General features: G+C 71.1%; 56 protein-coding genes, 1 pseudogene and 1 riboswitch (2 of these 58 only partly in view). Of the genes and pseudogenes, 34 read left to right on the top strand and 23 right to left on the bottom strand.

Annotated features, from left to right (window positions below; translation table 11 throughout):
* The 8 genes from AC07FK_RS02495 to AC07FK_RS02460 all read left to right on the top strand — a co-directional run.
* A protein-coding gene (locus tag AC07FK_RS02495) for an alpha/beta hydrolase family protein (protein WP_479101796.1) crosses the window boundary here: on the top strand, nt 1-54 show its 3' end. Its footprint begins 582 nt before the window's first position; the window shows 54 of its 636 coding nt (coding positions 583-636); the start codon falls outside the window, past its left edge; the stop codon is at nt 52-54.
* A 234-nt stretch (nt 55-288) separates the two neighbouring features.
* Nucleotides 289-948: a sigma-70 family RNA polymerase sigma factor gene (locus AC07FK_RS02490; protein ID WP_167518243.1), complete on the top strand. Its 660-nt coding sequence runs from the start codon at nt 289-291 to the stop codon at nt 946-948.
* Nucleotides 945-1,268, top strand: coding sequence for a mycothiol system anti-sigma-R factor (rsrA, locus tag AC07FK_RS02485; RefSeq protein WP_479101794.1), 324 nt, complete (start codon nt 945-947; stop codon nt 1,266-1,268). The genes AC07FK_RS02490 and rsrA overlap by 4 nt, the downstream gene beginning before the upstream one ends.
* Nucleotides 1,269-1,414: 146 nt before the next feature.
* On the top strand, nt 1,415-2,824 hold the full coding sequence (locus AC07FK_RS02480) for an HD-GYP domain-containing protein (protein WP_479101792.1): 1,410 nt from the start codon (nt 1,415-1,417) through the stop codon (nt 2,822-2,824).
* A 43-nt stretch (nt 2,825-2,867) separates the two neighbouring features.
* Entirely contained in the window at nt 2,868-4,130 is a 1,263-nt protein-coding gene (locus tag AC07FK_RS02475; RefSeq protein WP_479101791.1) for an HD-GYP domain-containing protein, read from the top strand.
* A gap of 115 nt (nt 4,131-4,245) precedes the next feature.
* Nucleotides 4,246-5,232: a tetratricopeptide repeat protein gene (locus AC07FK_RS02470; RefSeq protein ID WP_479101789.1), complete on the top strand. Its 987-nt coding sequence runs from the start codon at nt 4,246-4,248 to the stop codon at nt 5,230-5,232.
* A 104-nt stretch (nt 5,233-5,336) separates the two neighbouring features.
* Nucleotides 5,337-5,984, top strand: a complete 648-nt coding sequence (gene def / locus AC07FK_RS02465) for a peptide deformylase (RefSeq protein ID WP_479101787.1) — start codon at nt 5,337-5,339, stop codon at nt 5,982-5,984.
* A 141-nt stretch (nt 5,985-6,125) separates the two neighbouring features.
* Nucleotides 6,126-6,866: a D-Ala-D-Ala carboxypeptidase family metallohydrolase gene (locus tag AC07FK_RS02460; protein ID WP_479101786.1), complete on the top strand. Its 741-nt coding sequence runs from the start codon at nt 6,126-6,128 to the stop codon at nt 6,864-6,866.
* Between the two features lie 43 nt (nt 6,867-6,909).
* On the opposite strand, the gene AC07FK_RS02455 is transcribed toward AC07FK_RS02460, so the two are convergent.
* Entirely contained in the window at nt 6,910-7,878 is a 969-nt protein-coding gene (locus AC07FK_RS02455) for a helix-turn-helix domain-containing protein (protein ID WP_479101784.1), read from the bottom strand.
* Between the two features lie 82 nt (nt 7,879-7,960).
* On the opposite strand from AC07FK_RS02455, the gene AC07FK_RS02450 reads away from it, so the two are divergent.
* A complete protein-coding gene (locus AC07FK_RS02450) occupies nt 7,961-8,179 on the top strand; it encodes a hypothetical protein (protein WP_479101782.1) in 219 nt (72 codons plus the stop codon).
* Nucleotides 8,180-8,239: 60 nt separating this feature from the next.
* Here AC07FK_RS02450 and AC07FK_RS02445 read toward each other — a convergent pair whose 3' ends face one another.
* Both AC07FK_RS02445 and AC07FK_RS02440 read right to left on the bottom strand, forming a co-directional pair.
* The gene (locus AC07FK_RS02445; RefSeq protein ID WP_479101780.1) at nt 8,240-9,256 is read right to left on the bottom strand and encodes a ribonucleotide-diphosphate reductase subunit beta; all 1,017 of its coding nucleotides are present in this window, start codon (nt 9,254-9,256) and stop codon (nt 8,240-8,242) included.
* Nucleotides 9,256-11,667, bottom strand: a complete 2,412-nt coding sequence (locus tag AC07FK_RS02440) for a ribonucleoside-diphosphate reductase subunit alpha (protein ID WP_479101779.1) — start codon at nt 11,665-11,667, stop codon at nt 9,256-9,258. The genes AC07FK_RS02445 and AC07FK_RS02440 overlap by 1 nt, the downstream gene beginning before the upstream one ends.
* A gap of 139 nt (nt 11,668-11,806) precedes the next feature.
* A riboswitch (cobalamin riboswitch) is annotated at nt 11,807-11,929 on the bottom strand.
* Nucleotides 11,930-12,051: 122 nt separating this feature from the next.
* On the opposite strand from AC07FK_RS02440, the pseudogene AC07FK_RS02435 reads away from it, so the two are divergent.
* Nucleotides 12,052-12,424 (top strand): annotated as a pseudogene (locus tag AC07FK_RS02435) (Uma2 family endonuclease); the annotation flags it as partial.
* A gap of 27 nt (nt 12,425-12,451) precedes the next feature.
* Here the strand turns inward: AC07FK_RS02435 and AC07FK_RS02430 are convergent.
* From AC07FK_RS02430 to AC07FK_RS02415, 4 genes are all read right to left on the bottom strand, one after another.
* Complete coding sequence (locus AC07FK_RS02430) at nt 12,452-12,751, bottom strand: hypothetical protein (protein ID WP_479101778.1); 300 nt, start codon at nt 12,749-12,751, stop codon at nt 12,452-12,454.
* A 132-nt stretch (nt 12,752-12,883) separates the two neighbouring features.
* Complete coding sequence (locus tag AC07FK_RS02425; RefSeq protein ID WP_479101776.1) at nt 12,884-13,087, bottom strand: YbdD/YjiX family protein; 204 nt, start codon at nt 13,085-13,087, stop codon at nt 12,884-12,886.
* Nucleotides 13,084-15,303 carry a carbon starvation CstA family protein gene (locus tag AC07FK_RS02420; RefSeq protein WP_479101775.1) on the bottom strand — a complete coding sequence of 740 codons (2,220 nt, stop codon included), beginning with the start codon at nt 15,301-15,303 and terminating at the stop codon, nt 13,084-13,086. Before AC07FK_RS02420 ends, AC07FK_RS02425 begins: the two co-directional genes overlap by 4 nt.
* Before the next feature lie 245 nt (nt 15,304-15,548).
* On the bottom strand, nt 15,549-16,319 hold the full coding sequence (locus tag AC07FK_RS02415) for a GntR family transcriptional regulator (RefSeq protein ID WP_479102549.1): 771 nt from the start codon (nt 16,317-16,319) through the stop codon (nt 15,549-15,551).
* A gap of 283 nt (nt 16,320-16,602) precedes the next feature.
* Here AC07FK_RS02415 and AC07FK_RS02410 point away from each other — a divergent pair, with 283 nt between their 5' ends.
* The 4 genes from AC07FK_RS02410 (at nt 16,603) to AC07FK_RS02395 (ending at nt 21,374) form a co-directional block, all read left to right on the top strand.
* Nucleotides 16,603-17,883 (top strand): extracellular solute-binding protein, encoded by a 1,281-nt coding sequence (locus AC07FK_RS02410; protein WP_479101773.1) that lies wholly within the window; start codon nt 16,603-16,605, stop codon nt 17,881-17,883.
* An 80-nt stretch (nt 17,884-17,963) separates the two neighbouring features.
* The gene (locus AC07FK_RS02405; protein ID WP_479101771.1) at nt 17,964-18,953 is read left to right on the top strand and encodes a carbohydrate ABC transporter permease; all 990 of its coding nucleotides are present in this window, start codon (nt 17,964-17,966) and stop codon (nt 18,951-18,953) included.
* Nucleotides 18,950-19,828 (top strand): carbohydrate ABC transporter permease, encoded by an 879-nt coding sequence (locus AC07FK_RS02400; RefSeq protein WP_479101769.1) that lies wholly within the window; start codon nt 18,950-18,952, stop codon nt 19,826-19,828. The genes AC07FK_RS02405 and AC07FK_RS02400 overlap by 4 nt, the downstream gene beginning before the upstream one ends.
* A 7-nt stretch (nt 19,829-19,835) precedes the next feature.
* The gene (locus AC07FK_RS02395; protein ID WP_479101767.1) at nt 19,836-21,374 is read left to right on the top strand and encodes a glycoside hydrolase family 3 protein; all 1,539 of its coding nucleotides are present in this window, start codon (nt 19,836-19,838) and stop codon (nt 21,372-21,374) included.
* A 76-nt stretch (nt 21,375-21,450) separates the two neighbouring features.
* On the opposite strand, the gene nagB is transcribed toward AC07FK_RS02395, so the two are convergent.
* The gene (gene nagB, locus AC07FK_RS02390) at nt 21,451-22,236 is read right to left on the bottom strand and encodes a glucosamine-6-phosphate deaminase (protein WP_479101766.1); all 786 of its coding nucleotides are present in this window, start codon (nt 22,234-22,236) and stop codon (nt 21,451-21,453) included.
* A 155-nt stretch (nt 22,237-22,391) separates the two neighbouring features.
* On the opposite strand from nagB, the gene AC07FK_RS02385 reads away from it, so the two are divergent.
* A complete protein-coding gene (locus tag AC07FK_RS02385) occupies nt 22,392-23,438 on the top strand; it encodes an SIS domain-containing protein (RefSeq protein ID WP_479101764.1) in 1,047 nt (348 codons plus the stop codon).
* Between the two features lie 312 nt (nt 23,439-23,750).
* Nucleotides 23,751-25,217, top strand: coding sequence for a sensor histidine kinase (locus tag AC07FK_RS02380; protein WP_479102547.1), 1,467 nt, complete (start codon nt 23,751-23,753; stop codon nt 25,215-25,217).
* 216 nt (nt 25,218-25,433) lie between these two features.
* Here AC07FK_RS02380 and AC07FK_RS02375 read toward each other — a convergent pair whose 3' ends face one another.
* Complete coding sequence (locus AC07FK_RS02375) at nt 25,434-25,691, bottom strand: WhiB family transcriptional regulator (RefSeq protein ID WP_004937597.1); 258 nt, start codon at nt 25,689-25,691, stop codon at nt 25,434-25,436.
* Between the two features lie 317 nt (nt 25,692-26,008).
* Nucleotides 26,009-26,977: a diacylglycerol/lipid kinase family protein gene (locus tag AC07FK_RS02370; RefSeq protein ID WP_479101763.1), complete on the bottom strand. Its 969-nt coding sequence runs from the start codon at nt 26,975-26,977 to the stop codon at nt 26,009-26,011.
* Between the two features lie 73 nt (nt 26,978-27,050).
* Here AC07FK_RS02370 and AC07FK_RS02365 point away from each other — a divergent pair, with 73 nt between their 5' ends.
* The gene (locus AC07FK_RS02365; protein WP_479102545.1) at nt 27,051-27,482 is read left to right on the top strand and encodes a hypothetical protein; all 432 of its coding nucleotides are present in this window, start codon (nt 27,051-27,053) and stop codon (nt 27,480-27,482) included.
* 75 nt (nt 27,483-27,557) lie between these two features.
* On the opposite strand, the gene AC07FK_RS02360 is transcribed toward AC07FK_RS02365, so the two are convergent.
* From AC07FK_RS02360 to AC07FK_RS02350, 3 genes are all read right to left on the bottom strand, one after another.
* On the bottom strand, nt 27,558-28,625 hold the full coding sequence (locus AC07FK_RS02360) for an RNA polymerase sigma factor SigF (protein WP_479101761.1): 1,068 nt from the start codon (nt 28,623-28,625) through the stop codon (nt 27,558-27,560).
* Nucleotides 28,622-29,035, bottom strand: coding sequence for an ATP-binding protein (locus tag AC07FK_RS02355; RefSeq protein ID WP_447032396.1), 414 nt, complete (start codon nt 29,033-29,035; stop codon nt 28,622-28,624). Before AC07FK_RS02355 ends, AC07FK_RS02360 begins: the two co-directional genes overlap by 4 nt.
* Before the next feature lie 236 nt (nt 29,036-29,271).
* Nucleotides 29,272-29,532 (bottom strand): UBP-type zinc finger domain-containing protein, encoded by a 261-nt coding sequence (locus AC07FK_RS02350; protein ID WP_479101759.1) that lies wholly within the window; start codon nt 29,530-29,532, stop codon nt 29,272-29,274.
* 46 nt (nt 29,533-29,578) lie between these two features.
* On the opposite strand from AC07FK_RS02350, the gene AC07FK_RS02345 reads away from it, so the two are divergent.
* Complete coding sequence (locus AC07FK_RS02345) at nt 29,579-31,177, top strand: Na+/H+ antiporter (RefSeq protein WP_479101757.1); 1,599 nt, start codon at nt 29,579-29,581, stop codon at nt 31,175-31,177.
* On the opposite strand, the gene AC07FK_RS02340 is transcribed toward AC07FK_RS02345, so the two are convergent.
* Both AC07FK_RS02340 and AC07FK_RS02335 read right to left on the bottom strand, forming a co-directional pair.
* Nucleotides 31,156-32,100 carry a 1-aminocyclopropane-1-carboxylate deaminase/D-cysteine desulfhydrase gene (locus AC07FK_RS02340; protein ID WP_479101755.1) on the bottom strand — a complete coding sequence of 315 codons (945 nt, stop codon included), beginning with the start codon at nt 32,098-32,100 and terminating at the stop codon, nt 31,156-31,158. The two genes, AC07FK_RS02345 and AC07FK_RS02340, sit on opposite strands and share 22 nt — an antisense overlap.
* 60 nt (nt 32,101-32,160) lie before the next feature.
* Nucleotides 32,161-32,751 (bottom strand): N-acetylmuramoyl-L-alanine amidase, encoded by a 591-nt coding sequence (locus tag AC07FK_RS02335; RefSeq protein ID WP_479101754.1) that lies wholly within the window; start codon nt 32,749-32,751, stop codon nt 32,161-32,163.
* A gap of 249 nt (nt 32,752-33,000) precedes the next feature.
* On the opposite strand from AC07FK_RS02335, the gene AC07FK_RS02330 reads away from it, so the two are divergent.
* The 5 genes from AC07FK_RS02330 to AC07FK_RS02310 all read left to right on the top strand — a co-directional run bounded on the left by AC07FK_RS02330 (nt 33,001) and on the right by AC07FK_RS02310 (nt 37,852).
* A complete protein-coding gene (locus AC07FK_RS02330; protein WP_479101752.1) occupies nt 33,001-34,410 on the top strand; it encodes a family 2B encapsulin nanocompartment shell protein in 1,410 nt (469 codons plus the stop codon).
* Between the two features lie 77 nt (nt 34,411-34,487).
* Entirely contained in the window at nt 34,488-35,531 is a 1,044-nt protein-coding gene (locus AC07FK_RS02325; protein ID WP_479102543.1) for a family 2 encapsulin nanocompartment cargo protein polyprenyl transferase, read from the top strand.
* A gap of 147 nt (nt 35,532-35,678) precedes the next feature.
* Nucleotides 35,679-36,272, top strand: a complete 594-nt coding sequence (locus tag AC07FK_RS02320; RefSeq protein WP_479102541.1) for a GNAT family N-acetyltransferase — start codon at nt 35,679-35,681, stop codon at nt 36,270-36,272.
* Between the two features lie 158 nt (nt 36,273-36,430).
* Nucleotides 36,431-37,009, top strand: coding sequence for a dihydrofolate reductase family protein (locus AC07FK_RS02315; RefSeq protein ID WP_479101751.1), 579 nt, complete (start codon nt 36,431-36,433; stop codon nt 37,007-37,009).
* Between the two features lie 48 nt (nt 37,010-37,057).
* Nucleotides 37,058-37,852, top strand: a complete 795-nt coding sequence (locus AC07FK_RS02310; RefSeq protein ID WP_479101750.1) for a DUF6304 family protein — start codon at nt 37,058-37,060, stop codon at nt 37,850-37,852.
* A 59-nt stretch (nt 37,853-37,911) separates the two neighbouring features.
* Here the strand turns inward: AC07FK_RS02310 and snpA are convergent, their stop codons facing one another.
* Nucleotides 37,912-38,571, bottom strand: coding sequence for a snapalysin (gene snpA / locus AC07FK_RS02305; protein WP_479101749.1), 660 nt, complete (start codon nt 38,569-38,571; stop codon nt 37,912-37,914).
* 195 nt (nt 38,572-38,766) lie between these two features.
* On the opposite strand from snpA, the gene AC07FK_RS02300 reads away from it, so the two are divergent.
* The 3 genes from AC07FK_RS02300 to AC07FK_RS02290 all read left to right on the top strand — a co-directional run bounded on the left by AC07FK_RS02300 (nt 38,767) and on the right by AC07FK_RS02290 (nt 42,085).
* Nucleotides 38,767-39,747, top strand: coding sequence for a LysR family transcriptional regulator (locus AC07FK_RS02300; RefSeq protein ID WP_479101747.1), 981 nt, complete (start codon nt 38,767-38,769; stop codon nt 39,745-39,747).
* Nucleotides 39,748-39,970: 223 nt separating this feature from the next.
* Entirely contained in the window at nt 39,971-40,852 is an 882-nt protein-coding gene (locus AC07FK_RS02295; protein WP_479101745.1) for an NmrA family NAD(P)-binding protein, read from the top strand.
* Nucleotides 40,853-40,882: 30 nt separating this feature from the next.
* On the top strand, nt 40,883-42,085 hold the full coding sequence (locus AC07FK_RS02290; RefSeq protein WP_479101743.1) for a winged helix DNA-binding domain-containing protein: 1,203 nt from the start codon (nt 40,883-40,885) through the stop codon (nt 42,083-42,085).
* A gap of 27 nt (nt 42,086-42,112) precedes the next feature.
* On the opposite strand, the gene AC07FK_RS02285 is transcribed toward AC07FK_RS02290, so the two are convergent.
* Entirely contained in the window at nt 42,113-42,778 is a 666-nt protein-coding gene (locus tag AC07FK_RS02285; RefSeq protein ID WP_479101741.1) for an HNH endonuclease family protein, read from the bottom strand.
* 185 nt (nt 42,779-42,963) lie between these two features.
* Here AC07FK_RS02285 and AC07FK_RS02280 point away from each other — a divergent pair, with 185 nt between their 5' ends.
* On the top strand, nt 42,964-43,776 hold the full coding sequence (locus AC07FK_RS02280; RefSeq protein WP_479101740.1) for an ATP-grasp domain-containing protein: 813 nt from the start codon (nt 42,964-42,966) through the stop codon (nt 43,774-43,776).
* Between the two features lie 107 nt (nt 43,777-43,883).
* Here AC07FK_RS02280 and sodN read toward each other — a convergent pair whose 3' ends face one another.
* Nucleotides 43,884-44,279: a superoxide dismutase, Ni gene (sodN, locus tag AC07FK_RS02275; RefSeq protein WP_069926993.1), complete on the bottom strand. Its 396-nt coding sequence runs from the start codon at nt 44,277-44,279 to the stop codon at nt 43,884-43,886.
* Between the two features lie 144 nt (nt 44,280-44,423).
* Between sodN and sodX the strand changes: the two genes are divergently transcribed.
* On the top strand, nt 44,424-44,849 hold the full coding sequence (gene sodX, locus AC07FK_RS02270; protein WP_479101739.1) for a nickel-type superoxide dismutase maturation protease: 426 nt from the start codon (nt 44,424-44,426) through the stop codon (nt 44,847-44,849).
* Here the strand turns inward: sodX and AC07FK_RS02265 are convergent.
* Nucleotides 44,753-45,382, bottom strand: coding sequence for a CGNR zinc finger domain-containing protein (locus tag AC07FK_RS02265; RefSeq protein WP_479101737.1), 630 nt, complete (start codon nt 45,380-45,382; stop codon nt 44,753-44,755). The genes sodX and AC07FK_RS02265 overlap by 97 nt on opposite strands.
* 86 nt (nt 45,383-45,468) lie before the next feature.
* On the opposite strand from AC07FK_RS02265, the gene AC07FK_RS02260 reads away from it, so the two are divergent.
* Entirely contained in the window at nt 45,469-46,245 is a 777-nt protein-coding gene (locus tag AC07FK_RS02260) for a class I SAM-dependent methyltransferase (protein WP_479101735.1), read from the top strand.
* A 68-nt stretch (nt 46,246-46,313) separates the two neighbouring features.
* Here the strand turns inward: AC07FK_RS02260 and AC07FK_RS02255 are convergent, their stop codons facing one another.
* Genes AC07FK_RS02255 through AC07FK_RS02245 form a run of 3 tightly spaced genes read right to left on the bottom strand, consistent with a single transcriptional unit; the run spans nt 46,314 to nt 49,042 of the window.
* Nucleotides 46,314-47,075, bottom strand: coding sequence for an amino acid ABC transporter ATP-binding protein (locus AC07FK_RS02255; protein ID WP_479101733.1), 762 nt, complete (start codon nt 47,073-47,075; stop codon nt 46,314-46,316).
* Nucleotide 47,076: 1 nt separating this feature from the next.
* Nucleotides 47,077-48,042 carry an amino acid ABC transporter permease gene (locus AC07FK_RS02250; protein ID WP_479101731.1) on the bottom strand — a complete coding sequence of 322 codons (966 nt, stop codon included), beginning with the start codon at nt 48,040-48,042 and terminating at the stop codon, nt 47,077-47,079.
* 43 nt (nt 48,043-48,085) lie between these two features.
* On the bottom strand, nt 48,086-49,042 hold the full coding sequence (locus tag AC07FK_RS02245) for an ABC transporter substrate-binding protein (protein ID WP_479101729.1): 957 nt from the start codon (nt 49,040-49,042) through the stop codon (nt 48,086-48,088).
* A gap of 523 nt (nt 49,043-49,565) precedes the next feature.
* On the opposite strand from AC07FK_RS02245, the gene AC07FK_RS02240 reads away from it, so the two are divergent.
* The 5 genes from AC07FK_RS02240 (at nt 49,566) to AC07FK_RS02220 (ending at nt 54,300) form a co-directional block, all read left to right on the top strand.
* On the top strand, nt 49,566-50,813 hold the full coding sequence (locus AC07FK_RS02240; RefSeq protein WP_479101727.1) for an NAD(P)-dependent malic enzyme: 1,248 nt from the start codon (nt 49,566-49,568) through the stop codon (nt 50,811-50,813).
* A 179-nt stretch (nt 50,814-50,992) separates the two neighbouring features.
* Entirely contained in the window at nt 50,993-51,964 is a 972-nt protein-coding gene (locus tag AC07FK_RS02235) for a zinc-binding dehydrogenase (protein WP_479101726.1), read from the top strand.
* A gap of 75 nt (nt 51,965-52,039) precedes the next feature.
* A complete protein-coding gene (locus AC07FK_RS02230; RefSeq protein WP_479102539.1) occupies nt 52,040-53,437 on the top strand; it encodes a cellulase family glycosylhydrolase in 1,398 nt (465 codons plus the stop codon).
* 84 nt (nt 53,438-53,521) lie between these two features.
* Nucleotides 53,522-53,731, top strand: a complete 210-nt coding sequence (locus tag AC07FK_RS02225) for a helix-turn-helix domain-containing protein (protein WP_479101724.1) — start codon at nt 53,522-53,524, stop codon at nt 53,729-53,731.
* Nucleotides 53,731-54,300: a Clp protease N-terminal domain-containing protein gene (locus AC07FK_RS02220; protein ID WP_479101723.1), complete on the top strand. Its 570-nt coding sequence runs from the start codon at nt 53,731-53,733 to the stop codon at nt 54,298-54,300. The genes AC07FK_RS02225 and AC07FK_RS02220 overlap by 1 nt, the downstream gene beginning before the upstream one ends.
* 162 nt (nt 54,301-54,462) lie before the next feature.
* On the opposite strand, the gene AC07FK_RS02215 is transcribed toward AC07FK_RS02220, so the two are convergent.
* A protein-coding gene (locus tag AC07FK_RS02215; RefSeq protein ID WP_479101721.1) for a PadR family transcriptional regulator crosses the window boundary here: on the bottom strand, nt 54,463-55,082 show its 3' portion. The gene runs 385 nt beyond the window's last position; only the last 620 of its 1,005 coding nucleotides appear in the window; the start codon falls outside the window, past its right edge — the gene reads right to left on this strand; it ends in the stop codon at nt 54,463-54,465.

The following is a 55,082-nucleotide window of genomic DNA, read 5'->3' as shown; positions in this document are numbered from 1 at the left end:
GTCGCGACGATCACGGACGCGGTCGGGACCTGGATCGGCGGCCTGCGGGAATGATGAGCGCCACCCCTCTGTTATTGCGTGCGTCGACATACACCGCACGTACGTGGAGAGGGAGTCCGTCGCATGGGATCGACCATCTGCCCGAGCCGCTCGAACACCGCTGACCTGGAGTGGACGGTGCTCACTGCGGCGAAGACCGCCCCCCGTCGGGCGGCGGCAGGGCAGGATCGTCGTCTATCCTCCGATTCGAGCGGGTCCGCATTCGGCCCCGCCACGGCGTTGGAGGAGGTGGGTCCGGTCACTGGGACCGACACAGGGACCGACGACGGCCAGGCGGCGGAGGAGAGCACCGCCGAGCGCAACGCGCGATTCGAGCGCGACGCGCTGGGCTTCCTCGACCAGATGTACTCGGCCGCGCTGCGCATGACGCGCAACCCGGCCGACGCGGAGGACCTGGTGCAGGAGACGTACGCCAAGGCGTACGGGTCCTTCCACCAGTTCCGTGAGGGTACGAATCTGAAGGCGTGGCTTTACCGCATTCTGACGAACACCTTCATCAACACGTACCGGAAGAAGCAGCGTGAGCCTCAGCGCAGTGGCGCCGAGGAGATCGAGGACTGGCAGCTCGCGCGCGCCGAGTCGCACATGTCGACCGGCCTGCGCTCCGCCGAGTCGCAGGCACTCGACCACCTGCCCGACTCGGACGTCAAGTCCGCGCTGCAGGCCATCCCCGAGGAGTTCCGCATCGCGGTCTACCTCGCGGATGTAGAGGGCTTTGCGTACAAGGAGATCGCGGACATCATGGGAACACCCATCGGCACGGTGATGTCCCGGCTGCACCGGGGCCGCCGTCAACTGCGCGGCATGCTCGAGGACTACGCGCGTGACCGCGGGCTGGTTCCGGCGGGTGCCGGAGAGTCGAACGACGGGAAAGGTTCGGGCTCATGAGCTGCGGAGAGCCGCACGAGACGGACTGCTCTGAGGTCCTGGATCATCTCTACGAGTTCCTCGACCACGAGATGCCCGACAGCGACTGCACCAAGTTCGAGGTGCACTTCGAGGAGTGCTCCCCGTGTCTGGAGAAGTACGGGCTGGAGCAGGCCGTGAAGAAGCTGGTGAAGCGCTGCTGCGGCAGTGACGACGTACCCGCCGACCTGCGGTCCAAGGTCATGGGGCGCATCGACCTGATCCGGTCCGGACAGGCTGTGCCCGAACAGGACGTGACGGCCACGGCCGCCGACAGTCCGGCCACGGCCAACGAGGCGTAGCAACCCCGCCACCCCGCTTGTCGCGAAGTCGGCCGATTGTCACCCGAAGGTGCTAATCGGCCGCTTCGTCGTATCCGGCCCCGCCCAACTCGCTAGCCTGGCGCACGCATTGTGGCGAGTGGACCGGGACAACGGGAGCGACCCAGGTGAGAGCCCTTTCGGCGGCGGCGCGCGCGTACATCCTGTGCGCGCTGATCGCGGCCGTCTGCTGTGCGACCCCCGCTCTGCGGCCCGGCGCCGGTACGCCGTGGAAGAGCGCCGCGCTGCTCGCCGCGCTCTACGCCGCGTGCGAGGTGCTCGGGCGCCGGCCGTTCCTCGTGAGCGCGGTACGGGCCGGCTCGGGCTCCTTCTTCCCGGTGCTGCTGGCCGCCGTGCTGCTCCTGCCGCCGTCGGCCGCCGCGCTCGTCGCCGTACCGGGAGCCCTCGCCGGCCATGTCGAACGGCGCCCGCGCGCCGTGCGGCGGGCTTGGCGGGCGGCGCAGCTGGCGCTCGCCGCGTGGTGCGCGGCGCACGTCTGCGCGTTCCTGGACGGCGGGGCGTCGCTCGGGGGCGCGGCGGCCGGACGCGCTGCCCCCGACTTCCCCTACGTCCTGCTGCCCGCCGGGGCCGCCGTCCTCGCCTTCTGCCTGGTCCTGACCGCCCTCGACGGCGGCATCCTCGCCACCGCCGAGCGGCTGCCGCTGCGCACCGCGTGGCGCGGGCTGCTGCTGCGGTCCCTCGCGCCGCACTGCGTGCAGGGACTGGCGGGGCTGATGACGGCGGTGCTCTGGCGCAGTGCGTACGGGCCGCTCGCCGCGCTCTTCGTGCTCCTGCCGATGTACATCTCCTGCTGGGTCTTCGCGCAGTACCACCGCGAGCGCGCCGCCCACCAGGCGACGATCCGGGCGCTCGTGCAGGCGGTCGACATCAAGGACACGTACACGCGCGGGCACAGCGAACGGGTCGGCCGCGCGTCCGTGATGATCGCGCGCGAGATCGGCATGGGCGAGGACCGCGTGGAGGTGCTGCGGTTCGCCGGGATCCTGCACGACGTGGGCAAACTGGGCGTTCCGACGCGGCTGCTGCGCAAGGACGGACCGCTGACCCCCGAGGAGCGGCGCGTCATCGAGCTGCATCCGGAGTACGGGCACGAGATGGTCCGGGGCATCGGCTTCCTCGGGGAGGCGCGGGCGGCGATCCTGCACCATCACGAGCGGCTCGACGGGAGCGGTTATCCGTACGGGCTCGCGGGGGGCCAGATCCCCGAGTTCGCCCGGGTCGTCGCCGTGGCCGACGCGTTCGACGCCATGACGTCGACGCGCTCGTACCGGCGGGCCCGGCCGGTCGGGACGGCGCTGCGGGAACTCGAACGGTGCGCGGGAACGCAGTTCGACCCCCGCATGGTCAAGGCGCTCGCACGGGCGCTCGCCCGCCAGGGCTGGCACCACCGGGTGACCTCCGACGAGCAGTGCGACCCCAGAGGAAACGTCCCGCCACCGCGGGGCGGCGACGCGGCCCGTGAGCCGTCGCCCCCGGTCGCCGCCGTACGGTCCCACGACCCGGGCCGGCCCGGATGAGCGCCGCCACGGCCCATGCGGGGCGTGGCGCGTGAGGGGGCCGGTGCTCACACTCGGGGTCGTGTACGGCGCCGCCGCCGCGCTCACCGCCTACGCGCTCGGCCACACCCTCTGGCACGGCGTCACCGAACCCGGCATCGCCCTCGCCTTCGGCGTGCTCATCACCCTCGGTGAGCTCTCCCGGTGGGGCGTACGGACCGGTCCCTGCGCGCTGCCCGCCGAGCGCGAACCCGCCCCGCTCGGCGCCGCGGGTGCCCTGGCCTACGCCCTGCTCGGCCAGATCGCCGGTCAGCCCACCGCGCACGGCGTCCTGCAGGTCGTCGCCGTCGTGGTCGCGGCCGCCCTGGCCGGCGCGGTGCCGCACGTCGCCGCCGGGCGCGGGCCAGCCCTCGACCACGTCGTCCGCCGCGTCCTCACCGTCGCCTTCGCCGCCGTGTGCTTCCAGCCGCTCTACAACTCCGGGCTGTGGGGAGCGTGGGTGGGCCACGGCCCGCACCACGCGCTCCTCCTCGCGCTCCTGCTCGTCCTCACCGCCCTGGCCGGCGCCGTGCTCGCCGCCGCCATGGCCCGCGCCCGTACCGGATACCCCTACGGGCCGCTGCTCCGCGACGAGCTGCGCGCGCTCCTGGGGATCGGGTCGGCCGTCGGCGCGACCGGGGCCGTCATGGCGCTCGGCGTCGCCGTGGCCGGGCTCTGGGCGCTTCCCGTCTTCTGCGTACCCCTGCTGCTCACCCAGCTGTCCTTCCGCCGGTACGCCGCCGTCCGCACGACGTACCGCCAGACCATCACATCGCTCGCCCGCGCCACCGAGATCGCCGGGTACACCCCGCAGGGCCACGCCCGCCGCGTCGCCCTGCTCAGCCGCGCCGTCGGGCGCGAGCTGGGGCTCTCCGAGCCGGACCTCACCGTCCTCGAGTACGCGGCCCTGATGCACGACATCGGGCAGCTCTCCCTCCTCGACCCCGTCCAGGGCGGAGCCACCGCCTCGCTCCCGGCCGACGAACAGCGCCGCATCGCCCTGCTGGGCGGAGCCGTCGTACGCCAGACCGGGGTCCCCGCGGAGGTCGCGGTGGTCGTGGAACGGCAGGCCGACCCCTACCGGGAGCAGCCGCTTTCCGCCCGTATCGTCCGCGCCGTCAACGCATACGACGATCTCTCGGGGGAAAGCGGTGGTGGACTGGGCGGGCCGCTCAGCGCCCTGGAACAGCTCCGCCTGGGGACCGGCCGCGACTATCAGCCCGAGGTCGTGGAATCCCTGGCGCGTGTCCTGTCCCGGGGCGGTCTGACCCCGTCCCCACCTGGGTAACCCATGGGTAATGAGCGGCCCTCCGACCCGGCATGGTTGGATGCGAAGAAGAGGAACAAGAGGGCGTCCGGGGGGACTGACCTTCAGCGACCGGCAGGCGGGACAGGCGGGAATCGTGAAGATCTTCGGGAAGGTACGGCATCGGCCATCCGCCTCGTGGCGGCAGGCCACCGACCGCGCGTTCACGCTGATCGGTGACGGTCGGTACGAGGACGCGGGAGCCCTGCTGACACGCGCGGCGGACCTCGAGCCCTGGTTGTCCGAGTCCTGGTTCAACCTCGCGCTGCTGCACAAGTTCCGGCACGACTGGGAACAGGCGCGTTCCGCCGGGCTGCGCGCCGTCGCGCTCCTCGACCGGGAGACCGGTGCTCCCGACTGGTGGAACGTCGGCATCGCGGCCACCGCGCTCCAGGACTGGCCGCTGGCCCGTCGCGCCTGGCAGGCGTACGGCCTGAAGGTGCCGGGCGAGCCCACCGAGAGCGGTGAGCCGCACGGCATGGAGCTGGGCAGCGCCGCCGTCCGCCTCTCGCCCGAGGGCGAGGCCGAGGTGGTCTGGGGCCGCAGGCTCGACCCGGCCCGCATCGAGGTGCTCTCGATCCCGCTGCCGTCCTCGGGGCGGCGCTGGGGCGAGGTCGTCCTGCACGACGGTGTGCCGCACGGCGAGCGCGTCACCGCCGCCGGGCCGTCCTTCCCCGTGTTCGACGAGATCGAACTGTGGGCGCCGTCGCCCGTGCCGACCTGGGTGGTTCTCCTGGAGGCCGCCACCGAGACGGACCGCGACGCCCTGGAGCGGCTGGCCGCCGACGCGGGTTTCGCCGCCGAGGACTGGTCCTCGTCCGTACGGCTGCTCTGCCGGTCCTGCTCCGAGTCGCAGATGCCCAGCGACGAGGGCGACGGCGAGCACCTCGACCCGCACGACCACAGCGAGCCGGGCCACCCCGGACCGCTCGGGCACCGCACGGCCGGTGCCGGTGAGCTGTGGCTGCCGGAGCGCGAGTGCGGCATCGCCGCGCCCGCCGGACTGGTGCGCGGACTGCTCGACGGGTGGGTCGCCGACAACCCCGACAGCCGTGAGTGGCGGGATCTCGAAGAAGTCTGCTGAGCGTGGCGCCGGGGCCTGCCCGTAGGCTGTACGGGCACCGGATCCGGTATCGCCGGGTTGTGGTTTCTCGGGTTTCTTGGTTTTGAGGAAGGCGTACGGCGGACATGGCGCAGCAGGAGACGGACCAGCAGGCGACGGACCAGCAGGTCATCAACGACGGGTTCGTCGTGGACACGGAGAACACCGAGGAGCGCGAGCGGGCCCACCGCGAGCGCGGCACCGCCCGCCCCATCACCGTCGTCGGGAACCCGGTCCTGCACAAGGAGTGCAAGGACGTCACGGAGTTCGACGACAAGCTCGCCGCGCTGATCGACGACATGTTCGCCAGCCAGCGCGCCGCCGAGGGCGTCGGCCTGGCCGCCAACCAGATCGGCGTCGACCTCAAGGTCTTCGTCTACGACTGCCCGGACGACGACGGCGTGCGCCATGTCGGCGTGGTCTGCAACCCGGTCCTGCAGGAGCTCCCGCAGGAGCAGCGCCAGCTCGACGAGTCCAACGAGGGCTGCCTGTCGGTCCCGACGGCGTACGCCGAACTGGGCCGCCCCGACTACGCGGTGGTCCACGGCCAGGACGCCCGGGGCAACCCGATCAAGGTGCGCGGCACGGGCTACTTCGCACGGTGCCTCCAGCACGAGACGGACCACCTGTACGGCTACCTCTACATCGACCGGCTGTCGAAGCGCGACCGCAAGGACGCGCTGAAGCAGATGGCCGAAGGCACCCCGCGCTACGAGACCGTTCCGAACGACTGACGGACTCCCCGCCGCCGAGGGGCGACCGCCATTGGTCGGACGAATGACCACGGGGGTCGCCCTGTTGACGCGCGCCCGCGGGGGCGTCAGTGTCGGGCGTGCCCCCCGCTTCCGCTCCCGCGTTCCCGGTATGGAGGTTCCATGCTCCGACGTACGGCGAGAACCGTTCTCTGTATTGTCATGCTCATGATCGCCGGACTGGCCGGTACGGTCGTCACCGCCGGCGCCGCGCACGCCGACGGCTGCTACACCTGGTCCCGCACCCTGTCCCAGGGCGCCACCGGGGCCGATGTCACCCAGCTCCAGATCCGGCTCGGCGGCTACCCCGGCTACGGCGCGGTGCTCTCCGTCGACGGCGCCTACGGCCCCGCCACCACCGCCGCCGTCAAGCGCTTCCAGTCCGCGTACGGCCTCGCCGCCGACGGCGTCGCGGGCAGCGCCACCTTCAGCAAGGTCTACGCCCTCCAGGACGACGACTGCACGCCCGTCCACTTCAGCTACGCCAAACTCAACGACTGCAACAGCACCTGGGAGGGCGGCGCGGTGAGCGCGGCCACCGCCAGGGCCAACGCCCTGCGCACCATGTGGAAACTGGAGGCGCTGCGGCACGCGCTCGGCGACCAGCCCATCACCGTCACCAGCGGATTCCGGTCGCACGCGTGCAACGACGCGGTCGGCGGGGCGAGCGGCAGCCGGCACCTGTACGGGGACGCCGCCGACCTCGGGGCCGGCCCGCACTCCCTGTGCACGCTGGCCAAACAGGCGCGCAACCACGGCTTCAACGGCATCCTCGGCCCGGGCTACCCCGGCCACGGCGACCACACGCACCTGGACCACCGGGCGAGCCGGTTCTGGTCGGCGTCGAGCTGCGGCGTCTCCTGAGCCCCCTGCCCCGAGCCCCCCTGCCGGGGGCCCGGCGACGGCCCTACGCGGCCAGCGCCGGCCCCCGGAAGGTGCGGCGGTACGCGTTCGGAGTGGTTCCCAGCGACCGTACGAACTGATGACGCAGCGCCGCCGCGTTCCCGAAGCCCGCGCGCCCCGCGATCGCGTCCACCGTGTCGTCCGTCGCCTCCAGCAACTCCTGCGCCAGCAGAACCCGTTGCCGCAGCAGCCAGCGGTACGGCGTGGTGCCCGTCTCCTGCAGGAAGCGCCGCGCGAAGGTGCGGGGCGACATGTGCGCCCGCTCCGCCAGCTGCTCCACGGTCATCTCCTGGTCCAGGTGCCGCTCCATCCAGCTCAGCACCCCGCCCACCGTGTCGCAGCGCACGTGCGTCAGGGGGCGCTCGATGTACTGCGCCTGACCGCCGTCGCGGTGCGGGGGGACCACCATGCGGCGGGCGATCGTGTTGGCGACCTCGGACCCGTGCTCCTGGCGGACGAGGTGCAGGCAGGCGTCGATCCCGGCGGCGGTCCCGGCCGAGGTGATGACCGCGCCCTCGTCGACGTAGAGCACGTCGGGCTCGACCTTCGCGCGCGGATGGCGGCGGGCCAGCTCCGCGGAGTGCCGCCAGTGGGTCGTGCAGCGCCGCCCGTCCAGCAGGCCCGCGGCCCCGAGCACGAACGCGCCCGAGCAGACGCTGAGCACGCGAGCCCCGCGGTCGACGGCCCGGCGCAGCGCGTCCAGGAGCGGCTCGGGGTAGGCGCGGGCCTCGCAGTGCTGGTCGGCGGGGATGGCGATGAGATCGGCGCTCTCCAGCCGGTCGAGACCGTACGGAACGGAGAGGGAGAAGGCGCCCGAGCGGGCGGCGATCGGGCCCGGTTCGGCGGCGCAGACCGCGAAGTCGTAGACCGGCAGCCCCTGATCGCTGCGGTCCATTCCGAACACCTCGCACAGGACGCCCAGTTCGAACGGGTTGACTCCGTCGACCAGGGCCACGGCAACGTTTCTCAACATGGGGAGAGTGTGGCAGTAATTCGTGGTTCCATGACAGTCCTGCCACTGACCTTTCTGGGTCCCGAGGGCCAGAGTGGAGGCCATGGAAACCTCTTTGAACTACCTCGCGGTCCTCGTCCTCTTCGTCCTCGTCACCCTCCCGTCGTTCGTCGGCCACGCCCGGGAACGCCGGATCGACCGACAGCTCAGGGAGGCGGAGAACCCCCGCCCGCGGCAGCCCGACACCACCCGCAGCGCGCCCGGACGGCGGCCGGTGAGGCGGCCCAGCGCCTCGCACGTGCTGTCGTCGGCCGGCAGGTGAACGACCGTACGGCTGTGGGCTGCCCCCGCGTACGCGAGGACAGCCCACAGGCGGGGACGGCTAGAAGTCGTCGTCGAAGGCGACCGAGCCCTCGACCGCGACCTGGTACGCCGACGGGCGGCGCTCGAAGAAGTTCGTCAGCTCCTGCACGCCCTGGAGCTCCATGAACGAGAACGGGTTCTGCGAGCCGTACACCGGGGCGAAGCCGAGGCGCTCCAGACGCTGGTCGGCGACGCACTGGAGGTACTCGCGCATCGACTCCGTGTTCATGCCCGGCAGGCCCTCACCGCACAGGTCGCGGCCGAACTGGAGCTCCGCTTCGACGGCCTCCTTCAGCATGTCCGTGACCTGCTGCTGGAGGGCTTCGTCGAAGAGCTCCGGCTCCTCCTTGCGGACGGTGTCCACGACCTCGAACGCGAAGTTCATGTGCATGGTCTCGTCGCGGAAGACCCAGTTGGTCCCCGTCGCCAGACCGTGCAGCAGGCCCCGCGAGCGGAACCAGTAGACGTACGCGAACGCGCCGTAGAAGAACAGACCCTCGATGCACGCCGCGAAGCAGATCAGGTTCAGCAGGAAGCGGCGGCGGTCGGCCTGCGTCTCCAGGCGCTCGATCTTCTCGACCGAGTCCATCCACTTGAAGCAGAACTGCGCCTTCTCACGGATCGAGGGGATCTCCTCCACCGCGTCGAACGCCGCGGCGCGGTCGTCCGGGTCGGGCAGGTAGGTGTCGAGCAGCGTCAAGTAGAACTGGACGTGCACGGCCTCCTCGAAGAGCTGGCGCGAGAGGTACAGGCGCGCCTCGGGGGAGTTGATGTGCTTGTAGAGGGTCAGCACGAGGTTGTTGGAGACGATCGAGTCGCCCGTCGCGAAGAAGGCGACCAGCCGGCCGATCATGTGCTGCTCGCCGGGCGAGAGCTTGGCGAGGTCGGCGACGTCCGAGTGGAGGTCGACCTCCTCCACCGTCCACGTGTTCTTGATCGCGTCCCGGTAGCGCTCGTAGAAGTCCGGGTAGCGCATGGGGCGAAGAGTCAGCTCGAAGCCCGGGTCGAGAAGGTTCTTTTCGGTATGGGTGGACATTACTGGCACGCCTCGCAGGACTCGGGGTTCTCAAGGGAGCAGGCGATCGCGTCCGCGTCGGGGGCGGCGGCCTGCTGCACGGGGACGGGGGCGGTGGGCGCCGCGGCGGCCGCGCCGGAGCCGGCCGCGCGGGCGATGCGGGTCGCGGGGCGCGAGCGCAGGTAGTACGTCGTCTTCAGCCCCTTCTTCCACGCGTAGGCGTACATCGAGGAGAGCTTCCCGATGGTCGGCGTCTCCAGGAAGAGGTTCAGGGACTGAGACTGGTCGAGGTACGGCGTACGGGCCGCCGCCATGTCGATCAGACCGCGCTGCGGAATCTCCCACGCGGTGCGGTACAGCGCCCGCACCTCTTCGGGGATCCAGCTGAAGCCCTGCACCGAGCCGCTCGACTCGCGCAGCGCCTCGCGGGACTGGGCGTCCCAGACGCCGAGCTTCTTCAGGTCCTCCACCAGGTACGCGTTGACCTGGAGGAACTCACCGCTGAGCGTCTCGCGCTTGAAGAGGTTGGAGACCTGCGGCTCGATGCACTCGTACACGCCCGCGATGGACGCGATGGTCGCGGTGGGCGCGATCGCGAGCAGCAGGGAGTTGCGCATTCCGGTCTTCGCGACACGGGCGCGCAGCGCGTCCCACCGCTCCGGCCAGGTGACCTCGACGCCGTAGTGGTCGGGGTGCAGGACGCCGCGCGCCGCGCGGGTCTTCTCCCAGGCCGGGAGCGGGCCGCTGACCTCGGCGAGGTCGCAGGACGCCTCGTACGCGGCGAGCATGATGCGCTCGGCGATCCGCGTGGACAGGTCGCGGGCCTCGGCCGAGTCGAAGGGCAGGCGCAGCTTGAAGAAGACGTCCTGGAGGCCCATCGCGCCCAGGCCCACCGGGCGCCACTTGGCGTTGGAGCGCCCGGCCTGCTCGGTCGGGTAGAAGTTGATGTCGACGACGCGGTCGAGGAACGTGACGGCCGTACGCACGGTCTCGTCCAGCCGCTCCCAGTCGATCTCGCCGTTCCCGGTCACGAACGAGCCGAGGTTGACGGAACCGAGGTTGCAGACGGCCGTCTCCCCGTCGTCCGTGACCTCCAGGATCTCGGTGCACAGGTTCGAGGAGTGCACGACGGAGCCGGGCTCGGCGGTCTGGTTCGCCGTACGGTTCGACGCGTCCTTGAAGGTCATCCAGCCGTTGCCGGTCTGCGCCAGGGTGCGCATCATCCGGCCGTACAGCTGGCGTGCGGGGATCGTCGTACGGGCCAGGCCGTCCGCCTCCGCCTTGCGGTACGCCTGGTCGAACGCGTCGCCCCACAGGTCGACGAGCTCGGGGACGTCGGAGGGGGAGAACAGCGACCAGTCGGCGTCCGCGTCGACGCGGCGCATGAACTCGTCGGGGATCCAGTGCGCGAGGTTCAGGTTGTGCGTACGCCGCGCCTCCTCACCCGTGTTGTCGCGCAGTTCCAGGAACTCCTCGATGTCCGCGTGCCAGGTCTCCAGGTAGACGCAGGCCGCGCCCTTGCGCCGGCCGCCCTGGTTGACGGCGGCGACGGACGAGTCGAGGGTGCGCAGGAAGGGGACGATCCCGTTCGAGTGGCCGTTGGTGCCGCGGATCAGGGAGCCGCGGGCACGGATGCGGGAGTACGAGAGGCCGATGCCGCCCGCGTGCTTGGAGAGGCGCGCGACCTCGTGGTAGCGGCCGTAGATCGAGTCGAGCTCGTCCAGCGGCGAGTCCAGCAGGTAGCAGGACGACATCTGCGGGTGGCGCGTACCGGAGTTGAAGAGCGTCGGCGAGGACGGCAGGTAGTCCAGGCGGCTCATCAGGCGGTACAGCGCGGCGACCTCGTCGGCGGCCGCGGGGGAGTCGTCCTTGGCCAGGCCGGACGCCACGCGCAGCATGAAGTGCTGCGGGGTCTCGATGACCTGGCGGGTGAGCGGGTGGCGCAGGAGGTAGCGGCTGTAGACCGTGCGCAGGCCGAAGTAGCCGAAGCGGTCGTCGGCGGCGGGGTCGACGAGCGCGTCGAGACGGGCCGCGTGGGCGGTCACGAAGGCGGCCGTACGGTCGGCGATCAGGCCCTCGCGGTGGCCGACGGACACCGACTCGGAGAAGGTGCGGACGCCCTGCGTCGCCGCCTCGTCGCGGATCGTCCGGGTCAGGAGGCGTGCCGCGAGCCGGGAGTACGCCGGGTCCTCGGAGATCAGTCCGGCGGCGGCGTCGGTGGCGAGGCCCCGCAGTTCGGCCGCGTCCGACGCCGCGTTGCGGCCGCGCAGCGCGGCGGCGGCGACTCTGCCCGGGTCGGTGTCGGGGAGGTCGGCGGTCAGGTCGGTGAGGGTCCGCAGCAGTGCGGTCCCGGGCCCGTCGGACGACTGCGTCGACTCCGTGGACTCCGTCGGCTCCGTGGCAGTTGCCGGATCGGCTGACGCGATGGTCACGGGGTGCTCTCCCTCGCTCGGCTCGGGGCCGGCGGGGAACGGGGGCGTACGGGCACGCGTCACCTCTGAAGGGCGGCACACCGCGTAGCGTCCACCGGCCCAACCGCGAGGCCCGGACGTGTCGGTACCCGGTTCGGTCGAGCCGGATACGCCGTCGGCAGGTCTTCGGACTCCCGGGTGCACAAAGCACACCGATCACACCGTTGCGGGACAGTTCCGGATTCGCACCGGATTCCCCTGCGGCGACAGCGAGCATGAGCATACATGTGGGGGCGGTTGGATGATGCGGCCCCCACATGTTGTGTCGCGCCGGAGGAGCGACCGCAGTTGTCACAGGGCTCCGCTATCGTCGTGAGCACAAGGAGGTACGCCCTATGACAGTAGGGGCTGAAGGTGCAGGCGTATCGGAAGGGCCGCGCGCCCCGACGGCTCACTCGCACCCAGTGATGCCTTCGTCGGGCAGGGGGAGTGGGCCGATCCCGATTCCGTGCTGATGGTCGTCGAGGTGACGTCGTACGACACCGACACCGACACCGACCAGCGCGACCGGGTGGAGAAGTCGCGTGCCTACGCCGAGACCGGCATTCCGGTGTACCTGCTGATCGACCGCGACGCCTGCGAGGTGAGGGTCTACAGCGAGCCCGACGGCGTCCGGTACGAGAACGCGCACACCGTTCCGTTCGGCAAGTCTGTGGCGCTGCCGGGCCCGGTGGACATCACCCTGGAGACCGAAGCCCTGAAGGAGTGGGTGCGCTGACGGCGGGGTCCGTCGTATCGCGCCGGCTCAGAGCTGTCGTTCCATCCGCTCCACCGCGTTCTTGGCCTGGAGCAGGTCGGCTCCGGTGAGCTCGCGGTAGCTCTTGATCGCCGGGATCTTCTTGCCGTCCCGCAGGAGCGCGACGACCTGCTCCATCTCAGGGTCGGCCTGGTCGATGCCCAGGTGGTCGAGTATCAGGTCGATCTTGCGTTCGAGTCGGGCGACCTGGCGACCGGTGCGCCTGACCCGGCTGTCGGCGACGGATCCGGTGATCACGACGAAGGCGATCAGGACGACCACGGCGAGCAGCAGATTGTTCGTGTCCATGATCGGCGATCCTACTGGCGCCGGGTGGCACCGGACTGCCGCGCCGGGGCGCCCCGTTGCCGTCACTGGGGCCTGTACGGCGACGGGCCGCCGCATCTCCCGAACGGGGCGCGGCGGCCCGTGTGGAACCGTTCAGCAGCAGCGGAAGCCCTCGCGGGGGTCCGCCTCGCGGGCGTCCGTGCGGCTGCGTTCGAACTCGCGGCGGGTCATGACCGGCGCCCCGGGGTCGCAGGACCGCGCGTGGGCCACGTACCGCTCGTACGCCGACTCGCCGGTCAGCTCGCGGACGTACCAGCGGATCCGGCCCGCCACCCGCCGCACGTCCGCCGGCGTCATTCGGGCGTCCCCGTCCCGGCGGCCGCCGTCTCCTTGCGGTTGCCGCCCTCCGGGCCGACACCGGCGGCGACCAGTTCGGCCTTCTCCTCCTTGGTGGCGATGATCGAAGCGGGAGCGACCAGCCTGGACTCGACGTACGGCGCCTCGTGGAGCTTGACGCTCTCCGGGTCGCGGATCGCCTTGAGGCAGACCCGGCCGGCGTCCGCGAGCACCACCACGATCAGGACCGCGAAGAGCGCGCACAGCACGCCGTCGACGGTCGAGTTGGTGACGACGGTGTGCATCTGGTCCATGTTCTTCGCGGGCGGCAGCACCTGACCCGCGTCGATGCCCGCCTGGTACTTGTCGCGCTGCGCGAAGAAGCCGACCTTCACGTCGTCCGAGAAGACCTTCTGCCAGCTGGCGGTGAGCGTGACCGCCACGTCCCACGCGAGCGGCACCGCGGTGACCCACGCCCACTTCAGGCGACCGGACTTGACGAGGAGCGTGGTGCAGACGGCGAGCGCGACGGCGGCCAGCAACTGGTTCGCGATGCCGAAGAGCGGGAAGAGCTGGTTGATGCCGCCCAACGGGTCGTGCACGCCGACCCACAGGAAGTAGCCCCAGCCGCCGACGACGACCGCGCTGGCGAACCAGACGCCGGGCTTCCAGCTGACCTGGCGGAACGGCTTGTAGACGTTGCCCAGCATGTCCTGGAGCATGAAGCGCCCGACGCGGGTGCCCGCGTCGACCGTGGTGAGGATGAACAGCGCCTCGAACATGATGGCGAAGTGGTACCAGAACGCCTTCATCGCGGTGCCGCCGACGACGGCGGAGAAGATCTCCGACATGCCGAGCGCGAAGGTCGGCGCGCCACCCGTGCGCGACAGCAGGCTCTGCTCCTCGACGTCCTTCGCGGCCTGGGCCAGCGCCTCAGGGGAGATGGAGAAGCCGAGGCTGGTCACCGCTTCGGACGCCGCCTGGACGCTGTCACCGACCACGCCGACGGGCGAGTTGATGGCGAAGTACAGACCCGGGTCGATGATGCACGCCGTGATCATCGCCATCACGGCGACGAACGACTCGGTCAGCATCGCGCCGTAGCCGATCATCCGGATCTGCGTCTCCTTCTGGACCATCTTCGGGGTGGTGCCCGAGGAGACCAGGGAGTGGAAGCCGGAGAGTGCGCCGCAGGCGATGGTGATGAAGACGAACGGGAACATCGAGCCGGCGAAGACCGGTCCCGTGCCGCTGGTCGCGAAGTCGGTGACCGCGGGCATCTTCATCGTCGGCAGGGCGATGAACACACCGAGCGCGAGCAGGCCGATCGTGCCGACCTTCATGAAGGTGGAGAGGTAGTCGCGCGGGGCGAGCAGCAGCCACACCGGGAGGACCGAGGCCAGGAAGCCGTACACGATCATCCAGATGACGAGCGTGCCCGGCTCCAGCGTGAAGGTGTCCGCCCACGAGGACTCCGCGACCCAGCCGCCCGAGACGATCGCGAGCAGCAGCAGCGCGACGCCGATCAGGGAGACCTCGCTGACCCGGCCGGGACGCAGCACGCGCAGGTAGACGCCCATGAACAGGGCGATCGGGATCGTCATGCCGATGGAGAAGACGCCCCAGGGCGAGTGCGCCAGCGCGTTCACGATGACCAGGGCGAGCACCGCGAGCAGGATGATCATGATGGCGAAGACGGCGACCAGCGCGGCCGCGCCGCCGAACGGCCCGATCTCGTCCCGCGCCATCTGGCCGAGCGAACGGCCGTCGCGGCGGGTGGAGAAGAAGAGCGTCACCATGTCCTGGACGGCGCCGGCGAGGATGACGCCGACGATGATCCATATCGTGCCGGGCAGGTAGCCCATCTGCGCGGCCAGCACAGGACCGACCAGCGGGCCCGCGCCCGCGATGGCGGCGAAGTGGTGCCCGAACAGCACGCGGCGGTCGGTGGGGTGGAAGTCGACACCGTTGTCGAGCCGCTCGGCGGGGGTGGCACGGTTCTTGTCGACCTTCAGCACGCGGTTCGCGATGAAGCGCGAGTAGAAGCGGTACGCGATGGCGTACGAGCCGAGGGCCGCCGCCAGCATCCAGGCTGCGGACACCTCCTCACCGCGCGAGAGGGCGAGCACCGCCCAGGCGATGGCGCCGACGAGAGCCACGGCGCTCCACACGGCGATGGACTTCGGGGACAGGGCCCGTCGTCTCTGGGCTGGCGTTGTCGACTGCGGCTCCGGCATGACGGTCCGTCCCCTCGCGCGATCTTTCTCGTAACGTGCGCGAAATCTAGGTGCTGTGACCGCCGGGCGTAACCCCCCGTCCGCATATCGGTACGGACACGGCCCGACCATTGCAGGTCGGGGCCGTACCGGAGCTCCTACGTGTCAGGCTCGCGTCAGGCCGTCGGCCGTCAGGTTCGCCGCGCTGTGCTGTCCCGGGGGGGGCGGCCCCCGGACCCCCGGCAGGTCCCTGGCGTGCCGCCGGGTCAGTCCGTAGGCCGCTTGAGGTTCGCCACGAACTTGTAGCGGTCGCCGCGGTAGACCGAGCGCACCCACTCCACCGGCTCGCCGTTCCCGTCGATCGAGTGCCGGGAGAGCATCAGCATCGGCAGGCCCACGTCCGTGCCGAGCAGCCCCGCCTCGCGCGGCGTGGCCAGTGACGTCTCGATGGTCTCCTCGGCCTCGGCCAGGCGGACGTCGTAGACCTCCGCCAGCGCCGTGTAGAGCGAGGTGTACTTGACGAGCGAGCGGCGCAGTGCCGGGAAGCGCTTCGCCGACAGGTGCGTCGTCTCGATCGCCATCGGCTCGCCGCTCGCCAGCCGCAGCCGCTCGATGCGCAGGACCCGCCCGCCCGTCGAGATGTCGAGCAGGCCGGCGAGCGTGTCGTCGGCGGTGACGTAACCGATGTCCAGGAGCTGCGAGGTGGGCTCCAGGCCCTGCGCCCGCATGTCCTCGGTGTACGAGGTGAGTTGCAGCGCCTGCGAGACCTTGGGCTTGGCCACGAACGTGCCCTTGCCCTGGATCCGCTCCAGGCGGCCCTCGACGACCAGCTCCTGGAGCGCCTGGCGCACGGTCGTGCGGGACGTGTCGAACTCGGCCGCCAGGGTCCGCTCCGGCGGTACGGGGGTCCCCGGCGGCAGGGTTTCCGTCATGTCCAGCAAATGCCGCTTGAGCCGGTAGTACTTGGGCACGCGCGCGCTGCGTGTCGCCGCCGCCGCCGTGCCCTCGGCCTCCGTGCCGCCCCCGTCCGTGGCCATGACCCGCCTCTCCGACTTCTGTGCTGCTGCCGTCACCGGCTCCTCCGACTGTCGCGGCTCACATGGTGGCACGGCCTCGCCGAAGGTCGTCGCCCTTGCTCAGGTGTCGGTCCGATAACGGACGCGAGAGCCCTTCTTATACACCCTTGACACCCCTAAAGGTCTAGGCCAAGCTCCCGGTACTGGTCTAAACCATTAAAGACCAAGGTCCCACCCCCGGGCAGTACTTGTCGTAAGTCTTCACGGTGGGCAGGGGGGGTCAGGCATCCCTGAGGAGGGTGGCGTGAAGCGCAAGCTCATCGCGGCGATAGGCGTCGCGGGCATGATGGTCGGCATCGCGGCGTGTGGCGACTCCGGCGGCACGGGCGGTGGCGACGAGGCGAAGCCGAAGGAGCTCACGGTCTGGCTCACGGTCGACGCCCAGAACAACTGGCCCGAGCTGGTCAAGGCGGCGGACGACACGATCGCCAAGAAGTACCCGGGCATCAAGATCAAGCACGAGTACTACGGCTGGCCGGACAAGAACGCCAAGCTCGACGCCGTACTCGCCACGGACAAGGCCCCCGACGTCGTCGAGATGGGCAACTCCGAGATGGTGGGCTACATGTCCACCGGCGCCTTCGCCGAGGTCGACCCGTCGAAGTTCGACAAGTCGGACGAGTGGCTGGACGGTCTCAAACTGTCCGTCACGTACGAGGGCAAGACGTACGGCGTGCCTTACTACGCCGGTGGCCGCGTCGCCACCTGGCGCAAGGACATCGCCGCCGAGGCGGGCGTGAAGACCCCGCCGAAGACGTACAAGGAGCTCACCTCGGCCCTGGACAAGATCCAGGCGAAGAAGGGCGACAAGTTCAGCGCCTGGTACCAGCCGTCGCCCGACTGGTACGCGGCCATGTCGTTCGTCTACGACGCCGGCGGCTCCATCGCCGAGCAGTCCGGCGACCAGTGGAAGTCCAACCTGTCCTCGCCGGAGTCCCTCAAGGGCCTGGGCGAGTACAAGAAGGTCCTCGACAAGTACATGCACGCGGACAAGACCAAGGACGAGGCCGACCGCCCGGTCGTCTTCGGCCAGGGCAAGGCCGCGACCATGTTCGCCGCCGCGTGGGAGGGCGGGACCGCCGCCGACCCGAAGAACGACAAGGTCGGCAAGCTCGCCGACAAGATCGAGAGCTTCGTGATGCCCGGCCCGTCCGGCAAGAACCTCCCGGTCTTCCTCGGCGGCTCCGACCTGGCCATCCCGGTCAAGTCCGACGCCCAGGCCGTCGCGGGCGAGTGGATCAACGCGTTCACCGGCGCCAAGGGCCAGAAGGGCCTCATCGGCAAGGGCAACCTCCCGAACAACAAGTCGGACCTGGAGCCCCTGAAGTCGGACCCGGCGACCGCCGTCCCGGCCACGGCCGCCGCGTCCAGCTGGTTCGTTCCCACCGCTCCCGGCTGGGGCCAGGTCGAGAAGGGCAAGATCCTCCAGACCATGCTCCAGGAGATCGGCACCGGCAAGAAGTCGGTCGAGGCCGCCGCCAAGGCCGCCGACGCCAAGATCGACAAGGTCATCAACACCAAGTGACCTCGAGCGGGCAGGGCCACCGCCGTACCGGCGTGGCCCTGCCCGCCCGCAGTAGGAGAGGGAGCTGTGAGGAGCGCGCGATGAGTGCCGCAGAGACAACCACCGCCAAGGCGCCGCCGACGCGGCCGTCGCCGCGAACCGGGGCGCGGGTACCGGAGAAACCCGCCAGGAAGCCGTCCGCCGGCTCAGCCGCCGTGCCGTGGGCGCTGCTCGCTCCCTGCCTGCTGGTCATCGTGCTCGTCATGGGCTATCCGCTGGTGCGGCTGGTGACGCTCTCGTTCCAGAGCTTCGGGAAATCGGAGCTGTGGGGCTTCAAGGAGGCCGAGTGGGTCGGCCTGAAGAACTTCGCCGCCATCCTGGGCGACGGCGAGTTCTGGGCGGTCGTCGTACGGACCGTCGTCTTCACGGCCGGCGCCGTCATCCTCACCATGGTGCTCGGCATGCTGATCGCCCTGCTGATGCAGCGGGTGTCGGGCTGGGTGAAGGCGCTCATCAGCATCGCCCTCGTGGCGAGCTGGGGGATGCCCATCATCGTCGCCACGGCCATCTTCAAGTGGATCTTCGACACCGACTACGGCGTGCTCAACTGGCTGCTGAGCAAACTGCCCGGGGTCGAGATGGTCGGCCACAACTGGTTCGCCAGCGGCCCGCAGGGCCTCGCCGTCATCATGCTGCTCGTCGTGTGGGGCGCCGTTCCGTTCGTCGTGATCACGCTGAGCGCCGGACTGACCCAGGTCCCCAAGGAGATGGAAGAGGCCGCCCGGCTCGACGGAGCCGGGGCCTGGGGCGTCTTCCGCTGGGTCACCCTGCCCATCCTCAAGCCCATCCTCGTCATGCTGACCACGCTGTCGGTCATCTGGGACATGGGCGTCTTCCCGCAGGTCTTCGTGATGCGGGGCGGCAACCCCGAAGCCGAGTTCCAGCTGCTCACCACGTACTCGTACCAGAAGGCGTTCGTGGTCAACGACTACTCCGGCGGCTCCGCGATCGCCCTGGTCACCGTCTTGCTGCTGCTGGGCGTGGTCGCCGTCTACATGCGTCAGATGCTCAAGATCGGAGAGGTGGAGTGACCTCGACCACCGCGGCTCCCGCCGCCGTCGCGCCCCCCAGGAGCCGTCCCCGCAGGGGCAGGAGGGGCAAGGCCGGCTGGAACGCCCTCGGGCTGCTGGTCTTCGTCGTCATGGGCTTCCCGGTCTACTGGATGCTCAACACGGCGTTCAAGCCCGCCAAGGACGCGATCGACCCCGATCCCCAGTTCTTCCCCAGCCCGTTCACGCTGGAGAACTTCCGGCGGGCGTTCGACGTGGCGGACTTCTGGGGCCCGGTCGGTCGCAGCCTGGCCGTCTCCTCCGTCGTGGTCGTCATCGGCATCGTGGTCGGCATGCTCGCCGCGCTCGCCATCTCGCGGTTCGCCTTCCGGGGCCGCAAGATCGTGATCGTCGGCATCCTCGCGGTCCAGATGGTCCCGCTGGTCGCCATGATCATCCCGGTCTTCCTGCTCCTGAACGAGTTCGGTCAGTACGACAAGATCACCGGCCTCATCGTCACGTACCTGACCTTCGTCCTCCCCTTCACCGTGTGGACGCTGCGCGGCTTCATCGTGAACATCCCCAAGGAGCTGGAGGAGGCGGCCATGGTCGACGGCTGCACCCGCTCCGGTGCGTTCGTCCGCGTCGTCTTCCCGCTGCTCGCCCCCGGAATGGTGGCGACCTCGGTGTACGGATTCATCCAGGCGTGGAACGAATACCTGTACGCGCTGATGCTGATGAGCCAGCAGAACCAGACGGCGACCGTCTGGCTCGGCAACTTCACCACCAAGCACGGCACCGAGTACGCCCCGATGATGGCCGGCGCCACCATGATGGCCGTCCCCATCGTGATCCTCTTCCTCCTCGTCCAGCGCAAGATGGCCGCGGGCCTGACGGCCGGCGCAGTGAAGGGATAACGCCGCCATGACGACATTCGTGAGCCGTACGGACACCCTGACCCGCGACGCCCTCGCGGTCCTCCAGCCCGGCTTCGAGGGGGCCACCGCCCCCGACTGGCTGCTGCGCCGCGTCGGCGAAGGTCTCACCTCGGTCGGCCTGTTCGGCCGCAACATCGCCTCGCCGGAGCAACTCGCCTCGCTCACCGGGCGGTTGCGCGCCGAGCGCGACGACATGCTCGTGGCGATCGATGAGGAGGGCGGCGACGTCACCCGCCTGGAGGTCCGCAGCGGCTCCTCGTTCCCGGGCAACCTCGCGCTCGGCGCCGTCGACGACACCGCGCTCACCCGGGACGTCGCCCGTGAACTCGGCCGCAGGCTGGCCGAATGCGGCGTCAACCTCAACTGGGCGCCCTCCGCCGACGTCAACTCCAACCCGGGCAATCCGGTCATCGGGGTACGTTCCTTCGGCGCCGACCCACTGCTCGTCGCCCGGCACACCGCCGCGTACGTCGAGGGCCTCCAGGACTCCGGAGTCGCCGCCTGCACCAAGCACTTCCCCGGCCACGGCGACACCGCCGTCGACTCGCACCACGCACTCCCCACCATCGACGTGGATTTGGACACACTGCACGCCCGTGAGCTGGTGCCTTTCCGGGCGGCGATCGCGGCGGGCTCCAAATCTGTCATGAGCGCGCATATCCTGCTTCCTGCGCTCGACCCGTCCCGTCCGGCCACTCTGAGCCCGCAGATCCTCACCGGTCTGCTGCGCGAGGAGCTCGGCTACGACGGGCTGATCATCACCGACGGCATGGAGATGCAGGCCATCTCCGCGACGTACGGCATCGAGCGTGGCAGCGTCATGGCGATCGCCGCCGGCGCCGACGCGATCTGCGTCGGGGGCGGGCTGGCGGACGACGAGACCGTGCTGCGGCTGCGCGACGCGCTCGTCGCGGCCGTGCGGGACGGCGTACTGCCGGAGGAACGGCTGGCCGACGCGGCCGCGCGCGTGCGCGCGCTCGCGGGCTGGGCGCAGCAGACCAGGGGGGCCCGGGGGGCCTCCGGGCCGGGCGCGGCTTCACAGGAGGGGACCGCGCCCGGACCCGGCGCGGGCTCCCGCGGCGAGGTCGGACTGGTGGCCGCACGGCGGGCGCTGCGCATCACGCGGAGCCCCGGTTACGAACCGGTCGCCGCCGCCCCGTACGTCGCGTCCTTCTCCGCCGGAACCAACATCGCCGTCGGCGACGAGACGCCCTGGGGCGTGGCCGCCGAGCTGGCGCGCCTGCTGCCCGGCACCGCGACGGGAGCCTACGGCGGGGAGAACGCCACGGCGGAGCGGGTGACGGCGGACGCGGGCGGCCGCCGCATCGTCGCGGTCGTACGCGACGCCCACCGCCACCCGTGGATGGGTGTCGCGCTGGAGTCGCTGACCGCCGCCCGCCCCGACACGGTCGTGGTCGAGATGGGCGTGCCGCAGGCGCAGGCGCGCGGTGCCCTGTACATCGCCACGCACGGCGCGGCGCGGGTCTGCGGCCGGGCGGCCGCCGAGGTGATCGCGGGCGTCTGAGCGGCCGCCGCACGACGACGCGTGCCGAGGTCCGGGGGGACCTCGGCACGCGTCGCAGGTGCGGTGGGGCTCGCTGCTACAGCCCCTGCCAGGCCGGCTTCGCCGCGTACGTCGCCCGGAAGTAGTCCGCCAGCTTCAGCTTGGACGCCGCCGCCTCGTCGACGACGACCGTCGCGTGCGGGTGCAGCTGGAGCGCGGAAGCCGGAACCAGCGCCGCCACCGGCCCCTCGACGGTCTGCGCCACGGCCTCGGCCTTGCCCTCGCCGGTGGCGAGCAGCACCAGGTGGCGCGCCTCCAGGATGGTGCCGATGCCCTGGGTGACGACGTGGTGGGGCACCTGGTCGATGTCGTCGTCGAAGAAGCGCGCGTTGTCGACGCGGGTCTGCTCGGTCAGCGTCTTGATGCGGGTGCGGGAGGCGAGCGAGGAGCACGGCTCGTTGAAGCCTATGTGCCCGTCGGTGCCGATCCCGAGCAGCTGGAGGTCCACGCCGCCCGCCTCGCTCAGCGCGCGGTCGTAGGCCGCGCAGGCGGCCTCGATGTCCTCGGCGGACCCGTCGGGGCCCATGAAGGACTCCGCGGCCAGACCGAGGGGCTCGACGACCTCGCGCAGCACGACGGAGCGGTAGGACTCGGGGTGCCCGGCGGGCAGGCCGACGTACTCGTCGAGCTGGCAGACCCGTGCGCGCGACGCGTCGACCTCGCCCGCGCGGACCATGGCCGTCAGCGCCTCGTAGACGGGCAGCGGGGAGGAGCCGGTGGCCACGCCGAGCAGTGCGTCGGGCTTGTGGGTCAGCAGCCGGCCGATGGCCGCCGCGATGAGCTCGCCGCCCGCTTTGGCGTCCGGGACGATGACAACTTCCACGCTGAGCCTGCCGATCTGAGAGGAGGAGCCGCTTGTGGTATAGACCAATCTAGCAGAGGTGGCACCGTGTTCCAGGTGCTCTTCGCCATGCGGACGTCCGTCTTTCCATGGTCGACTGAGACGCGTGGATCGTCACCTTTTTGGGGGTATCGAGCATGGTCGAACAGCCAGGCAGGATGATGGCAGCCGAGATCGCCGAGCAGCCCGCCGTACTGCGCCGGCTCCTGGAAACCGGCGCACCGCGCATCCGCGAGACCGCGCGGGCCATCGCCGCGCAGGGCCCGCGCTTCGTCCTGCTCGCCGCCCGCGGCACGTCGGACAACGCGGCCCTCTACGCGAAGTACCTGCTGGAGATCCAGCTCGGCCTGCCGTGCGGCCTGAGCTCGATGTCGACGACGACGGCGTACGGCGCCCGCCCGGACCTGCGGGACGTCCTGGTCGTCACGGTCAGCCAGTCCGGCGGCTCCCCCGACCTCGTCGCCTCCACGCGGGCGGCCCGCGAGGCGGGGGCGATCACCCTCGCCGTCACCAACAACGCGGACTCGCCGCTCGCAGCGGTCAGCGAGCACCACATCGACATCCTGGCGGGCCAGGAGAAGGCCCTGCCCGCCACCAAGACGTACACCGCCTCCCTCCTCGCCCTCTACCTCCTCGTCGACGGCCTGCGGGGCGGCGACGGGTCGGCGGCCTCCGTCCTGCCGGACCACGCCGAACGGATCCTGACCCGCCGGGAGGAGATCAGGCAGCTGGCCGGGCGCTACCGGTTCGCGGGGCGCATGGTCATCACCTCGCGCGGCTACGGCTACCCCACGGCCAAGGAGGCGGCGCTCAAGCTCATGGATACGAGCTACATCCCCGCGCTCTCCTACTCCGGCGCAGACCTGCTGCACGGCCCGCTCGCCATGGTGGACAACATCTCCCCGGTCATCGCGGTCGTGACGGCGGGCAAGGGCGGCGAGGCCCTCCAGCCGGTACTGGACCGCCTGCGCGGCCGCGGGGCGGACCTCGTGGTGATCGGCCCCGCGGCGCAGGTCGGCGCGGCCTCGGCCGGTTTCGTACTCGCGCTGGAGGGCGTCCCGGAGGAACTCCAGCCGGTGCTGGAGATCCTTCCGCTCCAGCTCCTGGCGTACGAGGTGACGATCGCCCGGGGCCAGGATCCGGACGCTCCGCGCGCCCTCGCGAAGGTCACCGAGACCCGCTGATGTCCGCGCGTGTCCGCACGCGGGCACTTCATCCGGTAATTTGACCCGGCACGGCCATGGACACGGATAATGGTCTAGTCCACAATGTGCAGGTAAAGAACAAAGTCTCCTCCCTCCCCGCACAGGAGGGTGGATCGAGGTAGCGGTGCTCTCTGCCCTGACTGCGCCGTCACCTCCACAAGGCCGCGCGGGACCGCACACCCGCTCGGTCGAGCAGCTCCGGGCTGCGGTGCCGGGAGGGCTGAGGGTCCCTCCCAGGCGCCGCGGCCATGGGGTTGGCGCAGCGCGGGTACGCTCGCACACGTGCCCTCCATGAACGACCTCGTCCGCCAGCACACCGCTCTGAGTGAAACCGACCTCGAGTGGCTCCATCTGCTGGTCTCGGAGTGGCAGCTGCTCTCCGACCTCTCCTTCGCCGACCTCGTCCTGTGGGTCCCCACCCTGGACGGGACCCGCTACGTCTCCGTCGCGCAGATGCGGCCCAACACCGGCCCCACCTCCTACCAGGACGACATGGTCGGCCACCTGGTCCCGCGCGGCCGCCGCCCCCTCCTCGACGCCGCCCTCGACGAGGGCCGCATCGTGCGCGAGGGCGACCCGGAGTGGCGGGAGGAGGTCCCCGTACGGGTCGAGTCGATCCCCGTACGGCGCGAGGGCCGCGTCCTGGGCGTCATCGCCCGCAACACGAACCTGCTGACCGTGCGCACGCCGAGCCGCCTGGAGCTGACGTACCTCCAGAGCGCCTCCGACCTGGCGCAGATGATCGCCGCCGGATCCTTCCCCTTCCCCGGCCAGCAGGTCGACATGGACGCCTCGCCACGCGCCGGCGACGGGCTGATCCGGCTCGACGCGGACGGCATCGTGCAGTACGCGTCGCCGAACGCCCTGTCCGCCTACCACCGCCTCGGCCTCGCCTCCGACCTCGTCGGCCACCACCTCGGCCAGGCCACCGCCGAACTGGCCCCCTCCCGGGGCCCGGTGGACGAAGCCCTGGTCAAACTGGCCAGCGGTTACGCCCCGCGCGAGACCGAGGTCGAGGGCAGCAGCGGCGTCATCCAGCTGCGCGCCATTCCGCTGAAGCCGAAGGGCACCCGGATCGGTTCGCTCGTCCTGTGCCGCGACGTGACGGAACTGCGCCGCCGCGAGCGCGAGTTGATCACCAAGGACGCGACCATCCGGGAGATCCACCACCGGGTGAAGAACAACCTCCAGACGGTGGCGGCGCTGTTGCGGCTCCAGGCCCGCCGCATGGATTCCGAGAAGGGCCGCGAGGCGCTTAACGAGGCGGTGCGCCGGGTCGGCTCCATCGCCATCGTCCACGAGACGCTCTCACAGAACCTCGACGAGCGCGTGGAGTTCGACGAGATCGCCGACCGGGTGATCGCCATGGTCGCCGAGATCTCGCCGGGCAAGGTGGCCTGCCGGCGTGCCGGGCGCTTCGGCATACTCGACGCCGAGGTCGCGACGCCGCTCGCGATGGTCCTGACCGAGGTGCTGCAGAACGCGCTGGAGCACGCCTTCGCGCCGGCCGAGCACGGCTCCGTCGAGGTGGCCGCCGTGCGCGGCGGCGACCACAAGGACGCCCGGCTGCTCATCACCGTCCAGGACGACGGCCGCGGGCTGCCCGAGGGCTTCGACCCGAAGCGGACCGGGAACCTCGGGCTCCAGATCGTGCGGACCCTGGTCGAGGGGGAGTTGGGCGGAACGTTCGACATGGTCCCGGGCGCCGAGGGCGGCACCCGGGTCGTACTCGACGTACCGGTGCGCGCCGCCAAGTGACGTGCTGCCCGTCACCCGCGAGCAGGCGGTGCCACGGCCGGGGCGCCGTCGCGACCGTGGGCCGGGAAAGCGGCGAGCCCCGGACCGAGGGTACGGTCCGGGGCTCAAAGCTCACGTTGCTTAGCGCATCGGGGGTACTGCGCGCTGCGGCTCGGGGGCGGGTGGTGCGTACGCGCTGTACGCGCCGCCAAGCTCAGGCTCGTGCGGGGTGGTGGTTCAGGCGGTCGCGTTGCGCGCCCGGTTGCGAGCGGCGCGGCGCTTCATCGCGCGGCGCTCGTCCTCGCTGAGGCCACCCCAGACGCCGGAGTCCTGGCCGGACTCGAGCGCCCACTGCAGGCACTGCTCCATAACGGGGCAGCGGCGGCAGACGGCCTTGGCTTCCTCGATCTGCAGCAGCGCAGGACCGGTGTTGCCGATGGGGAAGAACAGCTCCGGGTCTTCCTCACGACAAACGGCGTTGTGACGCCAGTCCATGGCTGCTACCTCTCCTTGGTATTACAAGCACGTTGCTTGTGAATGTGAACGCTTTCACGAATCCCCCCGCAAGTGAAGGGCCGACTGCCAGTTACCTGGTGTGGGTCCTGTGTGGAGGAGGGGTTCCGGCTTTCAGTGGAGGCCGGTGTTGCGGGCCGTCCCGATCGCCATGTAGAGATTCCCAAACCTCGGCAGCGGATACAACCCCTTCTGGAAAGTTTTTTTTGATTCCTCGGTGTCGGGTAGGTCACAGCCGTACTTCTATGGGGTGTAACCCAGCCCGTACGTTCGAGTTAAAGGACTTTTGCGCGTTCCGCTCACACAATCACACGCAGTGCACGGCGAACGCCTGTGAACGTCACGCTTGTACGCAGTCCCAGGTGGTCACCGTCCATCTGGAAGGGGAGCGGGGCCTTCGAATGCAAGGTGAAGTCGGTCAGGTCGTGCAATGTCACCGCATGTTTGCCATGGGGTCCGCGCTCGGGCGACGAGGTCAGCAGCTGGGTCGCGTACCGGGCCACGGCGGGGGTGGACAGCTTGCTCAGTCCGAGCACGTCGAGGGCCTTGTCGAACGAGGCCTCGGGAGACGCGTACATCGGACGATTGCCCAGGTAGGTCCAGGGGGCGGTGTTGCAGACTATGGACAGCACGAGGTCCTCGACCGGGTCGTGGCCCGGGCGCTCCAGGGTGATCAGCCCCTGCCGGCGGTGCGGTTCCGTGACGAACTGGCGTACCACCTGGCGCACGTAGAGGGCGTGCGTCGAACGCTTTCCGCGCTCCCTGTGCTGTTCGACCCTGCCGATCACTCCGGCGTCGAAACCGAATCCCGCGCAGAACGTGAACCAGCGGGCCGGAACTGATTCGTCGTCCGTTCCCGGGGTACCCGCCGCGAGCCCGAGGCCGACGGTGCGCTCACTGCGCGTGCGCAGCGCGTCCAGAATGGCGCCGGTCGCCTCGACCGCGTCGTTGGGAATGCCGAGGGCGCGCGCGAAGACGTTCGTGGAACCGCCCGGTACGACGGCGAGGCGCGGCAGCCTCTCCGGATCCGGGCCCTCGTGGAGGAGACCGTTGACGACCTCGTTGACCGTGCCGTCACCGCCGAGCGCGACGACCAGCTCTATGTCCTTGCTCTCCACCGCCCGCCGGCCCAGGTCGCGGGCGTGCCCGCGGTACTCGGTCGTCACCACTTCCAGCTTCATCTCGCTGGCCAGGGCATGGATCAGGACATCGCGGGTGCGTGCGCTGGTGGTGGTAGCTGCCGGATTGACCACGAGGAGTGCACGCATGACCGCCAGACTACCCAGTACGGGATACCTGGCCCAGACCTGGTCCGCCGGGGCGCCCGGCTACGCTGCAAGGGTGAGCAACGAGCAGACCCCCGAAGCCGCCACCGCCCCCCGCCCCAGCCGGCTGACCGCCGCCGCCGGGCTCGCCGCGCTGGAGGGCCTGGCCCTGGTCGCGGGCGGCGTGTACATGCTCGTGATGGGGCTGCTCGGCAGTCCCGACAAACCCGAGCAGGCGGAGATGGGCGGTCTCACCTTGATCGCCCTGGCGCTGCTGCCGCTGCTGGCCGCGCGCGGGCTGCTGAAGTGCCGCGCGTGGAGCCGCGGGCCGGCGATCATCACGCAGATCATGGCCCTGCCGGTGGCCTGGACGCTGCTGCGCTCCGAGGGCGCCCTGCTGATTCCGGCCGGCATCGCCCTCGCGGCGGTGGCCGTGGCGTCGCTCGTCCTGCTGGTCAATCCCGCGACGAACCGGGCGCTGGGCATTCGCGGTCCCCGCGACGCCTAGCGACGGCGCCGCGGGTCACCGCGGGGCGGGTACCGGCCGCCGGACCGTACCGGCGGTGCGGACTGCTCCTCGGGTCTACTCCTCGACCAGCAGCTTTTCGCGGAGCTGGGCCAGCGTGCGCGCCAGCAGCCGGGAGACGTGCATTTGCGAGATGCCCACCTCCGTGGCGATCTGCGACTGCGTCATGTTCCCGAAGAAGCGCAGCAGCAGGATGCGCTTCTCGCGCGGCGGAAGATCTTCGAGGAGGGGCTTCAGCGACTCCCGGTACTCGACGCCTTCCAGCGCCTCGTCCTCCGAGCCCAGCGTGTCGGCGACCGCGGGGGACTCGTCGTCGGTGTCCGGTACGTCCAGCGAGAGCGTGCTGTAGGCGTTGGCGGACTCCAGGCCCTCCAGCACCTCTTCCTCGGAGATGCCCAGGCGCTCCGCCAGCTCGTGCACGGTGGGGGACCGGCCGTGCTGCTGCGAGAGCTCGGCCGTCGCCGTCGTGAGCGACAGGCGCAGCTCCTGGAGCCGGCGCGGAACCCGGACCGCCCAGCCCTTGTCGCGGAAGTGCCGCTTGATCTCGCCGACGACGGTGGGCGTGGCGTACGTCGAGAACTCGACCCCGCGCTCCGGATCGAACCGGTCCACCGACTTGATCAGTCCGATCGTGGCGACCTGGGTCAGGTCGTCGAGCGGCTCACCCCGGTTGCGGAAGCGGCGCGCCAGGTGCTCGACCAGCGGCAGGTGCATGCGCACCAGCCGGTTGCGCAGCTCCGCCTTCTCGGCCGACCCGTCCGGCAGCTTGCGCAGCTCGATGAACAGCGCACGCGCACCACTGCGGTCGTTCGGATCATGGCGCTCGCGGGGATCGTGGCGCTCGTGCTCCCGCTCCGTGGAGTGCTGTCCGTGCTCGCTCATATGGCCCGCCCGCTCTGCCTGCTCCGCCGCCACCGTGCCCACCGGGCCGTCCGCCGGTCCCTCGACCGCCGGCCCGCCGTCCGCCGGTCCGCCGTCCACCGGTCCGTCGACCGGGTGGGGGCGGGCCTGCTGCTCAGGGATGCCCGAGGGTGCGGGCGCGGGACCGGCCGGGACCGCGCGCCCTCCCGTCGGCGCCTGTGGGCTGAGCTCCTCGTTGCGCACCGGCCCGTCCCCGTTCCTCACGCCGGCCCGGGTCCCGCGCCGCGCTGTTTGTACAGGCTGATGGTGACCGTACGGTCCTCCGCGACCGTGGAGTCGACCTTGCCCGCGAGTGCCGAGAGCACCGTCCAGGCGAAGGTGTCGCGCTCCGGCGCGCGTCCGTCGGTGGTGGGGGCCGAGACCGTGACGTCGAGAGCGTCGTCGACGAGCCGGAAGACGCAGCTGAGGACGGATCCCGGCACGGCCTGCTGAAGCAGGATCGCGCAGGCCTCGTCGACCGCGATGCGCAGATCCTCGATCTCGTCGAGGGTGAAGTCCAAGCGCGCCGCGAGTCCGGCCGTGGCCGTACGCAGCACGGACAGATAGGCACCTGCAGCGGGCAGCCGGACTTCCACGAAGTCCTGGGTCCCGGGCTCGCCTGCGATCTGGGACACCCTCACCTCCAAGGTGGCACAAGCTCTTTCGGGGGTCCGGGAGGCAGCGCCCCCCGAAGCCACGCGGTACGTCATTACGTTCGTTCGCCGGTGACGCTATCGCGATCCATTCTGCCCTGTCGCCGGGGCCCCCACCCCGGACTGTCACTCATGGTAAGCACATGAGTACGCACAGTGGCTAGTGGTCTGCGGCACCCAATTGGAAACAGCCGGCGTCGGGTTGACGTACCCACACGTCAGACGATCGAACCGTCCTCGTAGCACCAGCGCCAGTCCTCGCCCGGTTCGAAGCTGCGCACCACCGGGTGCCCCTCCTCCTTGGCGTGCGCGGACGCGTGCCGGTACGGCGACGAGTCGCAGCACCCCACGTGCCCGCACTCCAGGCACAGCCGCAGCTGAACGGGATGGCTGCCGGCCGCGAGGCACTCCGGACAGGTGTCGCTCAGCGGGACCGGCCCGGGGTGCGGCAGCGCGGCGACGTGCGGGCACTCGTTCATGATGGCCAGGTTACGACGTGCGAACGGATAGGGCGGGCCGCAAACGATGGACGCATTGCCACTGCTGGTGCTCGTGGCGGGGAGTGCCGTGGTCGCGGGGGCGGCCCGCCGGACAGCGGTGCCCGCGCCGCTGCTGCTGGTCGCGGCGGGGCTCGCGGCGACGTACGTCCCGGGCGTGCCGGACTACACCCTGAGCCCGGACATCGTGCTGCCGCTGCTGCTGCCGCCGCTCCTCTACACGGCCGCCGTCGACAGCTCGTACCTCGACCTGCGGGCGAACGTCAGACCCGTGGCCTTCCTCTCGGTCGGCTATGTGCTGTTCGCGACCGTGGTCGTCGGCTACTTCGCCCACCTCGTCGTTCCCGGGCTCCCGCTGACGTCCGCGCTGGTCCTCGGTGCGGTGATCGCGCCGCCCGACGCGGTGGCCGCGACCTCCATCGCCCGGCGGCTCGGGCTGCCCCCGCGCATCACGGCGATCCTCCAGGGCGAGTCCCTGGTGAACGACGCCACCGCGATCACCGCCTTCAAGGTCGCGATCGCTGCGGCGGCCGGCGAGGGCGCCAGCTGGATCGGCGGGATCGCGGAGTTCGCCGTCGCGGCGGTCGGCGGTGTGGGCGTCGGACTGCTGCTCATGGTGCCGCTGCACTGGCTGCGCACGCACCTGAGGGAGCCGCTGCTCCAGAACACCCTGTCCCTGCTGATCCCCTTCGTGGCCTACGCGGCGGCCGAGCACGTGCACGCCTCCGGAGTGCTCGCGGTCGTGGTCGTCGCCCTCTACCTGGGGCACCGCTCCTGGCAGGTCGACTTCGCGACCCGCATCCAGGAGCACGCCGTCTGGAGGATGGTGTCCTTCATCCTCGAATCGGTCGTCTTCGCGCTGATCGGGCTGCAGCTGCCGTTCGTCCTGCGCGGTCTGGGCCCGTACGGGGGAGCCGAGGCCGCCTGGTACGCGTTCGCCGTGTTCACGGCGGTCGTGCTGGCGCGCTTCGTCTGGGTCTTCCCGGCGACGTACCTGCCCCGGCTCCTCTCCCAGCGCATCCGGGACCGCGAGCCGGGTGTGACCTGGGCGTCGCCCGTGATCGTCGGATGGGCCGGGATGCGCGGGGTGGTGTCCCTGGCGATCGCGTTCTCCATCCCGCTGACCGTCGGGCAGGGGGAGCCGTTCCCCGAGCGGAACCTGGTCCTCTTCCTGACGTTCACGACCGTGATCGGCACACTCGTCGTCCAGGGCCTCACGCTCGCACCGCTGATCCGCCTCCTGAAGGTGCCCAAGCGCGACGCGTACGCCGAGACGCTCGCGGAGGCGCAGGCGCAGAGCGAGGCTTCGTCGGCCGCCGAGGCGCGGCTGGCGGAGCTGCTCGCCGATCCGCGCAACGCGCTGCCGCAGCCCCTCGCCGACCGGCTGCGGACCGTTCTCGAGAGGCGCCGCAACGCCGTGTGGGAACGGCTGGGAGCGGTCAACGACGAGACCGGGGAATCGGCGGACGCCACGTACCGCCGTCTCGCCGGAGAAATGATCGCCGCGGAACGGGCGGTCTTCGTCGAGCTGCGGGACCGGCGGCGCATCGACGACGAGATGCTGCGCACCCTGATGCGCAGGCTGGACCTGGAGGAGGCTGCGGCCTACCGGGCGGAGTCCGGCTGACCCGTGACGACGGCCGCGACGGTGGCGCCGGGCGGGAAGGCGCCCTCGGCGGCGAGCGTGGTCAGTCCGTACAGCATCTTGGCGACATAGAGCCGTTCCACGGGCAGGCCGTGCCGGTCCTCGAAATCGGCGGCGAACGCTTCGAGTGCGGCGGTGGTACGGGCGTACCCGCCGCAGTGGAAGCGCTCGTCCAGCGTCCAGTCGCCGGCGGGGGCGCCGAACGCGGCCTCCTGGAGGGCGCGTACAGCGTCGCCGAGAAAGCCGCCCCTGAGGACGGGGAAGCCGATCACGCGCTGCGCGGGGTCCAGTCCCGCGGCGAGCCCGGCGACCGTGCCGCCGGTGCCGCAGGCGACGCCCACGACGTCGGCCGCGCCGCGCAGCTCCCGCCCGAGCGCGACGCACCCCCGCACGGCGAGGGCGTTGCTGCCGCCCTCGGGGACGACGTGGACGCCGTGCGCGGGGGCGGCGGAACCGGCCCGCCCGGCGGCGGCCCCGGCCTCCGCCACGACGGCGGCCAGCACCTCCGGTTCCGCCTTCGCCCGGTACGTCGCCCGGTCCACGAAGCGCAGCAGCATGCCGTCCGCCGCGCACCGCGCGAGGGAGGGGTTCAGGGGCCGCCCGGCCAGCTCGTCGCCCCGTACGACGCCGATCGTGGGAAAGCCGAGCAGACGCCCGGCGGCGGCCGTCGCCCGCAGATGGTTCGAGTACGCGCCGCCGAACGTCAGCACCGTGCGCCCGCCCGCCGCGCGGAGATTCGGCGCCAGCTTGCGCCACTTGTTGCCCGGCAGGTCCGGGTGGATCAGGTCGTCGCGCTTGAGCAGCAGCCGTACGCCGTGCCGGCCGAAGCGCTCGTCCCGGACCTCCCGCAGCGGCGACGGCAGGCGCGGCCGCAGGAGGGAGAGGTCGAGCGCTTCGGAGGTCATGCACCCATTGTCGCCACCGGGGGCACAGGTGACGCGGGGGCCACCGCTGTCGTGCGGGGCTCAGGCGAGGCGGTCCTGAATGCGCGCCCGCATCGTGTTCATCGAGAAGCCGCGGGGGTCTATTTTGCCCGGCTGCCATTCGAGGTGACCGATCACCGAACGGGAGTTCCACCCGTGGTGCCGGCAGACCGCGGCCGCCGCCCGCTCGATGGCGTCGAGCTGCGCCTCGGGCCACGGGTCGTCGCCGTCGCCGAGGTTCTCGCACTCGAAGCCGTAGAAGTGCCGGTTTCCGTCGGTGTTGGCCTCGTTGTCGGGCGGCAGGGTGCGCTCGGCGATGACCGCGCGCAGTACGTCGTCGTCGCCCATCCCCGCGTGGTTGGCACGGCCGTACCCGACGAGGTGGACGGTTCCGTTCTTGGCGATCACGCCGTGGCAGAGCGGGCCGGGGAGTCCCGCGTAGCCGTCCCGGCAGATGCGTACCGTCTTCGCTGTGCCGGAGGTGACGGTGTGGTGGATCATCACGCCGTGCACGGGCCCCCAGGGGCCCACGTGGTTGCGGTTGTGCGTACGCCAGTCGCCGACCTGGACGACGCTGATGCCTTCGTCTCTCAGTACGTCGAGGAATCTGCTCGCGGACATGGGTGAGGCCATGACCGCCTCCTTAGGTGAGTCGCGCACCATCTCGTACCGGTGCTTTACCCGAACTCGGCCCCCACGACTACGTGTTCGGGCGCCGTACGAGTCGATCCGGACAACTTCCGAACCGGACGCCCGCCCCGGCGTCGTGCGCATGCCCAGCGCTCCGGTGATCTAGTCACACTCTTTTGTGTAATGGCGCTGCGACTCTCCGTGCTGAAAGGCTCCTCGGTGCAGGTCAGCACATGATCGAGAGGGAGTCAGATGTCGGTCGAGGCAGGTTCCGGGATCCACGCACAGGCGAAGCCGCAGCAGAGTCTCGGCACGGCCGCAGCGCGGAACTTGGCCACCACCACCAAGTCCGCACCGCAGATGCAGGAGATCACCTCGCGGTGGCTGCTGCGGATGCTGCCGTGGGTCCAGGTCCAGGGCGGTACGTACCGGGTCAACCGCCGGCTCAGCTACGCGGTGGGCGACGGGCGGGTGACCTTCGTGCAGACCGGGGAGCGCGTCGAGGTGATCCCCAACGAGCTGAAGGAACTGCCGGCGCTGCGCACCTACGGGGACGACGAGGTGCTGGCCGAGCTGGCGCAGCGGTGCGAGCAGCGGGAGTTCGCGGCGGGGGAGGTGATCGCGACCGCCGGCGGGCCCGCGGACACGGTCTACCTGCTGGCCCACGGCCGGGTGGAGAAGGTCGCGGACGGCGCGTACGACGAGGAGGCCGTGCTCGGTGTCCTCGCCGACGGGGCGTACTTCGGCGACCAGGCGCTCGTCGAGGAGGGCGGCACCTGGACGTGCACGGTCCGCGCCGCCACCGCGTGCACGGTGCTGACGCTGTCCCGGCAGTCCGTCATGACGCTCGCCGACCGCGCAGAAACGTTGCGTGATCACCTGACGCGTGTACGGTCGCTGCCCCGCCAGCGCACCAACAAGTACGGCGAGGCGCCCATCGACCTGTCCGCGGGTCACGTGGGCGAGCCCGTCGTCCCGCACACCTACGTCGACTACGACGCCGCGCCGCGCGAGTACGAACTGAGCGTCGCGCAGACGGTCCTGAAGGTCCACAGCCGGGTCGCGGACCTCTACAACCAGCCGATGAACCAGACCGAGCAGCAGTTGCGGCTCACCGTCGAGGCGTTGCGCGAGCGTCAGGAGCACGAGCTCGTCAACCACCGGGAGTTCGGGCTGCTGCACAACTGCGACTACGGGCAGCGCCTCCAGCCCCACGACGGCGTGCCGAGCCCGGACGACATGGACGAGCTGCTGTCGCGGCGGCGCGGCTCCAAGATGTTCCTCGCCCACCCCCGCGCCATCGCCGCCTTCGGGCGGGAGTGCAACAAGCGCGGTCTGAACCCGGAGACCGTCGAGATCGGCGGCAGCCGCGTGCCCACCTGGCGCGGCGTCCCCATCTTCCCGTGCAACAAGATCCCGGTCAGCGACGCCCGTACGACCTCGATCATCTGCATGCGTACGGGCGAGGCCGAACAGGGTGTCGTCGGACTCCAGCAGAGCGGCATCCCGGACGAGATCGAGCCGAGCCTGTCGGTCCGCTTCATGGGCATCGACGAGCAGGCGATCATCCGGTACCTGGTCACGGCGTACTACTCGGCGGCGGTCCTGGTGCCCGACGCCCTCGGCGTCCTGGAGAACGTCGAGATCGGCAGGTGGCGCTGACCGGTCCCGCGCGGGCGGTGCGGTGCCCCGGGACCGGGGCGCCGCAAGAACACTGCTGGAGGAAGTGACCCGTGACCATGACCAGAGCGGAAGCGGCACCGGCCGACGGACACGAGGCGGCCGCCCTCCTCGAACGGGCCCGCCGTACCGTCGACCCCCACCTGCGCGCCGGCGTGCAGAGCCTGCCCGCGTCCATACGGCGGATCGCGCGGTACCACTTCGGCTGGGAACAGGCCGACGGCACGCCGGCGGCGGGCCAGGCCGGCAAGGCCGTCAGGCCCGCGCTGGTCCTGGCCGCCGCCGAGGCACTCGGCGGGGACCCGGGTCAGGCGGTACGGGCGGCGGCCGCCGTGGAGCTCGCGCACAACTTCACCCTGCTCCACGACGACGTCATCGACGAGGACCCGACGCGCAGGAACCGGCCCACCGCCTGGACGGTCTTCGGCGTACCGGACGCGATCGTCGGCGGGGACGCGATGTGCGCCCTCGCGCTGCGGCTGCTCGCCGAGGACCCGCACCCGGCGGCCGCCCGGGCCTCGGCGCGGCTGGCCGCCTGCGTGATCGAGCTGTGCGCGGGACAGCAGGCCGACTGCGCGTTCGAGCGGCGCGGCCCGCGGGACGTGTCGCTCGACGAGTGCCTCGTCATGGCCGAGGCGAAGACCGGGGCCCTGCTCGGCTGCGCGTGTGCCCTCGGCGCGCTCTACTCGGGCGCGGACGAGGACGAGGTCGACGCCATGGACGCCTTCGGGAGGGAGGCCGGGCTGGCCTTCCAGCTCATCGACGATCTCATCGGGATCTGGGGCGACCCCTCCCACACGGGGAAACCGGCGGGCGCCGATCTGGTGGCCCACAAGAAGTCCCTCCCCGTGGTGGCGGCGCTGACCGCCGACAACGAGGCCGCCGCCGAGCTCGCCGCCCTGTACACGGGGCCCCTGGACACGGCCGGCGTGCTGAGGGCGGCCGACGCCGTCGACCGGGCGGGCGGCCGGGACTGGGCACAGGAGCACGCGGCGGACCGGATGGCCCGGGCCGTGCAGCACCTGTCCCGCGCGACGCCCGACCTGAAGGCGGCGGAGGACCTGCTCTCCCTCGCGGAGTTCGTCACCCGCAGGACACGCTGACCGGGGGCGGCGGCGGTCCGGCGGCGGCGGTCCGACGGCGGGCACCCGGGGAACTCCCGGGCGCCCGCCGGCTCGAAAGTGCCAACTCTAGGATCTGTCATGTCAGTTCGACGACAGAATCCGATCCTGGAGAGAAGAGGCCGGACCGTGGGCGTGGAGATACGACAGGCGGGGGAGAGCGACCGTGAGGCGCTCGTACGGCTGCTGGACACGGCCTTCATGGACGACCCGGTGAGCAGCTGGGTCTTCCCCGACCGGGCGCACCGCGCCCGCGTGCACGGCACGTTCCTCGGTGTCTTCCTCGACGTGGCCCTGGGGGAGGGCCGGGTCGACGTGACGCGGGACGGGTCGGCCGCGGCGCTGTGGCTCCAGGTGCCGGCCGGGGCGCCGCCGGAGGAGGACGACACTCCGGTGCGTATGCGGGAGACCGCCGACCCCGACAACGAGCGGGCCGAGCTCATCGGCCGGCTGACGGGGGCGGTGCATCCGCACGACCGCGCGCACGAGTACCTGCTGCTCATCGGCGTGTCCCCGGACCGCCAGGGCGAGGGACTCGGCACCGCGCTGATCCAGCCGGTCCTCGACCGCTGCGACCGCGACGGCGTACCGGCCTACCTGGAGGCGAGCAGCGAGCGCAGCGCCAAGCTGTACGAGCGGCTCGGCTTCGCCTTCACCGGCCGCACGGTCGACCTGCCCGACGGTCCCCACATGTGGCCCATGTGGCGTGAACCGGTGGGCTGAGCCCCGACGCGAGACCCCCGTAACCGCCGTGTGGACAAAGCCCCTTGTGTGACCACTACGGATGAGGCACTATGGCCGACGTGGTTTCGGGGGTGGGTCGGTTCCATGCCCTCGCCCCGGTTCGGCCGCACGCCTTGTCTTTCGACCAGAGGATCAGTTTGCGCAAGCTCACGTACTACGTCGGTATGTCCATCGACGGTTTCATCGCCGGGCCCGGCGGCGAGGTCGACATCTATCCGTTGAGCGAGTCCTTCATGAAGGACTTCCTGGTCGGCGAGTATCCCGACTGCCTGCCCACCCATGTGCGTCAGCACCTGGGTGTCGACGATCTCGGCAACAAGCACTTCGACACGATGCTGCAGGGGCGCGCCACGTACGACCCGGGGCTGGAACTGGGGATCACCAGTCCGTACAAGCACCTGCGGCAGTACGTCGTGTCGCGCAGCCTCGACCCGTCGACCGACCCCGATGTCGAGGTCGTCGCCGGTGATGTCGCCGCCAAGGTCCGCGAGCTGAAGCAGGAGGACGGCCTCGGGATCTACCTCGCGGGCGGGGCGAACCTCGCCGCGCAACTGCTGGAGGAGATCGACGAAATGGTCCTCAAGGTCTATCCGATCGTGGTGGGTTCGGGGGTCCCGGTGTTCTCCGCCGAGTTCGGCGTGCACGCCTTCACGCTCGAATCGACCCGGACCTTCGACAACGGCACGGTCGTGCTGAAGTACAGCAAGAAGCGGTAGTGCCGGGGCTGTTCGGGCGCCTCGCCCGAACGGGCTAAAGTCCGGGTCATGACAGGAGAGCCATGGGCCGGCTGGTATCGCGACCGCAAGGGTTCCGTCGCCGTCCACTTCACCACCGACGGGCAGCGGCTGCGCACCCGCATCAGGGGAGTCGACTTCGAGGGCGACAGCTTCGGCGCCCTGGACCCGATGGCCGGACCGCCCGCCGAGGAGGCGGGGTTCGCGCTGTCGGGCGGCTCGCTGTGCGACTGCATCCTGGAGTGGGACATTCCGCTACCGGTGTACGCCGAAGGGCGGGTGCACCGGGCCACGCTCAGCTGCCTGCTCACCCTGGGCAAGCCGCTCCCGAACGGCGCCGTCGACCGCGAGCACCTGTCGCTGACCCTGCACTTCGACGGGGCGGCGTACGTCTCGGAGCGCGCGGAGAGCGACTTCGAGCACGCGCTGACGGTCATCCAGCGACAGCTGCCGGCCGGGGCGTACCTGCGGGCCTGCATCTCCTGCGCCTTCTCCGACTACCACCCGGCCGGCAGCGGGATGTTCGGAAACCTCGCCTGCTTCCGGAGGACCAAGGACGCCTACCGGGCGGTCGAGGGCAAGCGCGACCTGTTCGAGCTGTGGGACCTGCGGTCCGGTTTCGTCCAGGAGACGTGGGCGTGCGCGGAGTTCGAGCGCAGGCCGGCGCGGTGGCCGGGTACGGGGTACCGGGGCCCGTTCCCGTACGCGCGGGAGGAGGCCACCGCGCCGGCCGCCGCCGGAACGCCGTCCAGCGGAACGCCGACGGCCGGAACGCCGTCCCCCGGGCCCGTGGTCGCCCGGGCGGCGGCCCGGCCGGTCTCCTAGCGGCAGGGGCGGCGCCCCGTACGGCCGTGCGCGTACGGGGGCGCCCTGGAGCGGACCGGTCAGGAGGCGTCGGCCGGGACGAAGCCGTTCTGCCAGAGCTGGTCGACGCGCCTGCGCTCGCGCAGGTCGGGGGTGGCGTTCTGGCAGGAGGTGCCCGGGCCGCCGCCCGACATCAGCTCGCTGCACGGACCCGAGTAGTGGTCGGGCAGCCCCAGCACGTGGCCGGTCTCGTGGGACGTGACGCGGGTCGAGTTGTACTGCTGGTTCTGGCGGTAGTCGAGGAAGATGTACCCGTTGCCGTGGCCGTCGGTGCTCGCGTACGAGCCGCGGGGGTCGTTGCCCTCGCGGTAGACGAAGTCGGGGTTGGATCCCTCCTGGAGCTTCACGTTGGCGACGGAGCTGTTCCAGATCTGGGTGCTCCTGGCTATCTGCGTGCGGAAGGTGGGCGCGCTCGCCGCGGAGTAGACGACGGTGACGGCCAGGGCGCCGGGGTTCGCCGCGCGCTTCTCGGCGACCGACTTCTTCACGGCGTCGAAGAAGGCCCTGTTGGCGGCGGAGTTCTCCTTGGACCTCTCGTACGAGGCGTAGGAGACGTACGCGTCGGACGAGCCGGGCGCGACCGAAGGCGTCGCCGCGGCGGGTGCGGCGCCGAGGGTCGCGGCGGCGAGGCCGAGGCCGAGGGCGGTGGTGAGGAGGGTTCTGGGGTGCCGCTTCTTCATGTGGGGGGCTCCTACTCGTTCCGTTCATGTCAAACGGTTGGGTAGGGAGAGTGTCGGGGCCCCCGTCCGGCCGCGGATGATGTCAACCGGTGATAGCGCGAGCGCATCACCCCGGCCAACTTCCGCCGAAGCAGGGGTGATTCCTGTGCGTATGGAGTCTGGTGTGGCTCCGGCGGACCGCCTTAGGGTCGGGGCATGGAGCTTGAGGTCAGGCACCTTCGTGCGCTGTGCGCCATCGCCGACACCGGCAGCCTGCACAAGGCCGCCCGTACGCTCGGAATGAGCCAGCCGTCCCTGACCACGCAGCTCCGCCGGATCGAGAACGCCCTCGGCGCGGAGCTGTTCTCCCGCGAACGCACGGGCTGCCGGCCGACGCCGCTGGGGCGGGCGGTGCTCAGCAGGGCGCGTCCCCTCGTCGAGCAGATGAACGCCCTCGTGGCCGACACGAGGGCGGCGGCGGCCCGCTCCTCGGGCGGCCCGCAGCTGCGGATCGGGGCGACCGCCAGCCGGGTCCTCGGCGGGTGGTTGCGCCGGCTCCGTACGCGGCTGCCGGAGACCGGCACCTCCCTGCACGTCGACGTGTCGGCCCGCACGCTGCTGGAGCTGGTCGCGGCGGGGCAGCTCGACGTCGCCTTCGTGCACGAGGTCGAGGGGTCCGCGCTGCGCGTGCCGGCCGGCCTCGACCAGCGCGTCCTGGTCGAGCGGGAACCGCAGTTCATCGCGATGTCACGGGACCACCCGGCCGCCGGCCGGTCCGTGGTGGATCTGGCCGACCTGGCCGCCGACCGCTGGATGATCGACCCCACGGTGGACGGTGAATGGGACGGCGTACGGCGCGTGTTCGACGCGGCCGGTCTCGATCCGCCCGTCCTGCGCGGGGACTACCACACGGCGACCTCGCTGATCGTGATGGGCGAGGCCGTCGCCCCCTGCCAGCCGACCTCGGGGCCGCGCGACGACATGGCGATCCGCCCGCTGCGGGGCGACCCGCTCGCCGTACGGCTGCTGCTCGTGTGGCGGCCGGGCTTCACCGAGGCGGCGGGGGTGTACGCCGACCTGGAAGCCGCGTACCACGACGCGGCGATGCGGGCCCCCGGATACCGGCAGTGGCTGCTGCGCGACGGGAACCCGCTGCGCGACGGGAACCCGCTGCCGGCGGGAAGCGCGGTGGCCTGACGCACGGGGGCGCGGCTGCCGGTCCCGAGCGGGCCCCTCACCCCCCGTGAGGTGTCCCGCCTCCGCGCGGGCACCGCCGGCGGGGCCCGGGGCGGTCGTCCGCGCTGGTGCCAATGGCCGTACGCAGGAATGCCGCCCGGCGGCGGCCCCTTGAGGCTGTAGAGGGGCGGTCGCCACCGCCCACAGCGACGCACGCAGGACGCATCAGCGAAGGGCACCCCACATGACCCCAGCAATCGCCGTCACCGGAGCGAGCGGCCGGATCGGCGGAGCCGTCGCCCGCCGGCTCGCCGGAGCCGGAGTCTCCCAGCTCCTCCTCGGCCGCGACCCCGCCCGTCTGCCGGCCCTGCCCGGCGCGGTCAAGGCCGCCCCCGCCTCCTACGGCGACGCCGCGGCGATGCGCACCGCGGTGGACGGCGCCGGAACGCTGTTCCTCGTCTCCGCGCACGAGAACCCCGACCGGGTGCGCCGTCACAAGACCGCCGTCGACGCGGCCCTCGCGGCCGGCGTCGGGCGGATCGTGTACGTGTCCCTGCTGGGCGCGGCGCCGGACGCGACGTTCACCTTCGCCCGCGACCACTGGCACACCGAGCAGTACATCCGCTCCACCGGCGTGCGCCACACCTTCCTGCGCGACGGTTTCTACCAGGCCGCGTTCCCGGCCATGGCGGGGAAGGACGGCGTGATCCGGGGCCCGGCCGGCGACGGGCGCGTCTCGGCCGTCGCGCACGACGACATCGCCGACGCGGCAGCCGCCGTACTCCTCGCCGAGCTGGAGGACCTCGACAGCCACGACGGCGCCACCTACGAGCTGACCGGCCCCCAGGCCCTCTCCCTCGCCGAGATCGCGCAGGAGCTGAGCCGGGTCGCGGGGCGCGCCGTGAGGTACGTACCGGAGACGCACGAGGAGGCGTACGCGTCGCGGGAGCGGTTCAACGCCGAGCCGTGGGAGGTCCAGGGATGGGTCTCGTCGTACGAGGCCATGGCGAACGGCGAGCTGGCGGCGGTCTCCGACGCGGTGCCCCGCCTCACCGGCCGCCCGGCCACGGCGTTCGCCGACTTCCTCCGCGAGAATCCGGACACCTGGCGGCATCTCGCCGGTTAGGTGCCGTCGAGCCGGTTAGGGTCCGTTGCCATGGGGACGCGAATGCGGGTGGACACGGCCGAGCGCAGAGCGAGGCTGGCGTGGCGGCACCGGCTGGCGGCGGAGGCGCGGTCCGACGACCCGGCGGAGGTCGCGCGCGACCTGGTGGCGCTGCATGGCACCGACCCGTCGTCCGTCCACCTGGGCGCGCTGGTGCGGATGCGCGCGGGCGGCGTCGCGGACGTCGAGCGCGCGCTGTACGAGGACCGCTCGCTGCTGCGGCTGCTCGCCATGCGCCGTACGGTGTTCGTCACCTCCCTCGACGTCGCGCCCGTCGTCCAGGCGGCGTGCTCGCGCCAGGTCGCCGCCCGCGAACGACGCCGGCTGCTGGACGTCCTGGCCGAGGCGGGCGTCGCCGCCGACACGGCCGGCGCGCAGGAGTGGCTCGCGGGGGCCGAGCGGGCGGCGCTCGACGCGCTGGAGGCCGCCGGTGAGATCACGGCCGCCGAACTCGCGGCGGCCGACCCCCGGCTGAGCACCGAGATCGTCCTGTCGAGGGGCAAGCCGTACGAGGGCCGTCAGAAGCTGGCCAGCCGTCTGCTGCTCCTGCTGGCCGCCGAAGGACTCGCGGTACGCGGCAGGCCGCGCGGATCGTGGACGTCCCACCAGTACCGCTGGTCGCCCCTGACCCGGTGGTGCCCCGACGGTCTGGCCGAACGGGACACCCGGGAGGCGGAGACCGACCTGGCCGGGCGCTGGCTGCGCACCTTCGGCCCCGGCACGGCCGACGACCTGCGCTGGTGGACGGGGTGGACCCGGACGCAGGTCAAGCGCGTACTGACCGAACTGGGCGCCGTCGAGGCCGACCTGGAGGGCGGCGGCACCGGCCTGCTGCTGCCCGACGACCTCGACCCGACGCCCGCCCCCGAGCCCTGGGCCGCGCTGCTGCCCGCACTCGACTCGACGCCGATGGGCTGGCACACCCGCGACTGGTACCTCGGCGAGCACGCGCCCCGTCTCTTCGACCGCGCGGGCAACATCGGCCCCTCCGTGTGGTGGAACGGCCGGATCGTCGGCGGCTGGGCCCAGGACTCCGCCGGCGAGATCGTCTGCCGCTACCTGGAGGACGTGGGCCGGGATGCCGAGGCGGCCGTACGCGCGGAGGCCGAGCGTCTGGCCCCGCTGCTCACGGGCGTACGCCTGACGGCGCGCACGCGGGGCAAGACCTGGCTGGAGCGGGAGCTGACGGCCTGACCGCCCCCGCGTCCGGCTCCGTACGCGTCAGAGCGCCATCTCGTACGTGATCTCCTCCGTCGGGCACTCCGCGACCAGGTTCTGCAGCGCCGCCAGCTCGGCGGAGTCCACCGAGAGCTTCCAACGGCCCTTCACCGCCGCCCACTCGGCGATGTACCGGCAGTCCGCGCTGTCGTCGGACGGCTCCCACCGTGCCGGATCCCGGTCGCCCTTCAGGCGCTTCTCGGTGGCGGTCACGGCCGCGAGCACCCGCGGATCGCCCAGGTCGTTCGCGAAGCGCTCCCGCTCCTCGTCGGTCCACGCCGACGCCCCGCTGCGCCACGCCTCCGCGAGCGGCACGAGGTGGTCGACGTCGAGGGCGCCGGCGCCCACGTGGTCCCGCTTGTCGTAGTACGAGTGCCACGCGCCGCCCGTGATGGTGCACCGCCCGTCGACGGCGGGCGGAGTGGTCGCCTCCGCGATGATCACCTCGGCGCGGGTGTCGCAGCCGTCCTGGTCGGGGTCGGTCCAGTGCCGGAACTTCCCGGCGGCGTACCCGGTGCTGTCCTCGACGGCGACCGGCAGGGTCGCGATGGCCCGCTCGACCGTGGTGCCGATGGTGTCGCCGGGCGCGGCCCCGGCGCCCGGCGCGGATGTGACGACGATCGCGGCGGCGGTGAGGAGCGTGGCCAACGGGAAACTGAGCTCGCGCATACGGATCCCTTCCTCTCGTGCGGACGGACCAGTTACTACCGGCACCTGTCACCCGGACACGCCGCAGAGCGGGGACGAATCACCCGCCCGGGTCACGCCGGTTCCCGGGCGCGAGCACCGGATCACCGTCGGCCGCTTCCGACCCGCCTTCCGCGCGCGCCTTCCCGCGCGGCACCATGTCGTCGGTGAGCGTGAAGCAGCGGGACTTCCTGGCGGTGGCGCCGCAGTACAGCCCGACCCGGGAGCTGCTCTCGGCGGCGGCCCGCCGCCGGGGGATGCCCGTCGAGGTGCTGCCCGTTCCGGGTGGTCCGGCGGGCGTGCGGGGGCGGGAGGGCGGCCACTACTACGGCGGGCCCGCGTTCGCGGCGGGTGTCGCCGACGATCTGGGAGTCGCGCTCCTCGAACCGGCCGGCGCATGGCTGTCCGGCCTGCCTCCGGAGTTCATCCGGCGGCGGGTCGTGACGACGACCCTGGCCGAGGCCCGCCGCCTGACCCGGCCGGCGTTCGTCAAGCCTCCGACGGCGAAGACCTTCCCGGCCGCCGTATACGCCGACGGCAGCTGCCTGCCCGGCGCACTGGCGCCCCTCACGCCGGTCCAGATCAGCGACGTGGTGACCTGGACGTCGGAGTTCCGGCTGTACGTCCTGGACGGGGAGGTCCGTACGGGATCGCGGTACGCCACCTTCGGACAGCTCGACGCGGCGCCGCTCGCCGGCCACCGTGACCGGCACGCGGTCGTGGCCTTCGCGGAACACCTGCTCGCCGTGTGCGGCCGTACGCTGCCCAGCGCGGTGGTGGTCGACGTCGGCCTCCTGGCCGCCCCGGCGGGCGGTGCCGCCGGGGAGTGGGCGGTGGTCGAGGCGAACATGGCCTGGTTCAGCACCTGCTACGCCGCCGACCCCGACCGCGCCCTGGACGTCGTTCTGCGCGCGGCCGGGCCGCGGACGCGACTGCCGGACCGGGACCTGCCGTTCCGCTCGGCCGGGAAAGCGCGGTGAGCCGGTGCCCGAGCATGCGCCATCCGGACACGACGACAGCACCCGGCTCCGCGCGGATGCCGGGTGCTGTCGAGTGGTGCGAAGTGCCGGAAGGGCGACCGGGTGGGTCAGGCCTTCTTGGTCTCCCAGAAGATCTTGTCGATCTGGGCGATGTAGTCCAGCGCCTTCTGGCCCGTCGCCGGGTCGGTCGAGGCCTTGGCGGCGCTGAGCGCCTTGAGGGCGTCGTTGACGAGCTGGTGCAGCTCCGGGTACTTCTCGAAGTGCGGCGGCTTGAAGTAGTCGCTCCACAGCACCGAGACGTGGTGCTTGGCGAGCTCCGCGCGCTGCTCCTTGATGACCGTGGCGCGCGCCTGGAAGTGCGCGTCGTCGTTGGCCTGCATCTTTTCCTGCGTGGCCTTGACCGACTCGGCCTCGATGCGGGCCTGGGCCGGGTCGTACACGCCGCAGGGCAGGTCGCAGTGAGCGCTGACCTTCACCTTGGGGGCAAACAGGCGGGAGAGCATGTAAGAGCTTCCTTCCTCGTGATCGTCTTCTCAGGTGGGACATTACTCCGTGAGAGACGCGTTTTGGCGGGTGCCCCCATGGGCTTAGGTCAAAAGTCCAGGGTGAGTATGGGACTGGTGGAGGATCGGACCGGGAGGTGCCGGATGGTGGAGCAGGGGTGGGAGCCGACCGCGATGTTCGGGGTCGCCGAGGTGACGGGCCCGTCCATGGTGCCGACGCTGCGCCACCGCGATCAGCTGCTCGTGCACTACGGGGCGCGGTTGCGGGTGGGCGACGTCGCCGTACTGCGCCACCCCCTGCAGCAGGACCTGCTCATCGTGAAGCGGCTGGTGGACCGCCGGGGCGCCGGCTGGTGGGTGCTCGGCGACAATCCGGCCGCAGAGGTCGTCGACAGCCGGGCCTTCGGGGCGGTGCCGGCCGAGATGGTGCTGGGCCGGGTCCGGGCGCGCTACCGCCCGATACGGGCCGGGCGTCAGCGGTCGGCCGTGGTGGTGCTCTCCTGGCTGGTTTCCGCCGTACGGCCGGTGCTCGCCGACCGGTCCGTCTCCAGGCGCTTGCGGGCCCGGTAGGCGGCGACGTTGGCGCGGGTGGCGCAGCGGTCGGAGCAGTAGCGGCGCGAGCGGTTGGTCGAGGTGTCGAGGTAGGCGTTGCGGCACGGCGCCGCCTGGCACAGGCCGAGGCGGTCCGCCCCGTGCTCGGTGAGGTGGAAGGCCAGGCCCATCGAGGCGATGGCCGCGTACCCGGCGGTCGCGTTGGACGGGTGGTCCGCGAGGTGCATGTGCCAGTCGGGGCGTCCGTCCTCCTTGCGCGTCTCGTGACCGGAGATCTGCGGGCTGACCGGGAACTCCATGAGGAGGGAGTTCAGGAGGTCCACCGCGAGCGTCTCGTCGCCGCCGTCCGCCGCCTCGAAGATCGCGCGCAGGCGGGCCCGTACGGAGCGGAACCGGGTGACGTCCGCGTCCGTGGCGCGGCGGGCCGCCGACGCGTTGCCGCCGAACAGCGCCCTGACCGCGTCCACCGACGTGAGGGAATCCTTGTTGCGGGCCGGCTCCTCGCTGTTGACCAGGCGCACGGCGTAGTCCGAGTAATAGGCCAGTTCCACTTGTAGTCCTTACGAGGGCGGTCTAGGGTCTGGGTAATGGCTGTTGGTGCTTCGAGGGTATTACGTAACGGAGCGGAGGGGTTCTGATGGCGGAGACGTACGCGGGGTCGGCGACGGGGACGGACTGGGCGGCCTGGCAGGAGAGCTGGGACCGCCAGCAGGAGTGGTACATGCCGGACCGCGAGGAGCGGTTCCGGGTGATGCTGGACATGGTCGAGGCCCTGGTGGGCCCCGAGCCGCGGGTGCTGGATCTGGCGTGCGGTACGGGAAGTATCACGGACCGGCTGCTCAAGCGGTTCCCGAAGGCCACCAGTACCGGCGTCGACCTCGACCCGGCGCTGCTCGCCATCGCGCGGGGGTACTTCCACGGGGACGGGCGGGCCACCTTCGTGACGGCCGACCTGAAGGACCCGCAGTGGACCGGCGCGCTGCCGCACGCGTCGTACGACGCCGTCCTCACGGCCACCGCGCTGCACTGGCTGCACAGCGACGACCTGACCACCCTCTACGGGCAGCTGGGCGGCCTGGTCCGCGCCGACGGCGTCTTCATGAACGCCGACCACATGATCGACGAGAGCACCCCGCGGATCAACGCGGCCGAGCGCGCCCGACGGCACGCCCGCATGGACCGCGCCAAGGCGCGGGGCGCGGCCGACTGGGCCGAGTGGTGGGCGCTGGCGGCCGAGGACCCCGTACTGGCCGGGCCGACCGCCCGGCGGTTCGAGATCTTCGGCGAGCACGCCGACGGCGACACCCCGGGCGTCGACTGGCACACGCGGACGCTGCGCGAGGCCGGCGGGTTCGGGGAGGCGCGGGCGGTGTGGCGCTCGCCCTCGGACGCGCTGGTGCTGGCCGTGAAGTAACCGGCGGGGGCGGGCACGCGAAGAGGCGGTACGGACCGGGTGGTCCGTACCGCCTCCATCGTGTCCGGCTACAGCACCTTCGACAGGAACGCCTTCGTCCGGTCGTGCTGCGGGTTGGTCAGGACGTCGCGCGGGTTGCCCGCCTCGACCACCACGCCGTCGTCCATGAAGACCAGCGCGTCGCCGACCTCACGGGCGAAGCCCATCTCGTGCGTGACGACGATCATCGTCATGCCGTCCTCGGCGAGACCGCGCATCACGTCGAGCACGTCGCCCACCAGCTCGGGGTCGAGCGCCGACGTCGGCTCGTCGAAGAGCATCAGCTTCGGCTCCATGGCCAGCGCGCGGGCGATGGCCACGCGTTGCTGCTGGCCGCCGGAGAGCTGCGACGGGTAGTTCCCGGACTTGTCGCCCAGGCCGACCCGGTCCAGCAGACGCTCGGCCCGCTCGCGGGCCACCGCCTTCGTCTCGCCCTTGACCTGGATCGGGGCTTCCATGACGTTCTCGAGCGCCGTCATGTGCGGGAAGAGGTTGAAGCGCTGGAAGACCATGCCGATGTCCCGGCGGTGCGCCGCGACCTCGCTGTCCTTCAGCTCGTAGAGCTTGTCGCCCTTCTCGCGGTAGCCCACGAGCCGGCCGTCGACCGACAGCCGGCCGGCGTTGATCTGCTCCAGGTGGTTGATGCACCGAAGGAACGTGGACTTGCCGGAGCCGGACGGGCCGACCAGGCAGAACACCTCACGCGGGGCGACCTCCAGGTCGATGCCCTTGAGGATGTGGGCCGCGCCGTAGGACTTGTGTACGCCCTCGGCCTTCACCATGGCGGTCATGTCATGCCCCCCTCGGGCTCGAGAAGGACGTCAGGTTGCGCTTGACCTTCTGCCACGGAGTCGGCGGCAGCGTCCGCAGCGAACCGCGTGCGTAGCGGCGCTCCAGGTAGTACTGGCCGACGCTGAAGATGCTGGTCAGGGCCAGGTACCAGACGGAGGCCACGAGCAGCATCTCCATCACGGCGAACGAGGTGGAGCCGATGTTCTGCGCCGCTCGCGTCAGGTCCACGTACGTCACGGCCGCCACCAGGGACGACGTCTTGAGCAGGTTGATGAACTCGTTGCCGGTCGGCGGCACGATCACCCGCATCGCCTGGGGCAGCACCACGCGGCGCATGGTCTTGCTGTTCTTCATGCCCAGCGCGTGCGCCGCCTCGGTCTGGCCCTCGTCGACCGACTGGATGCCGGCCCGGACGATCTCTGCCATGTACGCGCCCTCGTTCAGGCCCAGGCCCAGCAGGGCGACCATGAACGGCGTCATGACGTCGATCATCTCGTCCTTGTAGAACCCGATGTTCAGGATCGGGAAGATCAAGGCGAGGTTGAACCACAGCAGCAGCTGGACGAACACCGGAGTGCCGCGGAAGAACCAGATGTAAAGCCAGGCCACCGCGCCGGTGACGGGGTTCTTCGACAGTCGCATGACCGCGAAGACCACGCCCAGGACGAGGCCGATCGCCATCGACAGCACGCTGATCAGCAGTGTGCGGCCCATGCCGGCCAGGATCCGGTCGTCGAAGATGAAGTCCCCGACCGTGCCCCACTGGACGTTGCCCTGCGAGAACGCGTAGATCAGCATGCCGAACAGCGCGATCGCGATCACGCCGGAGACCCAGCGGCCCCAGTGCCGTACCGGGATGGCCTTGATCTGCTCGGGGGGAGCGGTGGCGGTGGTGGCTTCCGCCTTGGTGACCGCCGAGTCCTCGGGTGGCTCTTCGGCGGGCGCCTTGTCGAACTTGTCAGTCACAGTGACTGCCCTTCAGTGAACACTTGAGGCGAAAACGCCAGATTTACTTGCCGGCGTTGATGGTGGCCTCGGTGACGGCGCTGTCCTTGACGTCCCACTTCTCCAGGACCTTCTCGTACTCGCCGTTCTTGATGATCGCGTCCAGCGCGGCCTTCAGCGCGTCGCGGAGCTCCGTGTTGTCCTTGTTCACCGCGATGCCGAACGGGCCGGCGCCGATCTGGCCGCCGGTCACCTCGAAGTCGTTGCCGCCGCCGGCGGTCTTCGCGATGTGGGCCGCGACCGGGTAGTCGTTGAGGTCGGCCACGGCGGCGCCGATCTTCACGCGGGTCTGCGCCTCGGCGTCGGTGTCGAACGACGCGATCTCAAGCTTCTTGTCGCCGCACTTCTTGGCCTGGTCCTTGAAGGTGTCCTCGTAGATCGTGCCGCGCTGGACGGCCACCTTCTTGCCACAGAGGTCGTCCAGGGACTTGATGTTCTCCGGGTTGCCCTTCTTGACCAGCAGCGAGACGCCCGAGTTGAAGTAGTCGACGAAGTCGACACCCTTTCCGGCCTTCTTGCCCTTGTCGTCCAAGCCCTCCTGGCGGGCCTTGGTGTCGCTCATGGCCGACATGACGATGTCCTGGCGGCCGGTGTTCAGCGACGTGATCAGGCCGTCGAAGGTGCCGCTGGTGAACTCGAACTCGACGCCGAGCTCCTTGCCGAGGGCCGCGGCGATGTCGGGGTCGATACCGACGATCTTGCCGCCCTCCTCGTACTCCATCGGAGCGTAGGCGGCGTCCGTGCCCACCTTGATCTTGCCGGCGTCCTGGTACTTCTTCGGCAGCTTGTCGAAGAGCGGGGCGCTGGACGACTTCGTGCCCTTGGTCTCATCTGCGCCCGAGCCGGAGCCGGTCTGGTCGCCGCAGGCGGAGAGCAGCAGAGCACCGGCGACCGCGATCGCGCCGACCGCGGCTGTCCTGGACTTGGTGGCGGTCGTACGACGGGTGGTACGTGCGGTCATGGTGGGTTCCTCCGGCGAGAAAAGGGAGTGGCCTGGGAGGCCGGGCACAGTACTTCGAGTATCGCGACCTCGTGTGATTACGGCATCTTGCCATTCGGACTAGCCCATTCAGGGCTCCAGTCATGTCAAAATCGGGTAACGGGTGACCCCCGAATCTCAACAGGCCGGTACATCAAGGCCGGACCATCTGTTGAGCACCGCCATTTCGGCCGGAAAATCTGCGGCCCGTCTCGCCATTTGGATCTGATTCGTGCCACCAATCGGACTTGTCCGAACATGCTGGCACGAGTCGTACCACCGTGGTGATACGGGCTCGTCGTCGATGCCGCCGATCAGGTAGAAAAGACGGTTACACCCCTCATCCGGGGCTCAGGGCGCGTGTGCGGCGCGCCCGCGCGTACGTACCTCCTCTCTGTCAGGGCGGGCCAACCGCCCAGCGCAGAGAACGGACGCGGTGCCCGCCCACCCCTCCTCAACCAGGAGCGGCCACCCTCAACTGATGAAGACTTAAGGGGTAAAACGAATGGCAGCGGAGATCGTCAATCCTCGCAGCGACAGCAGTGCGGACAGGACTATGGACAGCAATACGGGCAACAGTGCGGAAGGGGCTCCCGAGGAGCCCTTCGATCCGGCCTTCGCCTTGCACCGCGGTGGCAAGATGGCCATCGAGGCGACCGTTCCGGTGCGCGACAAGGACGACCTGTCCCTCGCGTACACGCCGGGCGTCGCCAAGGTGTGCAGCGCGATCGCGGAGCAGCCCGATCTGGTCAACGACTACACCTGGAAATCAAACGTCGTGGCCGTCGTGACGGACGGCACGGCGGTTCTCGGGCTCGGCGACATCGGCCCCGAGGCCTCGCTCCCCGTCATGGAGGGCAAGGCGATCCTCTTCAAGCAGTTCGGCGGCGTCGACGCGGTGCCGATCGCGCTCGCGACGACCGACGTGGACGAGATCATCGAGACCGTCGTGCGGCTCGGCCCGTCCTTCGGCGGCGTGAACCTGGAAGACATCTCGGCGCCCCGCTGCTTCGAGATCGAGCGCCGGCTCCAGGAGGAGCTGGACATTCCGGTCTTCCACGACGACCAGCACGGTACGGCCGTGGTCACCCTGGCCGCGCTGCGCAATGCCGCGAAGCTCACCGGCCGTACGCTCGGCGACCTGCGCGCCGTGATCTCGGGCGCCGGCGCGGCCGGGGTCGCCATCGCGAAGTTCCTGCTGGCGGCGGGGCTCGGTGACGTGGCCGTCGCCGACCGCAAGGGCATCGTCAGCCGGGACCGCGACGACCTCACGGACGTCAAGCGCGAGCTGGCCGAGATCACGAACCGGGCCGGGCTGACCGGCTCGCTGGAGACGGCGCTGGTCGGCGCCGATGTCTTCATCGGCGTTTCCGGCGGTACGGTGCCGGAGCCGGCGGTGGCGTCGATGGCGCCGCAGTCGTTCGTGTTCGCCATGGCCAACCCGAACCCGGAGGTCCACCCGGACGTCGCGCACAAGTACGCGGCGGTCGTCGCGACCGGCCGCAGCGACTACCCGAACCAGATCAACAATGTGCTGGCCTTCCCCGGGATCTTCGCGGGCGCGCTCCAGGTGCGCGCGTCGAGGATCACCGAGGGTATGAAGATCGCGGCGGCGAACGCGCTGGCGGACGTCGTCGGCGACGCGCTGGCCGCGGACTACGTCATCCCGTCCCCGTTCGACGAGCGCGTCGCTCCGGCCGTCACGGCGGCCGTGGCGGCGGCGGCTCGCGCGGAGGGTGTCGCGCGACGGTAGCCACCGGCTCCGCCCGAAGGGCCGTGCCACCCCCTTGCGAAGGGGGGAGGCGCGGCCCTTCGCATGGGCGGGGGACGAAGGTGCTCGGTGCCCGGACACGACCCCACCGCTCCGCTCGTGTGAGCGACGCGTGTCACACCCGTGCGTGGTTCCGTCGCGCACCCGGCCGCCCTATCGTCATGGTCATGTTCGCTGCCTACGCCGCCCGCATCGACCGCGACCAGCCGCTGAACGGCCTCGAGCTGGGCGAACGCCCCGCGCCCGAGGTGAGGCCCGGCTGGACCACCGTCACCGTCAAGGCCGCCTCGCTCAACCACCACGACCTGTGGTCGCTGCGCGGCGTCGGCCTGAGTGAGGAGGCGCTGCCGATGATCCTCGGCTGCGACGCCGCCGGGATCGACGCCGACGGCAACGAGGTCGTCGTGCACTCCGTGATCGGCGAGACGGGACACGGCGTCGGGCCCCGCGAGAAGCGCTCCATCCTGACCGAGAAGTACCAGGGCACCTTCGCCGAGCAGGTCACCGTCCCGGCGTGGAACGTCCTCCCCAAGCCCAGGGAGCTGTCGTTCGCCGAGGCCGCCTGCCTGCCGACCGCCTGGCTCACGGCGTACCGGATGCTCTTCACCAACGCGGGTGTGCGCCCCGGCGACAGCGTCCTCGTGCAGGGCGCGGGCGGCGGGGTCGCGACCGCCGCGATCGTCCTCGGGAAGGCGGCGGGCCTGCGGGTGTACGCCACCAGCCGCGACGAGGCCAAGCGCAAGCGGGCGGTCGAGCTGGGCGCGGTCGAGGCGTTCGAGCCGGGCGCGCGGCTGCCGCAGCGGGTGGACGCGGTGATCGAGACCGTCGGCGCCGCGACCTGGTCGCACTCGGTGAAGTCCCTGCGGCCCGGCGGCACGCTGGTCATCTCCGGCGCGACCAGCGGCCCGAACCCGCCGTCCGCCGAACTCAACCGGATCTTCTTCCTGGAGCTCAAGGTCGTCGGCTCGACGATGGGCTCCAAGGACGAGCTCGAGGACCTGCTGTCGTTCTGCGCGACGACGGGCGTACGGCCGGTCGTCGACGAGGTGCTGCCGCTGGACCGGGCCCGTGAGGGCTTCGAGCGGATGGCGGGCGGCGACCTCTTCGGAAAGATCGTGCTGACGACCTCTTGATGGCCCGTCAGTTCTGCTGATGTGCTCTCCGGCACGTGACGACGACGTACTGCCGGAGGAGTGTCCGTGGTGTCTGTGGTGTCCGTACGAGCTCGAACCGTCCGCGTCTGGGCCGCTGCCGTCTGTACGGCCGTGCTGGCCGCCGGGGCACTGACCCCGGCGGCCGCCGCCGGGGAGCCCGGCGGCGGTGACGCGGTCCCCCGGCTCACCGACGACCGGGGCCGGGTCCTCACCCTGCGCGGCTGGAACGTCGAGGACAAGACGAACCGCGGCGACGAGGCACTGTCCGCCATTACGGAGAAGCACTTCCGTGACCTGCGCGGGCGCGGCTTCAACTTCGCCCGGCTGCTCGTCTTCTGGGACGACCTGGAGCCCCGGCGCGGGCGGTACAGCGCGGCGTACCTCCGCAAGATCGAGCGCATTCTGGACTGGGCCGCGAAGTACGACGTGCACGTGCTGATCGACGCCCACCAGGACGTCTTCGGCCCGGCCTTCGGCCACCGCGGCATCCCGGAGTGGGCGACCCGCACCGACGGGCTGCCGTTCACGCCCAACCCCGACGACTGGTTCTCCGAGTACTTCCAGCCGGCCGTCCAGCGCGCCTTCACCCATCTCTACGAGGACCCGGACCTCCGGCGCGCCCAGGCCGCCATGTGGCGGGTGCTCGCGGACCGGTTCGCGGACCATCCGGCGGTGCTCGGGTACGACCTGATCAACGAGCCGATGGGTGAGCTGCGGGAGGGCGAGGACCTGCCGGCGGCCGCCCGCCGGATCGAACGCGACCAGATCACGCCGATGCACAACCGCCTGGCCGACGCGGTCCGGTCCGTCGACCGCGACTCCTGGGTGTTCGTCGAGCCGACGCCCATTGTGGGCGAGGGCGTGCCCACCGGTCTGGGCAGGATCGACGACCCGAAGGTCGTGTACGCCCCGCACTTCTACAACACCGCGATGGAGGCCGGCGCCGACTACGACCCCGCGGCCGGCTGGATCGAGTCGTACGAGGCCGCCGTGACGGCGTATCCCGAGGAGCACCGCGTGCCGGTCGTCGTCGGTGAGTGGGGGCCGCTCAACAACGCCCTGCCGAACATGGGGCGCTTCTACCGGGACGCGCTGACGTCCATGAACCGCTACAGCTCCGGTTGGGCGGGCTATGTGTGGTGCTACGGCGGTGGCTACTGCGCGGTGGACGCGGCGGGGGAGTTCCGTACGAACAAGGAGCAGACGGCGTCGCCGTACGCGCCCGCTGTCGCCGGGCGGCCGCGGTCGGAGTCGTACGACCCGGCCACCCGTACCTACCGACTGTCGTACGTCGCCTCCGGGCGCGGTGTCACCGAGCTGTCGCTGCCCTCCCGGGCCCACGACTGGCGGGTGCGGATCGAGGGGGCGGGGTGGGTGCGGGACGGGCGGATCCACGCGCGGCCGGGGGCGCGGATCTCGGTGACGGTCGCGCCCGCGACGGCGGTGCGCTGAGCGCCGGAGCGGGCGGATCCTGTCGACTCCGGCCCTTGTCAACTGTGGTTGACACTCGGAGGCTGTCAATGTAGGTTGACAGTCATGACCAATGCAACGGATCTCGCCGAACGCGCGGGTGACCAGGACCCCCGGGTCGGGCTGCGCGCGGTCGTCGCGCTGCGGCGGCTGCTGGAGCAGCTCGAAGGCGTGCAGGTGAGAAGCGCCCGAGCCAAGGGCTGGTCGTGGCAGGAGATCGCGGCCGAACTGGGCGTCAGCCGGCAGGCCGTCCACAAGAAGTACGGGAGGCGTTGATGTTCGAGCGGTTCACGAAGAGTGCCCGAGGTGTGGTGAAGGGCGCGGTGGTCCAGGCGGAACGGGCGGGCGCCGACTCGGTCACCGAGGAGCACATGCTGCTGGCCCTGCTCCACCAGGAGGGCTCGCGTTCGTCCTTCGCCTTCGCCGCCCTCGGGATCACGGGGCGCCGGGACGAGGTCGCACGGGCGCTGGCCGACGTGCGGCGCCGGGGCGGGCTGTCGAAGGCGGACCAGGAGGCGCTGGCCGGGATCGGCATCGACGTCACGGAGATCGTCTCGAAGGTGGAGGAGGCGCACGGGGAGGGTGCGCTGCAGTCCGGGCGCGGCGTGCGGCGCGGCCTGCTGTCCGCGCACCGCCCGTTCACGCCGCAGGCCAAGGCCGTACTGGAGAAGTCCCTGCGGGTCGCCCTCGGCCGGGGCGACCGGCACATCGGCGACGAACACCTGCTGCTCGCGATGATCGCCCAGCCGGGGGCGGTCGCCGACCTGCTGGCGGAGTACGGCGCGACGTACGGGGCGGTGGAGCGGGCGGTGTTCGGCGGCTCCGGCGCGGCCGCGGCGGGCTGACGCGGGGCGTTCGCGATCGGGGGCCGCGGCGTACGGGGATCAGGGAGGGGCGCGGGGCGCCGGCTCCTGTGGCGCGTATCCCTGCCCCTTCCCAGGGTCCCTGCCCCTCCGGTCCCTCCGGAGGGGCAGCGAACCGGCCCGGCCCCGTCCCCTGCTACTGCACTACTTCTTCGGCTCGCGCAGGAGCGCCGACAGGTGGGCCGCTGTCGTGGACAGGCGCCGGCGGGCCTCCTGGAGCTGGACCGGGGTCACGCCGTGGTCGCGGGCCGCGTCCCGGATGTCGTCCCGGAAGCGGTCCAGCAGACGGTCCAGGTCGCGGGCCGGGTCGCCGGACGCGGGCTCCTCGGCCCACGCTGGCTCCGGAGGCGTGTCCGTACGCTCGACCTCGGCCTCGGCGGGCTCCGCCGCCGGTTCCGCGGGCTGCGGCTGGCGGCCGAAGAAGCCGAACTGCCTGGTGATCTCGGCCAGGCCGTCGCGCACCCCCTTGGGCCAGTCGCCCCGCGCGAACTGGTCCTGCACCTGCTCCTGAACCTGCTGCGCGAGCCGCTGCATCTGCTCGCGCGCCTTCTCCTGCGCCCTCTCCTGGGCCTCCTGGGCCTGGCGGCGCGCCTCCTGCGCGTCCTCGCGGGCGCGGCGGCTCTCGTCCTTCGCGCGGCGCGCCTGCTCCTTCCACTCCAGCTTGGCCTTGCGCAGTTCCTCCTTCGCCGCCTGCCACGCCTCGCTGTCACCGAAGCCCGGTTCCCGGTCGCCGCCCTTCGACCCCGACGGCGCCGCCTTCTGGC

It is taken from the genome of Streptomyces sp. NPDC046122 (assembly GCF_056429965.1).
This window is presented reverse-complemented; position numbering and strand designations above follow the sequence as displayed.

What these genes read in the sequence shown, in the direction of transcription:
- AC07FK_RS02295 (WP_479101745.1), top strand. Translation starts at nt 39,971, where the DNA reads ATGACCCCAGCAATCGCCGTCACCGGAGCGAGCGGCCGGATCGGCGGA.
- AC07FK_RS02325 (WP_479102543.1), top strand. Translation starts at nt 34,488, where the DNA reads ATGACCAGAGCGGAAGCGGCACCGGCCGACGGACACGAGGCGGCCGCC.
- AC07FK_RS02395 (WP_479101767.1), top strand. Translation starts at nt 19,836, where the DNA reads ATGACGACATTCGTGAGCCGTACGGACACCCTGACCCGCGACGCCCTC.
- AC07FK_RS02255 (WP_479101733.1), bottom strand. Translation starts at nt 47,075, where the DNA reads ATGACCGCCATGGTGAAGGCCGAGGGCGTACACAAGTCCTACGGCGCG.
- AC07FK_RS02225 (WP_479101724.1), top strand. Translation starts at nt 53,522, where the DNA reads ATGACCAATGCAACGGATCTCGCCGAACGCGCGGGTGACCAGGACCCC.
- AC07FK_RS02450 (WP_479101782.1), top strand. Translation starts at nt 7,961, where the DNA reads ATGGAAACCTCTTTGAACTACCTCGCGGTCCTCGTCCTCTTCGTCCTC.
- AC07FK_RS02235 (WP_479101726.1), top strand. Translation starts at nt 50,993, where the DNA reads ATGGTCATGTTCGCTGCCTACGCCGCCCGCATCGACCGCGACCAGCCG.
- AC07FK_RS02260 (WP_479101735.1), top strand. Translation starts at nt 45,469, where the DNA reads ATGGCGGAGACGTACGCGGGGTCGGCGACGGGGACGGACTGGGCGGCC.
- AC07FK_RS02350 (WP_479101759.1), bottom strand. Translation starts at nt 29,532, where the DNA reads ATGAACGAGTGCCCGCACGTCGCCGCGCTGCCGCACCCCGGGCCGGTC.
- rsrA (WP_479101794.1), top strand. Translation starts at nt 945, where the DNA reads ATGAGCTGCGGAGAGCCGCACGAGACGGACTGCTCTGAGGTCCTGGAT.
- AC07FK_RS02455 (WP_479101784.1), bottom strand. Translation starts at nt 7,878, where the DNA reads ATGTTGAGAAACGTTGCCGTGGCCCTGGTCGACGGAGTCAACCCGTTC.
- AC07FK_RS02310 (WP_479101750.1), top strand. Translation starts at nt 37,058, where the DNA reads ATGACAGGAGAGCCATGGGCCGGCTGGTATCGCGACCGCAAGGGTTCC.
- AC07FK_RS02415 (WP_479102549.1), bottom strand. Translation starts at nt 16,319, where the DNA reads ATGGCCACGGACGGGGGCGGCACGGAGGCCGAGGGCACGGCGGCGGCG.
- AC07FK_RS02290 (WP_479101743.1), top strand. Translation starts at nt 40,883, where the DNA reads ATGGGGACGCGAATGCGGGTGGACACGGCCGAGCGCAGAGCGAGGCTG.
- AC07FK_RS02335 (WP_479101754.1), bottom strand. Translation starts at nt 32,751, where the DNA reads ATGGCCTCACCCATGTCCGCGAGCAGATTCCTCGACGTACTGAGAGAC.
- AC07FK_RS02375 (WP_004937597.1), bottom strand. Translation starts at nt 25,691, where the DNA reads ATGGACTGGCGTCACAACGCCGTTTGTCGTGAGGAAGACCCGGAGCTG.
- snpA (WP_479101749.1), bottom strand. Translation starts at nt 38,571, where the DNA reads ATGAAGAAGCGGCACCCCAGAACCCTCCTCACCACCGCCCTCGGCCTC.
- AC07FK_RS02345 (WP_479101757.1), top strand. Translation starts at nt 29,579, where the DNA reads ATGGACGCATTGCCACTGCTGGTGCTCGTGGCGGGGAGTGCCGTGGTC.
- AC07FK_RS02430 (WP_479101778.1), bottom strand. Translation starts at nt 12,751, where the DNA reads ATGGACACGAACAATCTGCTGCTCGCCGTGGTCGTCCTGATCGCCTTC.
- AC07FK_RS02425 (WP_479101776.1), bottom strand. Translation starts at nt 13,087, where the DNA reads ATGACGCCGGCGGACGTGCGGCGGGTGGCGGGCCGGATCCGCTGGTAC.
- AC07FK_RS02445 (WP_479101780.1), bottom strand. Translation starts at nt 9,256, where the DNA reads ATGTCCACCCATACCGAAAAGAACCTTCTCGACCCGGGCTTCGAGCTG.
- AC07FK_RS02300 (WP_479101747.1), top strand. Translation starts at nt 38,767, where the DNA reads ATGGAGCTTGAGGTCAGGCACCTTCGTGCGCTGTGCGCCATCGCCGAC.
- AC07FK_RS02385 (WP_479101764.1), top strand. Translation starts at nt 22,392, where the DNA reads ATGGTCGAACAGCCAGGCAGGATGATGGCAGCCGAGATCGCCGAGCAG.
- AC07FK_RS02330 (WP_479101752.1), top strand. Translation starts at nt 33,001, where the DNA reads ATGTCGGTCGAGGCAGGTTCCGGGATCCACGCACAGGCGAAGCCGCAG.
- sodN (WP_069926993.1), bottom strand. Translation starts at nt 44,279, where the DNA reads ATGCTCTCCCGCCTGTTTGCCCCCAAGGTGAAGGTCAGCGCTCACTGC.
- AC07FK_RS02285 (WP_479101741.1), bottom strand. Translation starts at nt 42,778, where the DNA reads ATGCGCGAGCTCAGTTTCCCGTTGGCCACGCTCCTCACCGCCGCCGCG.
- def (WP_479101787.1), top strand. Translation starts at nt 5,337, where the DNA reads ATGGCGCAGCAGGAGACGGACCAGCAGGCGACGGACCAGCAGGTCATC.
- AC07FK_RS02370 (WP_479101763.1), bottom strand. Translation starts at nt 26,977, where the DNA reads ATGCGTGCACTCCTCGTGGTCAATCCGGCAGCTACCACCACCAGCGCA.
- sodX (WP_479101739.1), top strand. Translation starts at nt 44,424, where the DNA reads ATGGTGGAGCAGGGGTGGGAGCCGACCGCGATGTTCGGGGTCGCCGAG.
- AC07FK_RS02340 (WP_479101755.1), bottom strand. Translation starts at nt 32,100, where the DNA reads ATGACCTCCGAAGCGCTCGACCTCTCCCTCCTGCGGCCGCGCCTGCCG.
- AC07FK_RS02420 (WP_479101775.1), bottom strand. Translation starts at nt 15,303, where the DNA reads ATGCCGGAGCCGCAGTCGACAACGCCAGCCCAGAGACGACGGGCCCTG.
- AC07FK_RS02380 (WP_479102547.1), top strand. Translation starts at nt 23,751, where the DNA reads ATGAACGACCTCGTCCGCCAGCACACCGCTCTGAGTGAAACCGACCTC.
- AC07FK_RS02405 (WP_479101771.1), top strand. Translation starts at nt 17,964, where the DNA reads ATGAGTGCCGCAGAGACAACCACCGCCAAGGCGCCGCCGACGCGGCCG.
- AC07FK_RS02240 (WP_479101727.1), top strand. Translation starts at nt 49,566, where the DNA reads ATGGCAGCGGAGATCGTCAATCCTCGCAGCGACAGCAGTGCGGACAGG.
- AC07FK_RS02220 (WP_479101723.1), top strand. Translation starts at nt 53,731, where the DNA reads ATGTTCGAGCGGTTCACGAAGAGTGCCCGAGGTGTGGTGAAGGGCGCG.
- AC07FK_RS02460 (WP_479101786.1), top strand. Translation starts at nt 6,126, where the DNA reads ATGCTCCGACGTACGGCGAGAACCGTTCTCTGTATTGTCATGCTCATG.
- AC07FK_RS02245 (WP_479101729.1), bottom strand. Translation starts at nt 49,042, where the DNA reads ATGACCGCACGTACCACCCGTCGTACGACCGCCACCAAGTCCAGGACA.